Below are 57671 nucleotides of genomic sequence, written 5' to 3' on the forward strand. Positions count from 1 at the left end.
CAGCTCGTTGACGCCCGGAGGCAGATCGTCGTCGTCCTCACGGGAGAACACACGGATGCCGATCACCTTGCCCGACTCACCGTGGGGCACCTTCAGGGAGGTGTCACGCACCTCGCGGGCCTTCTCACCGAAGATCGCACGCAACAACCGCTCCTCGGGAGTCAGCTCGGTCTCACCCTTCGGAGTGACCTTGCCGACCAGGATGTCACCGTCACGCACCTCGGCACCGATGCGGACGATGCCACGCTCGTCCAGATCGGCCAAGACCTCGTCGGAGACGTTCGGGATGTCGCGCGTGATCTCCTCGGCGCCCAGCTTGGTGTCACGAGCATCGATCTCGTGCTCCTCGATGTGGATCGAGGTCAGCACGTCCTCTTCCACGAGACGCTGCGACAGGATGATCGCGTCCTCGTAGTTGTGACCCTCCCACGGCATGATCGCCACCAGCAGGTTCTTACCCAACGCCATCTCACCGTTCTCGGTGCACGGGCCGTCGGCCAGAACCTGGCCGTGCTCAACCCGCTGGCCCTCGTCCACGATCGGACGCTGGTTGGCGCAGGTGCCCTGGTTGGAGCGGGCGAACTTCCGCATCCGGTAGCTCTTACGAGTGCCGTCGTCGTGCATGACGGTGATGTAGTCGGCCGAAACCTCTTCCACCACACCCGGCTTCTCGTTGACGACCACGTCGCCGGCGTCCACCGCGGCACGCAGCTCCATACCGGTGCCGACCAGCGGCGACTCGGAACGGATCAGCGGCACGGCCTGACGCTGCATGTTCGCACCCATCAGGGCGCGGTTGGCGTCGTCGTGCTCGAGGAACGGAATCATCGCGGTCGCGACCGACACCATCTGGCGCGGAGAGACATCCATGTAGTCGACCTCGGCCGGGGAGACGAATTCCATCTCCTCGTTACCGCGGCGAGCGAGGACGCGCTCATCGAGGAAGTTGCCATCGGCGTCGACGGGCGAGTTCGCCTGGGCCCGGACGTGCCGGTCCTCCTCGTCGGCGGTCAGGTACTTGACCTCGTCGGTAACCCGGCCGTTCTCCACCTTGCGGTAGGGGGTCTCGATGAAGCCGAACGGGTTGACCCGCGCGTAGACCGACAGCGAACCGATCAGGCCGATGTTCGGGCCTTCCGGGGTCTCGATCGGGCACATGCGGCCGTAGTGCGAGGGGTGCACGTCGCGCACTTCCAGGCCGGCGCGCTCGCGGGAAAGACCACCCGGGCCCAACGCCGAAAGACGACGCTTGTGGGTCAGACCCGAGAGCGGGTTGTTCTGGTCCATGAACTGCGACAGCTGCGAGGTGCCGAAGAACTCCCGGATCGCCGCCGTGATCGGGCGGATGTTGATCAGGGTCTGCGGGGTGATGGCCTCGACGTCCTGGGTGGTCATGCGCTCACGCACGACGCGCTCCATGCGCGAGAGGCCGACGCGCAGCTGGTTCTGGATCAGCTCGCCGACGGTGCGCAGACGACGGTTGCCGAAGTGGTCGATGTCGTCGACCTCGACGGGAACCTCGACGCCGCCGGGCACGGTCATCAGCTTGTCGCCCTGGTGCAGGCGCACCAGGTACTCGATGGTGGCGACGATGTCCTCGCGGGTCAGCGTCGAACCGACCACCGGCTCGCCGGTGTTGACGCCCAGCTTCTTGTTGACCTTGTAGCGGCCGACGCGGGCCAGGTCGTAGCGCTTCTCCTTGAAGAACAGGTTCTCCAGCAGGGTCTGCGCGGACTCCTTGGTCGGCGGCTCGCCCGGACGCAGCTTGCGGTAGATGTCGAGCAGCGCCTCGTCCTGGCCGGCGGTGTTGTCCTTCTCCAGGGTCGACAGCATGATCTCGGAGAAACCGAAACGCTCGGTGATCTCCTCGGTGGTCATGCCCAGCGCCTTCAGCAGCACGGTGACCGGCTGACGACGCTTGCGGTCGATACGCACACCGACGGTGTCGCGCTTGTCGACATCGAATTCCAGCCACGCACCGCGCGACGGGATGACACGGACGCTGTGCAGCGTCTTCTCGGTGCCCTTGTCGATGGACTCGTCGAAGTACACACCCGGCGAACGCACCAACTGCGACACGACCACGCGCTCGGTGCCGTTGATGATGAACGTGCCCTTGTCGGTCATCATCGGGAAATCACCCATGAAGACCGTCTGAGACTTGATCTCACCGGTGTTGTTGTTGATGAACTCCGCGGTGACGAACAACGGCGCCGCGTAGGTCATGTCCTTGTCCTTGCACTCATCGATCGAGGCCTTGACCTCTTCGAAGCGCGGATCGGAGAAGGACAGGGACATCGAACCGGAGAAGTCCTCGATCGGCGAGAGCTCCTCGAGCACCTCCTCCAGCCCACCGACCGGGCTGGCGTCGCCCCGGGCGATGGCCCGCTCACGCCAATCGGGGGCACCGACCAGCCACGCGAACGATTCGGTTTGTAGATCGAGAAGGTCCGGAACCTCCAAGGGCTCACGAATCTTCGCGAAAGACACCCGCTTCGGGGCTCCGGGAATACCGGCCTTGGTCTGGGTGGAGACTGCCAAGATGCGTCCTTCCAGCACCTCACGCGCGTCGCCCGGTGCCTGTACGTACAAGACACCAAGCGACCGTCGCTTGTCTGCTACGAGTTCTGCTGGTTACAACCCGGACAAAACCCGAACAGCAAACAACGGAAGTAACACCTCAACGGTGGAACTTTCGTGATGCGATCAAGGAATGGACAGGAGGCAGCCAGCGCAAAGTCCAAACCTACACCCACGAAGAAGGGGTGTCAAAGTACCATCCGAACCGAGTTCCGGATGTTCGGCGCGCCGGACCCGCTTCCGCTGGCTGCGTTCGAGTCTCCGGCGGCGCCTCGACCTGGGTACTCGACCCTGTCACAGCTGCCGCTGTTGTGAATAGCGTGACGGTTCGGACGTAAGTCGTCAAGTGGCGAGACCACCTCGATAACTGCGAGATCCCCTGTGGCGCTGGCGAATCACACCGTCACGCGGGCGAATATCCGCCGCTGAGCTGGGAAGATTCCGCAGGTGACGGGCTCGAACATACTTCCGAATCCGTCTGGGCCACTCAACGGTCGGCGATCTCGCTCGCCAGCCAGTGACCGTCCACCTTCTGCATGTGCAACACGATCGGACCCGAGGCGCTCTCCTGCGGAGCGCCGTTCTTGGTCGCGCTCACGGTCAGATTCACCAGCAGTTCCGCCCGATCATCAGTGAGCAAAGTCACACCGATCGGATCGGGAGTGGCTTGCGCGGTCGACTGCGCCTGCTGGATCGCGGAGATCGTCGTATCGGCGAATTTGTCGAAATCGCCGCGCATCTTGCCGGTGACGACCTTGTGCACGGCGTCCTTGTAGCCGCCGACGGTCTTCACGTCGTAGGAATAGACCGTTTTGAGCGCGTTGTCGGCAGCTGCGGTCACTTCCTGGGTGGCCTTGGTGTCGACGAAGGCCTTGTTGCCGTCGTCCACCCCCGGCTTGAAGGCCGCGACCACGGCGAACGCCGTCAGCAGCAGGCTCGCCACGATCAGTCCCGCGGCCAGACCCCAGGTGGCCAATGCGGGACGCGGCAACCGACCGGGGCGGGGCAACTTCCGGGGCCGGCGCGACGCCACCGGCGGGGCCGGGCGGGTGCCCGCGGCACCCGCGCGCACGGTCTTGGTGCGTGATTTGGCTTTGGCGGACTTACCAGCGGGCTTGGCGGACTTCCCGGATGCGGCGCGATCGGCCGCGCCGCGACGCCGGATCGTGCGATCGGCGGCGTCGGACGAGCGATCGCCGGGCGTGAGCCGGGGGGAAACCTTGTTGATCGGCGGACGGGATGCCATCGGTGTACCTCTCCTACGATCCCGGCTGGGGGGCGGGCGCCTCGGACGGATTCGCGGGCGCCGGCGCCGGCGCGGCGTTTCCGTTCGCGGGCGGCTGTGCCGCCCCGGCGGGACCGGGGGTGTCCAGCGACACCAGCTGGCCGAGCGAATTGGCCTGCTCGGCCTTCCAGGTGTCGCCGTCCTTCTTCATATCCAGCGTCCAGGTGGCCCGGAAGGACTGCACCGGAACGTTGGGCGCGGTCTGCGTGAGTTTCAGCACCACGATCGCCGAGGCCTTGTCGCGCTCACTGTCCAGCGAGCTCAGCGCCGCGCCCAGCACCTTGCTGTCGATCTTGGTCTTCGACTTCTCGGCGGCATCCTTGATGCGGTCGTGGTTCTCGTTGAGCTGGGTCAGCATGTCGCCGGTCATCGAGGAGCGCATGGTGGTGATCGACCCCTCGACATCGCTGGGATTCATCGAGGTGAGGTTGATCGCCGCCTGCCGGGCCGCATCCAGCGCGGTATCGCGCGCATCGGCGCGCGGACCGTCGGTGAACCACATCGCGCGCACCCAGCCGGCGCCGAACCAGGCCGCCAGCACCAGGGCCGCCACCAGCCACACCGCCGCGACCGAGGTCACGACCGTGCGTAGCGTCGAGGAGCCGGGCCGGGCGGCGGCCGGCGACGGATCAGCTACCGCCTTTTCGGCATCGTCCGGCGGCTCCACCGCAGGTTGCGAGGAGGGGTTGGGCAGATCAGAACTCACAGCGACACCCTAGCGTCGTCGGTTTTCCGGACTTGCCTCCGTGCCCGCCTCACCGCTTCGGAGTCACTCCGATGAGAGTGGCCAGCTGGATGGCGACGGGGCTCAGGTTGAGCTTGTCCGGATCGGTCTTGGGCTTGGAATCCCACGGCTGCGGGACATTCGGATCGGCGTACTGCGCACGCGCGCCGCCGCGGACGTCGGTAGGACTTCCGAACGGCACCGTGCATTTCGCGTCCGTGTTGAACGGGAAATCGTCACGGGTGTCGTCGAAATTGGGGTTCTGCGCCTTCATCTGGTCGAGAATGCGCTGAGTTCCCTCGTACCCGACGGTACAGGCCGGTGGGTTGTTGGTTTCCAGCACCAGGCCGAAGTGGGTCGTACCGTCGCCGGGCGCGGTCGCCGAACCACCGACCGACAGCAGCGGCAGCATCTGCAGCAGCGGCTTCAGCGTGTAGGTCTGCGGCGACACCGCCTGCAGCAGCAGCCGCAGATTCGACAGATCCGTGGTCAGCGGCTGCGCGCTCTGATCGAGCAGCTTGCCGATCTGGTCGCCGGCGTCGGCGCCCGTGCCGATCAACCGCCGGATATCGGGATCGTTGGCCCGCAGCTGCACCGCGAGCCGATCCAGGCCGTCGCTGAAGGTCCGGATTGCCGGAGACTGATCGGCTTGGGTGCCGAGTACGGTCTGAGCGTCCCGGATCAGCTGCACGGTCTGCGGCAGCGCCCCGATTCCCGTCTGGGAGAACTTGTTCAGCGAATCGACGAGGATGCGCAGGTTGTCGCCCTGCCCGTCGAAGGCCTTACCGAGTTCGGTGACGGTCGTGCTCAACGCCGTCAGATCCGTCGTGCTCGAGAAGTGGTTGACGCTGGCGAGCAGATCCTCGACCGGAATCGGGGTCTCGGCACCGTCGATGACCGAGCCGTCGCGCAGGTAGGGCCCCTTCGCCGTATCCGGCACCAGATCCATGTACTGCTCACCGATCGCCGAGCGGTTGGCGATCACGGCCTTGGCGCCGGCCGGGACCTTCGGCTTCCCGGAATCCAGCTCCAGATAGATCATCACACCGTCGGGGGTGACATCGAGCGAGTCCACCCGCCCGACCGGCACACCGCGATAGGTCACCTCGGCGCCCTTGGACAGGTTGGCGGTGGTCTTCGCCTTCACCTTCACCTGATACTGGCCGAAGCCGAGCATGTGGTCGAGGTGGATGTACTTCGCGCCGACGAACACCACGCCGAGCACGGCGATCACCGCGAAGGCGACCAGCTGGTAGCGCACCAATCTACTCATCGCGGCTTCACTCCCAACTGATCCAGAATCGACCCGATCGGGTCACCCGGCTTGGCCGGGGCCGGCGCCACCACGGTCGGCGGCAGCGGCACCAGCGATACCGTCGGCCAGCCCGGCCGCGGGCCGTTGCCGTTGTAATACGGATTGGTCGGATCCACCGGCACCGGCGGCCCGTACTTCGGCGGGATGTACACCGGATCCGGTTTGCCCACACCGAGATTCGACATCAGGACGCCGATCTGCGTGTCCACCGACAGCCAGGTGTTCACCGAACCACCGAAGGTCGATTTGATCGCCTCGTCCGGGAACGGGTAAGTCGGAATGAGGGGGAAGGCGGTCACCAGATCCGGCGCCGAACGGCCCAGCTCCTGCAGCGTCGGCCGCAGCGACTGCAGATCGCGGATCAGGTTGTCCTTGGACCGGTCCAGCACGTCGACGCCCGCCTGACCGACCCGGTCGAGCTGCTTCAGCAAGCCGATCAGCTGCGGCCGCTGCTCGTCGAGAATCTTGATACCGGCCGGCAGCTCGTCGAGGATCTTGCCGATCTGATCGGACTGCTGCCCCACCCGGCTGGACAACGTGCCCAGGCTGTCGAGCGCGTGCTGGATATCGGCAACCTGCTGGTTGAGGCCGTCGATGAGGGTGTCGGCCTGATCCAGCAGCGACCGCACCCGGTTCTCCCGGCCGGCCAGCGCCTTGTTCAGTTCCACCACGATGGGCTGCAGCTGCGCCACGCCACCGCCGTTGAGCAGCAGCGACAGCGCACCGAGAACCTGTTCGATCTCGACCGCGTGCCGGGTCCGGTCGACGGGGATGACCGCGCCGTCCTTCAACCGATCGGGCGAGGCCTCGTCCTTCGGCGCGGACAGCTCGACGAATTTCTCACCGAGCAGATTGGACTGCCGCACCTCGGCGTGCGCGTTGGCGGGCAGCTTCACCGACGAGTTGACCACCGTGTGCACGCTGGCGGTCCAGCCGTCCGGGGCGACGTCGATGGACTCCACACGCCCCACCGGCACACCCTCGACCTTGACCGCCGACTGCGGCACCAGATCCAGCACGTCGTCGAAGCGCACGTCGATATGCATCGGGTGGTCACCCACATCGGCGCCGCCGGGCAGCGGCACGCTGTAGATACCGTCCGAGGAGCACGAACCCACCAGCACCGCGGTCACGCCGACCACCGCGACGGCACCCAGTCCGCGGGCCGTCCTGCGGAATGCGAAGGGCGTCATCGCTGGCCACCTTCCTGCTGCGACGGCGGCTGCCGGTCCGACGGGGTCCCCGGAACGCTGCCGGGAGCCGGGGTCTTCTGGATGTTCTCACCGCTGAGGATGCCGAACGGCAACACCAGCGACGGCGTCTGCACACCGTCCTTGATCTGATCGGTGATCACCTTGCACTGATCCAGAATCGGGCGCATCTGCCGGCTGATCGCATCGAATTTCGGGTCGCCCGGCCGCAATTGGCCGAGGTCGAGCATCTTGCAGACGGCGCCGAACGGGTTCTGCAGATCGGTGAAGTTGGCGCGCATGTCGAGCGTGCCGGATTCACCGTTGTGAATGTTGATCAGGTTGCTCAGCGCCAGCGGCAGCACCGGCAGCGCGTTCGCCACATCCTGGCGCTGGTCGGCCAGCGTCTGGGTCAGCTTGGTCAGCGCGTCGGCGTTGTCGGCCACCAGATCCCGGTTGTTGTCGATGAACCGGGCGACATCGCCGAGCGCGATCGACAGCAGATTCAGTGCCTGCCCGAGGTTTTCCCGCTCACCGGAGAGGAATCCGGCCAGATCCGCCAGCTGCGTGTTGAATTCGCGCACCTGCTGGTCGTTGACCGCCAGGGTGTGCACGAAGACCTGCAGATTCTTGATCGTGTCGAAGATGTCACCACGGGCATCGGACAGATACCGGGCGGCGTGCGAGAGCTGGGTCAGGCTGTTGGCCAGCGCGTCGCCGTTTCCGGTCAGATTCGCCGCACCGGTGCGGACCAGCTCGTTCACCGCGCCGTCCTTGTTGGCGCCGTTGGGCCCCAACGCATCCGACAGTTCCTGGATGCTCTTGTACAGCCGGTCGACCTCGACCGGGGTCGCCGTGCGGTCGCGCGGGATGGTGGCGTTGCGCGGCATCTTCGGCCCGCCCTTGTAGACGGGCGTGAGCTGGATGTAGCGGTCCGACACCACCGACGGCGTGATCTGAGCGGCCTTGGCGTCGGCCGGAATGTCGTATTTCCGGTCGACGTGCATGGTGACCTTCACCTGATCGCCCTGCGGCGTCACCGAATCGACCTTGCCCACCGGGACACCGAGGATGCGCACCTCGGAGCCCTCGTAGATGCCGATCGACTTGTCGAAGTAGGCGGTGATCTTGGTGGTGTTGTAGCTGCTGAACACCCACCACAGCACACCGGCGAGGACCACCACGGCGACCGTGCCGAGGGCGAGAGCGATCTTGGTGCCGCGGCCGGATTCCCGGATCGCGGTCAGCGGATCCCGGCGCGATCCCTTACCGAGAGCAGCCTGCATCAGTTGCCTCCCAGAGTGCGGATCGGCGGGCGGTTACCCGGAATCTCCGGCAGGGCCGGCGGGATCAGGTTGACGATCACCGCGTCGAACCAGCGCCCGTTACCCAGCACGTTGGCGTACAGGCCGTAGAACGGCGCCGCCAGCTTCAGCGTCTTGGAGATGTTCTGCTGATTGTCGTTGAGCATGTCGATGGACTTCTTCAGATTGGTCAGCGCCGGACCGATCTGCTGCTCGTTGTCGTGCACCAGCGCACTCAATTCGGCGGCAACGGTTTTCGCTCCGTTGAGCAGCTGCGAGATGGCCTGCTGGCGGACGTTCAACTCGGCCAGCAGCTGACCGCCGTTGGCCAGCAACCGCTCGAACTGCTCGTTGCGATCGGCGAGCACCTTGGTGGTCTTGTTGGTCGCGTTGAACAGGTGCTTGAGCTCTTCGTCGCGCTTGGCCAGCGTCTCCGACAACCGGGCCACGCCGTCGATCGAGCCGCGGATCTCCGGCGGGGTGCCGGAGAACGCATCCGAGAGCACCCGGAAGCTGGTGGCCAGCTGCGCGGTGTCGGTCTTCTCGATACTCGACGCGGCGTCGCTGAAGGCTTCGACCACATCGTACGGAGAAACCGTGCGCGACAACGGGATTCGCTTGTCCGGATCGGCCGGGTGGGAACCCTTGGGATCCAGCGCCAGATACTTCTGCCCGAGCAGGGTCTTGATCTGGATGGACGCGGTGGTGGCATCGCCGATCCACGCGTCCTTGGTCCGGAAGTCGACCAGCACGCGGTCGCCGTCCAGGCGCACATCGGACACATCGCCGACCTTCACGCCCGCGATGCGAACCTCGTTACCCTTTTTCAGGCCCGCCGCCTCGGAGAATTCCGCGGTGTAGCTGGTGCTCGCGCCGATGATCGGCAGCTTGTCCAAGAAGAACGCCGACAGCGCGACCAGCAGCACCATGAACAGGCCGAGCCCGCCCATGAACGCCGGGCTGCGCCTGCCGAAGAGAACCCGGTCTTCCATCAGCGGCCACCCTTCCCGTGACAGCGCGGCGCCGGGTTGGTGTAGACCGGCTGATTCACTGTCGGCATCTGGGCCGGCAGGTTCAATTGCGGCGCATCCTGCACCCCGGGGCCGGCAACGATATCGATACCGCAGAGATAGAACTGGAACCACGAGCCGTAGCTGGCCGCCCGACCCAGTTTCTCCATCTTGATCGGCAGATTCTCCAGTGCCTGGTTCACCTCGCCGGAGCGATCGTTCAGCGTCCCGGTCAACTGGTTCAGACCGGCGATCGAACCCTGCAGGGTCGGCCGGGTGGGAACCAGCAGATCGGCGGTCGCCGAGGCGAGATTGCCCAGCGACTGCACCGCCGAGCCGATCGTGCCGCGTTCGGCATTGAGCCCGCTGACCAACGCCTCGGTATTGACGATCAGATCGTTGAGCTGTCCGTCGCGGGCGTTGACCGCGTCCAGCACCTGGTTGAGGTTCTTGACGATCTCGCCGATCACGGCGTCCTTGTCGGCGATCTTGTTCGTCAGGCTCGCGGTGTTGCGCACCAGATCGGTGATCGTGCCCGATTCACCCTGGAAGACCTGGATGATCTCGTAGGACAGCTTGTTCACGTCCTCGGCCGACAGCGTCTGGAACAGCGGCCGGAAACCGTTGAACAGGGTGGTGAGATTCAGCGCGGGCTTGGTCCGCTCCAGCGGAATCGTGGCGCCCTCGGTGATCTTGCGGCCCTGCTGTCCGGCGCCCTGCTCCAACGCGATGTACCGCTGTCCCACGAGGTTGCGGTAGCGGATGGTCGCGGTGGTGGAGGCGGGCAGCCAATCCCGGTCGGTGAGCTGGAAATGCACCTCGGCCAGGCTGCGGTCGACGACCGACACCTTGGTCACCTTGCCGACCCGCACACCGGCGATGCGCACCTCGTCGCCCTTGTTCAGCGACGTCACATCACTGAACCGCGCCTTGAACTCGGTGCCGCCGCCGGAATAGTTGGCGATGGTGAGCGCCAGGAACGCGGTCGCGAGCACTGTCACGAGCACGAAGATGCCCAGTTTGGTCAGGGGTCCGCCCAGACCACGCAACTTTGCCTTCATCGCACACTCACCTCACTTCCACGCATCGCGGGGGCGCCGATCCGGCTCACCCAGCCGGGCACCTGATCGGGCGAAACCCCGTTCGCCGCACCGTAGATCGCACCCAGGGTGTGCTGCTCGGCGGGCGAACCCATACTCGTCGCGCTCTGCGCGCCGTAGACCGAGAACTGTGCCGGGGGCAGCTGACCGATGTTCTGGTCGCCCGGATTGCGGGTCGGCGGCTGGTAAGAGCCGTCGTTGGCCGATCCGGTCGGGTACTGACCGGGGTCCACGCCCAGCGGATATTCGGGGAAACATGCCGGCGGCCGGTTCGTGTCCAGCCAGCGCGGCTCGTCCTGATTCGGCAGATAACGACCACGCGGGTTGGTGATCTCGATCGTCACGCGCGAGCCCGGGGTATCGGTGCCCTTGCCGAAGATGTTGTCGATGCGCGGCTTCAGCTGCGCGAAGTTCTTCATCGTGCAGGCGTATTCCGGCGAGTACGTCGCCAGCAGTTCCAGCGCGCCGCGCGAATCGGCCGCGATGTCGATGATGTTGTCGTGGTTGGCCGTCAGGAAGTCGGCGGTCTTCGACGACGTCGGGGTCAGGACCGAGTACAGCGTGTCCAACTGCGAACGCTTCTGCACGATGGTGGCATTCAGCGTGCGCAGATTGTCGAAGGCATCCACCAGCTGCGGCAACGCGTCCGAATAGGTGTCGGCGACCGTCGCGAAGGTGTGGATGTCGTCCTGCAGCTGCGGCATCACGCCGTTGATATCGCGGAAGATGTCGTCCAGCCGATCGATGGTGTGGCCCAGTTCCTCACCCTGACCGCCCAGCGCCTGCGAGAGCGCGCCCAGCGTCGAGGCCAGATACTGCGGCGGAATCGCCTGCAGCAGCGGCATGATCGAATCCAGCAGCTGGCTCACCTCGACCGCGTTGCCGCTGGCGTCCTGATACAGCGTCATCCCCGCCTGCAGATGCTTCGGGCTGGGCTGCTCGGGCCAGACCAGGTCGACATAGCGCTCACCGAACAGGGTCTTCGGCAGCAGCCGGGCCGTCACATTGGACGGGATCTTCGAGGCCTTGTCCGGATCGATCGCCAGGTGCAGCGTCACCTTGCCGTTCGCGGATTCACTGGACCGCACCTCGCCGACATTGACCCCGCGGACTTTCACATCCGCGTTGCGGGTCAATGCGTTTCCGACGGTATCGGTGATCAGATCCACCTTGACGACCTTGACCCACACCTTGTTGTAGGACGCGATCGTCGTACCGAGAAACAGCGCCATCACCACGAAGAACACGATGCCCAGCGTGCGGATGCGGAGTTTCTCGGTAGAGCGCCAGAATTGCACACTGCGCGCGCTCATGCTCCCACCTTTCGGGACCGTTGTGCGTGGTTACGCACGCTGCCGCCTCCGAACCCGTCGGTCGCGCCGCGGCCCTGTCCGCTCATCCCGCGACCCGCACTGTTGTCGTCGTACCCCAGATCGCCAGGCTGAGGAAGAAGTCGAGGATGTTCACCAGCACGATCGACGCACGCACCGCGCGGCCCACGGCCACGCCCACGCCGGCCGGGCCGCCGGTGGCGTTGAAGCCGTAATAGCAATGGATCAGGATGATCACGAAGGCGAACACCAGCACCTTCACGAACGAATACAGCACGTCCTCGGGTGGCAGGAACAGACCGAAATAGTGGTCGTACGATCCCGTGGATTGCCCGTTGAACCACACGCTGATCTGCCTGGACGCTATGAACGTGCCGAGCAGGCCGACGATGTAGAGCGGAATGACCGCGACGAATCCGGCGATCACGCGTGTGGTCACCAGGAACGGAACGCCTGGTACCGCCATCACCTCGAGCGCGTCGATTTCCTCGGAAATTCGCATCGCACCCAATTGCGCGGTGAAACCACAGCCGACCGTCGCCGACAACGCCAATGCCGCCACCAGCGGCGCCAATTCGCGAGTATTGATGTAGCCGGTCAGGAAGCCGGTGAGCACCGAACTGCCCAGGGCGTCGAGCGCTTTGAAGCCCTGCAGGCCGACGACCACACCGACCGAGGCCGACATCATCACCACGACGCCGATGGTGCCGCCGATGACCGCGAGTGCACCCGAACCGAAGGTCACCTCGGCCAGCAGCCGCATGACCTCCTTGCGGTAATGCACGACCGTGCGCGGAATCCACGCGATCGCCTTGGAATAGAACGACATCTGATCGCCCGCGCGATCGATGACGTTCACCGGCGACTTGAGCGCAGCGCCTACTCGGCGCATCCGCCTCGAAAAGATCGGAGAACGCTGGGAAACAACCATCGTCACGAACCCTTGGCCGGGACAACCTGCAGGTACACCAACGTCAAAAGCAGATTGACGAAGAAGAGCACCAGGAAGGTGATCACCACGGATTGATTCACCGCGTCACCAACACCTTTCGGTCCCCCCTTGGGATTCAAACCTTTGTATGCGGCGATCACGCCCGCGAGCAGTCCGAAGATGAGTGCCTTGAATTCACCGATCCAGAGGTCCGGGAGCTGCGCCAGCGCGGAGAACGACGCCAGGTAGGCGCCGGGAGTTCCGCCCTGCAGCAACACATTGAAGAAATATCCACCGCAGATGCCGACCACCGAGACCAGGCCGTTGAGCAACAGCGCCACCAGCATCATGCCGAGGACGCGCGGCACGACGAGGCGCTGCACCGGATCGATGCCGAGCACCTCCATCGCGTCGATCTCTTCGCGGATGGTGCGGGAGCCGAGGTCGGCAGCAACGGCCGAACCCGCGGCACCGGCGATGATCAGCGCGGTGACGACGGGCGCGGCCTGCTGCACAGTTGCCAGCACACTGGTTGCGCCGGTGAACGATTCAGCACCGAGCTGCTTGATAAGTGAACCGGTCTGCAATGCCACAACGGCGCCGAACGGGATTGCCACCAGTGCGGCGGGCAGGATCGAGACACTCGCGATGAACCACGACTGCTCAATAAACTCACGCCATTGGAAAGGCCGGCGCAGGGTGTTGCGTGCCACGGAAATGAGCAGCGCAAAAATATTGCCGGCCTGCGCAAATCCCGACTCGACCGGAGTGCGCAGCCGTGCCAGGGGTTGATTCACGGTTGCGTATGTTACCCGTTGGTTGTGTCGTGACGCACGGTGGTGTCGTACGTGCCGCCCTGATATTGCGGACCGTTACCCGTATACGCCGGAAGGACTTGTGTATCGCCGTTCTCTTCCATCGACTCACGGATCGCCACCTGCGCGGAATGCGGCAGGGTGTGCATGATCTCGAGGACGCGGCGGCGGCGGCGTTCCACGGCCTGGCGCACAGGCATTCCGGGGGTGGCCTTCATCTGCGGGATGATGCCCTCGATTTCCTCGGTGCCGTTGTCGTAGTGGCCGGCGTCGGCGAGCGCCTGCTCGCGCGCCATCTGGGCCTCGTCCTTCTCCTCCGACATACCGATCGGACCGACCATGCGGCCGTTGAGGAACTGCTTCACCACCGGCTCCTCCGACGTCAGCAGCACCTCGCGGGGACCGAACATGACGAGCTGGCGGCGGAAGAGCATGCCGATGTTGTCGGGCACGCTACGAGCCAGGTTGATGTTGTGGGTAACGATCAGAATCGTCGCGTCGATCTGCGCGTTGATGTCGATCAGCAGCTGCGACAGATAGGTCGTACGCACCGGGTCCAGACCGGAGTCCGGCTCGTCGACGAGGATGATCTGCGGGTCCAGCACCAGCGCACGGGCCAGGCCGGCACGCTTGCGCATACCACCGGAGATCTCACCGGGCAGTTTGCCTTCGGCGCCGAGCAGACCGGTCAGCTCGAGCTTCTCCATCACGATCTGCTTGATCTCGGATTCGCTCTTCTTGGTGTGCTCGCGCAGCGGGAAGGCCACGTTGTCGAACAGGTTCATCGAACCGAACAGCGCGCCGTCCTGGAACAGAACGCCGAACAACTTGCGGATCTCGTAGAGCTCCTTGTTGGAGCAGGTGGTGATGTCGGTGCCGTCGATGTAGATCGAGCCGCGCTCGGGGCGCAGCAGACCGATCAGCGACTTCAGGAACACCGACTTACCGGTACCGGAGGGGCCGAGCAGAGCGCTGACTTCCCCCGTGGGCAGAGTCAGAGTGACATCCTGCCAAATCCGCTGGGACCCGAAAGATTTCGTAACACCTTCGGTCCTGACTTCGACGCCCACGCCGACCTCCATATTTCTTCTGACGAGCGCCCATGGCCGCGTCACCGTATTTCAGCGCGGTGTGACGCGTCACACTGGGGTGCGGCCACTGTATCGCATGCCGCTGGTGCAGGACACCCTACCTGACTGGTCGGTAGAAATGTCGACGGTAATGAGCTGGTCGCGGCGGTCCACAACATTCACCACGAAAATGCGAAAAGAGCGGCCCCGCAACGGGACCGCTCTTTTCCGGACTCGATTACCGCAATTACTTGACGGAAACCTTCGCGCCGGCCTCTTCCAGCTTGGCCTTGGCGGCGTCGGCGGCGTCCTTGGCGACCTTCTCCAGGATCGGCTTCGGGGCACCCTCGACCAGGTCCTTGGCTTCCTTCAGGCCCAGGCCGGAGACGATCTCGCGCACGACCTTGATGACCTGGATCTTCTTGTCGCCGGCACCCTCGAGGATGACGTCGAACTCGTCCTGCTCCTCGGCGGCCTCGGCGCCACCGGCGGCAGCGCCACCGGCGACAGCGGCAACCGCGACCGGAGCGGCGGCGGTGACCTCGAACTTCTCCTCGAACTTCTTGACGAAGTCCGAGAGCTCCAGCAGGGTCATGTTGCCGATGGTCTCGAGCAGCTCGTCCACGTTGGCCATGGTGTTTCCTTTCGGTAGTTCATCCCCGCGTCGGCGGGGAGATAAGAGTTGGTTTGTCGACTTATTCGTGTCGGCTTATTCGGCGTCGGCGGCGGGAGCCGCCTCGGCACCGCCCGCGGCGCGCTGCTTGTCCTCGAGCGCGGCGAACAGGCGAGCCACCTGGCCGGCCGGCGCGGCGAACAGGCCGGCCGCCTTGGTCAGGTTGCCCTTCATGGCGCCGGCCAGCTTGGCCAGCAGCACCTCGCGCGACTCCAGGTCGGCGATGCGCTCGACCTCGGAGACCGACAGCGGGGCGCCGTCCATGTAGCCACCCTTGATGACCAGCGCCTTGTTGTCCTTGGCGAAGGTCTTCAGGGCCTTGGCGGCGTCGACCGGCTCACCGGTGATGAAGGTGATCGCGGTCGGACCGACGAACAAGTCATCCAGGCCTTCGACGCCCGCCTCGGCGGCCGCACGCTTGACCAGGGTGTTCTTGGCGACGGAGTAGGTGGCATTGCTGCCCAGCGCACGACGCAGCTGGGTGAGGCTGCCGACCGACAGACCACGGTATTCCGTGACCACGGTGGCCGTAGCGCTCTTGAACTGCTCGGTGATCTCCGCGACCGCGGTGACCTTCTCTGGTTTCGCCATACTTCGCCTCCTCTCTGGATGGTCGGTTCTGCGATGAACTACCGACTCACGGAGGCTGGGCCCGGGGAGGCTACGTCGACCCGGCGACAAAGCAAACGCCCCGGACGCAGAGTGGTCCCGGGGCGCACAGGAAACTCGACATGAACACACGGGCTCATATGTCGTCCCTCACCTCGGCTCTCCCTGCGTGGGCCGCCGGCAATATCGCCGGACCTTCGACTGCCTGACGGCAGCAACCAACGGTCTTCGGTAGAACGATTGGGGGTGATCGCCGAACTGGTCAGCGACCGCAGTACAGAATAGCGGATGAGCAGCTGAAACCCAAAATCGGCCGTCTCTGCAGGCCTCTGCTCCGCCGCGATTCCCGAAATACCGAAGGGCCGGCGGGGAAATCCCTACCGGCCCTTCGGATTCGAAAGCTACCTACGCTTACGCGTCCTCTTCGGTGAGGTTGCGGGTGCGGTTCGGGTCCACCGGGATGCCCGGTCCGGTGTTCGTCGAAATCGTCACCTTCTTGACGTAGCGCCCCTTGGCGGTCGACGGCTTCACACGCAGGATCTCCTCCAGCGCGGCGCCGTAGTTCTCGACCAGCTTCTTCTCGTCGAAGGAGGCCTTGCCGATCACGAAGTGCAGGTTGGCCTGCTTGTCGACGCGGAAGTTGATCTTGCCGCCCTTGATGTCGTTGACGGCCTTGGTCACATCGGTGGTGACCGTGCCCGTCTTCGGGTTCGGCATCAGGCCGCGGGGGCCCAGCACACGCGCGATGCGGCCGACCTTGGCCATCTGGTCCGGGGTGGCGATCGCGGCGTCGAAGTCCAGCCAGCCGCCCTGGATGCGCTCGATCAGATCCTCGGCGCCCACGGCGTCGGCACCGGCGGCCTCGGCCTCGGCGGCCTTCTCGCCGGCCGCGAACACGATGACGCGCGCGGTCTTACCGGTACCGTGCGGCAGGTTGACGGTGCCGCGGACCATCTGGTCGGCCTTGCGGGGGTCGACGCCCAGACGGACGGCGACCTCGACGGTCGCGTCGGTCTTCGTGGTCGCGGTCTCCTTCGCCAGCCGGGTGGCCGACAGCGGAGTGTAGAGCTGGGAGCGGTCGACCTTGGCGGCCGCCTCGAGATAAGCCTTGCTTCGTTTTGCCATGATTCTCTGTCCTGTTCGTAAGTCAGAAGTGGTTGTCGGGACTGGCCGTCCCTCCCACGCACATCCCGCCGGTCACCGGCGGAGACGGGGACCGTCAGTCGGCGACGGTGATACCCATCGAGCGAGCGGTACCCGCGATGATCTTGGCCGCCTGATCGATGTCGTTGGCGTTCAGATCTTCCTGCTTGGTCTTGGCGATCTCACGGACCTGGTCCATGGTGACCGTGGCGACCTTGTTGCGGTGCGGCTCGGCGGAGCCCTTCTGCACACCGGCGGCCTTCAGCAGCAGCTTGGCGGCGGGCGGAGTCTTCAGCTTGAAGTCGAACGAGCGGTCTTCGTAGACCGTGATCTCGACCGGGATGACGTTGCCGCGCTGCGACTCGGTCGCGGCGTTGTACGCCTTGCAGAACTCCATGATGTTGACGCCGTGCTGACCCAGCGCGGGACCCACCGGCGGGGCCGGGTTGGCCGCACCGGCCTGGATCTGGAGCTTGATGAGCCCGGCGACCTTCTTCTTCTTGGGGGGCATCTTTCTTTCCTTGGTTTAGGTTCCTTACGGACTTCCGTAAGCCTGTCCCGGGGGCGGAACCCCGGAAGTCTTAGATCTTCGCGACCTGCGTGAAGGCGAGTTCGACCGGGGTCTCGCGACCGAAGATCGACACCAGCACCTTCAGCTTCTGCTGTTCGGCGTTGACCTCGGAGATGCTGGCCGGCAGCGTCGCGAACGGGCCGTCCATGACGGTGACCGACTCGCCGACCTCGAAGTCGACCTCGATGGCCGGCTTGGACGCGGCCTCGGTGACGGTCTCCGACGTGGACGCGGCGGCACCTGCCGCGGCGGCGGCCGGCTTCTTCTGCTGCTGCTCGGCTGGGACCAGGAACTTGACCACGTCGTTGATCGTCAGCGGCGACGGACGGGAGGTGGCGCCGACGAATCCGGTGACGCCGGGGGTGTTGCGGACCGCGCCCCACGATTCGTCGTTGAGATCCATCCGGACCAGGATGTAACCGGGCAGCACCTTGCGCTGCACGTTCTTGCGCTGGCCGTTCTTGATCTCGGTGACCTGCTCGGTCGGCACCTCGACCTGGAAGATGTAGTCCTCGAGGCCCAGGTTCTGCACGCGGGTCTCGAGGTTGGTCTTCACCTTGTTCTCGTAACCGGCGTAGGAGTGGATGACGTACCAGTCACCGGGGGCGCGACGCAGCGCGGCCTTCATCTCGGCGACGGGGTCGGCAGGCTCTTCCGGTGCCGCGGGCTCCGCGGATGCGCCGGTCTCGGTCTCGTCGGTATCGGTGTCGCCCTCGACTTCGCCGGAGGACGCCTCGGTACCGTCCGAGACGGTCGCCTCGTCGACGGCCGTCTCCGCCGCCTCGTCGTCGACCGGGAACTCGTCGGTTGTGCCGTTCTCCGGGGTGCTCACTGGGCACTCGCTTCCTGTGTCGTCACGTACATCCACTACGCCGGAGGTGAATCCGGCGGATGGTTTCCGTCCTCGCGTGGCGGACGGCTAGCAGCGCCCATGGGTCGCTCCGCAGGCTCCGCTCCTGACGCACCCGGTCAGCTAGCCGAACAGCCAGTTGACACCCTTGATGAACGCCAGGTCCAACCCGCTGATGTACGCGACCATGAAGATCACGAACACCAGGACAACGCTTGTATAGGTGACCATCTGCTTGCGGTTGGGCCAGATCACCTTGCGCAGTTCCGCGATGACTTCCCGCAGGAACTTCACCAGACGCTTGAAGGGATTGCCCCTACCGCGTTCGGCGGTCTTCTTCTTCCCCGCCGACTTGGACGCCTTACGCGATGCCGAATCCGAGCTGTCACCACGGTCGATCGTGGCGACGGAGCCGGTGTCCGAGGAGGATCCGGCGCGAGCCCGGCGAGTCGACCGCTTACCACTCGGCCGGCTGACCGCAGCGGTGTCTTCGTCATCGGCGGCATGCGCGCCGTGGCGAATGTCCCGCTCGTCGCTCACGTGAACCCTCTCTCGTCGCTGGCATCCAGTGCAGGGGCGACAGGACTTGAACCTGCAACCTGCGGTTTTGGAGACCGCTGCTCTGCCAATTGAGCTACGCCCCTTCGGCTGGAATCGCAATGTCATCCAGCACGGTGCTTATTCAGTTGTGCCAACCCGGGGCCACACAACACGCGCGCCGCTCCGCCGGTGTGCCGGCCCCGGCGGTCACCCGCCCGGAACCAGCCCCTCAGAGCAGCGCGCAGTGGCTGGCGACCCCAGAAATCCGAGTGTACGTTACCGCCCCGGCGGATAGCCAATCGGGCCGTCCGCCACCGCGAAGCGGCTTACCGGCCCGCCGACCATCATGCCAGCTGCACCGTCGCGGTCGCACGTCCGAAGATCTTCCGGCCACCGGATCTGGCGACGATCGCGATCACGGCGGTGCGGTTCTCCGGATCCACCGACTTCACCTTGCCGGTGTATTCGACCTCGGCCGGATGATCGCTGGGCACGTAGACGGGGCTGGTGAACCGCACGTTGTATTCCTTCACCGCGCCCGGATCACCGAGCCAGGAGGTGACGAATCCGCCGCCCAGGCCCATGGTCAGCATGCCGTGCGCGACCACGTTGTCCAGGCCGGCGAGTGCCACGACCTCGTCGCTCCAGTGGATCGGGTTCGCGTCACCGGAGACGCCGGCGTAGTTCACCAGATCGCCGCGGGTGAGCCGGACGACGCGAGTCGGCAGCTCGTCGCCGACGGCCACGCTGTCGAACGAGCGCGTGTGGCTGCTGACGGTGACCTCGGGAACGGTGGTCACCGGCACCGGGGGCGCGGTGATGGGCGGCTCGGCGGTGGGACGGTCGGGGGCCTCACCCATGCCGTGCATGAGGATGTTGCGGACCGCGTCGGCGATATTGGGATCGACGTCACCGCCGCTGCGGCCGACCAGGGTGGTGTAGGTGGTGAGCACCAGCTCGTCGTTCTGCGCCGTGACGATGTTCTTGGTGACGATGATGTCGCCGCCGAAGGCCTGCCGGAACGAGTGCAGGTAGACGTCGCAGGTGAGCTGGTCGCCGACCCGGATCGGGCGGTGGAATTCCAGGATCTGGTCGGTCTGCATGATCTGGCTCAGGTCGTAACCCGTGACGACCTGCTCGAACAGCTTGCGCTGAGCCAGGATGCCGACCAGGGAGATGAATGTCACCGGTGCGAGCAGGCCGTCGTGGCCGTAGTCGCGGGCGACGCTCTCGTCCCAGTGCGCGGGGTGGTAGTCCTGCACCGCGCGTGCGTACTCGCGCACCTTCTCGCGCCCGACCTCGTAGTAGTCGTCGACGCGGTAGTGGTGCCCGACCATGGCGGCGGCGTGGGCCGAGGGGTCGAACGATTCACTGTCGGCGGTCTGCGCGTCCACGGCATCGGTTCCGGTGTTGATTGTCACGGAAAGTAGGTCCCTATCTGACTCCGCTACCGGGAGTCTGCGGAGCGTGAAACTACCGCATGTACAGCAAATGCCGGAGCGGGTCGGGAAACCTGCTCCGGCATGGAGTGCTGCATGGGTCGGCGCGGTCCACGAATATCCGGGAAGGTCATCGACAGACCTCCCTGAATCCGGGCGCCGACTTCGCGCGCGGCAGCGTGCACGCGATGAGATCTAGCGAGATTCGCGGTGCGCCCGGTGGGTGCCGCAGTTCGGGCAGAACTTCTTCAGCTCCAGACGATCCGGGTCGTTGCGCCGGTTCTTCTTGGTGATGTAGTTGCGATGCTTGCACTGCTCGCAGGCCAAGGTGATCTTTGGCCGGACATCGGTGGACTTCGCGGCCACGATTATGCCTTCTTTCCGGTCAACCTAGAGGGTCAATCAGTATGGGTAGCGATGGCCGGACTCGAACCGGCGACACAACGATTATGAGTCGTTTGCTCTACCGCCTGAGCTACACCGCCATATGCGCGGCAATGCGGGCGGAACCAGGTTCGGCTCTGTGTGGAGTGCCGAGTCGGTCACCACCGGCAATCCGGCGAGCCCCCTAACGGAATCGAACCGTTGACCTTTTCCTTACCATGGAAACGCTCTGCCGACTGAGCTAAGGGGGCATGGCTACATTCGCTCCGAACTCGAATCCTCGAACCCGGGGCGCTGAAGCCTTGAACGAGGTTACACACTCCCCGGCAAAGTTACCAAACCAGCTGGTAAGAGCCGCATTTTCTGCACCGGCTCCGCCGCCGCGAACGAACGATCCCCCGAGGTTGCCCGAACGGTGCTAGAACCGAGAACGGCCGCTCGGGAACGCAACCGACGCGAGAAACGCCACCGGCTGGAAGGGGGGTCCGGGGGGCGAAGCCCTCCCGGCGTGGGGGTGTGGGGGCCGGGCCCCCACAAATCACCCTCGAAAATGACGAGGGCTCCTCCCGAGTAGGAGGAGCCCTGAGAGGGTGGCGGATGAAGGATTCGAACCTCCGAAGCTTGCGCGGCTGATTTACAGTCAGCTCCCTTTGGCCACTCGGGCAATCCGCCTTTCGCACTGTTGCCAGCGCGCAGAGCAGAATACAACGACCAGGGCGCCCGGATGCAAACCGGCTGGCCAGCGGGGGTGCCGTGACCGCTGCGCGGCGGCCGGGGTAGAAAGTTCCCTACCGGAGTTCCGGGTGAAATGTGAGCCGTCAGACAGGAGCGCAGCGTGGCCGATTCGTCATTCGATGTCGTCAGCAAGGTCGACCGGCAGGAGGTCGACAACGCCCTCAACCAGGCGGCCAAGGAGCTCAGCACCCGCTACGACTTCCGCGGCACGGGTGCGAGCATCGAGTGGTCGGGTGAAGAGAAGATCGTGCTGTCGGCCGAATCCGAGGAACGGGTGAAGGCGGCGCTGGAGGTGTTCAAGGAGAAGCTGATCCGCCGCGACATCTCGCTGAAGGCCTTCGACGCGGGCGAGCCGGCCACCTCCGGCAAGACCTACAAGATCACCGGAACCCTGGTCCAGGGCATCTCCCCGGAGAACGCGAAGAAGATCGCCAAGAAGATCCGCGACGAGGGCCCCAAGGGTGTGAAGGCGCAGATCCAGGGCGACGAACTGCGGGTCAGCGGTAAGAAGCGCGACGATCTGCAGGCCGTCATCGCCCTGCTCAAGGGTGCGGATCTGGACGTGGCCCTGCAGTTCGTCAACTACCGCTAGTACCTGCGGGGCCCGCCCGCCATGTGCTCGAGGCGCTGGATGCGTTCGCCCATGGGCGGGTGGGTTGAGAACCAGCGCGCCATCTTGTCGCCCGCCCGGAAGGGGTTGGCGATCATCAGGTGTGACTGCGCGGTCAGCTGCGGCTCGGGCGGCAGCGGCGCGGCCTGGGTGCCGCGTTCGAGTTTGCGCAGCGCCGAGGCCAGGGCCAGCGGGTCGCCGGTGAGTTCGGCGCCGTCCTGATCGGCCTGGTATTCGCGGGAGCGGGAGACGGCGAGTTTGATCAGGGTGGCGGCGATCGGGCCCAGCAGTGAGACCAACAACACGCCGAGGATGTTCGGGCCTTCACCGTCGCGGCTGCCGCCGCCGAACATGCTCGCGAAGAAGGCCAGGTTGGCGAGGCCGGAGATGACCGCGGCGAGGGCGCCGGCCACCGAGGAGATCAGGATGTCGCGGTTGTAGACATGCGACAGTTCGTGGCCGAGGACCGCGCGCAGTTCCCGTTCGTCGAGGATCTGCAGGATGCCGCTGGTACAGCACACCGCCGCATGGCGCGGGTTGCGACCGGTGGCGAACGCGTTGGGCGCGTTCGTCGGGCTGATGTACAGCCGCGGCATGGGCTGGCGCGCGGTGGTGGCCAGCTCGCGCACGATCTTGTACATCACGGGCGCTTCGAGTTCGGATACCGGCTGCGCGTGCATGGCCCGCAGGGCCAGCTTGTCGCTGCTGAAATAGGCGTAGGCGTTCATGCCCACGGCCAGCAGGATGGCGATGATCAGAATCGTGGGGTTGCGGAACATCGCACCTGCGAACACGATCAGTGCCGACAGGCCCACCATCAGCCCGAAGGTCTTCAAACCGTTCGCGTAACCATGCATGTCGGATCAACGATCGGCGGCGAACTCGGGTTCCGCCCGCGGTCCGGCTCTCCGCGCTGCGATATCGATCACACCAGCGCGAACCGGCTGTCCGGGCACCCCGTCGGCCGCCGCGACGGAAGGCTCAGCCGACCCGCTCGATGGTGTATCGGACCAGGCGTTCCAGCGCGTCGTTGGCCGGGCCCTGCGGCAGGGCCGAGAGTTCGGCGTGCGCGATATCGGCGTAGCCCTGCAGCTTCTGCTTGGCCAGCACCATGCCTCGCGAGCGCGAGAGCAGTTCCAGCGCCTCGGCGACCTCGTCGTCGGATTCCAGCGGCCGGGCCAGCAGCGTGCGCAGCCGGTCGCCCTCGGCGCCCTCGTCGCGCAGCGCGTACAGCACCGGCAGGGTGTGCACACCCTCGCGCAGGTCGGTGCCTGGCGTCTTACCGGACTGCTCGGATACCGAGGAGATGTCGATGATGTCGTCGGAGATCTGGAAAGCGGTGCCGACGGCGTCGCCCAGGCGTGCCAGCCGCTCGACGTCGTCGAGGCTCCCGCCGGAGAAGGTGCCGCCGAAGCGCCCCGACGCGGCGATCAGCGAGCCGGTCTTCTCCCACACCACCCGCAGATAGTGTTCGACCGGATCCTGAGATTTCTTGGCGCCCAAGGTTTCCCGCATCTGACCGGTGACCAGTTCGGCGAAGGTCTCGGCGATGATGCGCACCGCGTCCGGGCCGAGGGTGGACACCAGCCGCGAGGCGTGTGCGAAGAGGTAGTCGCCGGAGAGGATGGCGATGCTGTTGCCCCATCGGGAGTTCACACTGGGGGCGCCGCGGCGCATGGACGCCTCGTCCATCACGTCGTCGTGGTAGAGCGTGGCCAGATGCACCAGTTCCACCACCGTGCCGGCGGTGATCAGATCGGGGTCGGTCGGGCGCGGGCCGAGCTGGCCGGTGAGGATGGTGAACAGCGGCCGGAACCGCTTACCGCCGGCGCGCGCCAGGTGCAGCGCGGCTTCCAGCAGGAAGTCCTCCCCATCGGAGAGCTCGCTGACCAGCAGCTTCTCCACCTCGTCGAGCCCGTTGCGCACGGTCGCCGCGAGCTCGGGATCGCCGAGATCGACCCCGGCAACCACGGTGCTTTCATCGCTCACAGCCGATGCACTCATGTCTTCTCCCAATGCCGCGTCCGTCCCCACACCGAAGAACCTAGCGTGTTGCCCTCCCCGCTCCCATGAACACCGTCACTCTGCCTGTGGCCTCCGCTTCGCTCCGGCGGGTTTTCGGCCCCTTGGGCCTCGATTTTTCCCTCCTCCGCTCAGTCGCTGCGCTCCCTCGCTCCGTCGGTCCGAAATCGAGGCGGGCCGAAAACTGGATTGGAGCACCGTCCCGGAAGTGCATACCCAGAAGTCGGCAGCGGCTACCTGGTTCGACGGAATCTCTTCAGCGCTCACCCGGGTAGTGGTCTCCCGGCCCCTACCGATCGGCTCGGCCCAAAAGCCGCCCGAGCGAACCGGGAGCTGCACCTCTGCCACTATTGGGCTATGGGTTCAGCTCACGGCGGTTCGACAGCACCGGAACGGGAGGGCGGCACCGTCCTGCCCGAGCACGTCGAGGTGCTGGTGGTGGGTGCGGGACCGGCCGGTTCGGCGGCGGCGGCGTGGGCGGCGCGGGCGGGGCGCGAGGTATTGCTCACCGATTCCGCGGTCTTCCCCCGGGACAAGACCTGCGGCGACGGATTGACGCCGCGCGCCACCGCGGAACTGGAGGCGCTCGGGCTCGGCGATTGGCTGCGCGCGCATACCGTCAACCGGGGCCTGCGGATGGCCGGATTCGGCCGGGAGGCACTGCTGCCCTGGCCGGGCGGGTCCTTTCCCACCTACGGAAGTGCCGTTCCCCGAACCGAACTCGACGACAAACTGCGCGAGACCGCGGTCAAATGGGGTGCGCGCATGGTCGACGGAGTGCGGGTGGTCGATGTGGCGCGCACGGACGATCGGGTCACCGGTGTCACCGTGCAGACCGAATCGGGCGCGCGGAAAATCCGCTGCGACATCCTCATCGTCGCCGACGGGGTGCGCTCGCCGGTCGGGAAGTTGCTGGGCCGCGTCTGGCATCGCCGCTTCGCCTACGGCGTGGCCGCACGCGCCTACATCCGCTCCGCCCGCAGCGACGACGAATGGATCACGTCGCATCTGGAATTGCGTGATGCCGAAGGCGGTCTGGTGCCCGGCTACGGCTGGGTGTTCCCGCTCGGCAACGGCGAGGTCAACATCGGCGTCGGCTCACTGGCCACCGAACGCCGGCCTTCGCATATCGCGCTGAAACCGCTTCTGCAGCATTATGTTTCGCTGCGCCGGCCGGAGTGGCAGTTCGAGGGCGAGGCGCGGGCCGTCGCCTCGGCGCTGCTGCCGATGGGCGGGGCGGTGTCCAATATCGCGGGCCGCAACTGGGTGCTGGTGGGCGATGCCGCCGGATGTGTGAATCCGCTCAACGGCGAGGGCATCGACTACGGGCTCGAGGGCGGGCATCTGCTGTCCGGACTGCTCGGCGAACCGGATCTGACCACGGTGTGGCCGGATCTGCTGCGGGCCCGCTACGGGCGCACCTTCTCGGTGGCCCGCCGGATCGCGGCGCTGGCCACCCACCCGCGGATGGTGCCGACCGGCGGACCGCCGGTGATGCGCTCGGCGCTGCTGCAGCGCACGGCCGTGCGGGTGATGGGCAATCTCGTCGACGAGGAGGATGCCGACCTCACTGCCAGGGCCTGGCGGGCGGCGGGCCGGGCATCGCTGCGTTTCGACGATCCGGCGCCGTTCAGCTAGCGATACGCGGCGCCGACGGGCGGGCAGGAGGCAGCGTGGACAGTCGCAGCGAGAACGACCGCGGCGGGGCGCGTCCGCGTCGCGATCGAACGCCGTCGGTGCCGGAGGACCTGCTGCCGCATCTGCGCCGGGCGCGGGATCTGGTGGATCGCGAATACGCCCGTCCCCTCGACGTGGACGAGCTGGCCGCGACCGCGGGGGTGTCGAAATATCATTTCCTGCGCTGTTTCGCCGCCACCTACGGCCGCACCCCCGCGCTGTATCTGGCCGAGCGGCGCATCGAACGCGCGCAGGACCTGTTGCGCGCCACCAACATCACCGTGACCGAGGCGTGCATGCTGGTCGGGTACACCAGCCTGGGCTCGTTCAGCCGCAAATTCACCGAACTGGTGGGGATGACGCCGTCGGCCTATCAGGCGAAATTCGCGGCGGACGGAGTCCCGCGCATTCCGGGGTGTTATGTGTTCATGCACGGGCTCTCCGATCGGAAACCGCCGGAGCCCGCGCCCGATCCCGGTGGCGCAATTTCGGAGAAGCCGGCGGGCGCCGCGGGCTCATAGCCTGAGCTCATGACGACCATCACCAACGTATCGCTGGTCACCGTGTATGTGACCGATCAGTCCGCGGCCAAGCAGTGGTACATCGACAAGCTGGGCTTCGTGGAAACCGCCGATATCTCCATGGGCGACAACGGTTTCCGCTGGGTCACCGTGGCCCAACCGGATCACCCCGAACTCGAGGTGACGCTGATGGTGCCGGGGCCGCCGCTCGACGAGACGATGGCCGAGGCGATCCGCCGCTCACTCGGCAACGGCACCATGGGCGCGCTGGGACTGCGCACCGAGGACTGCCAGAAGGCCTACGAGGAGCTCACCGCCAAGGGCGTCGACTTCGTGCAGCCGCCCGCCGAGCGCCCGTACGGCGTGGAAGCGGTGATGCGCGACAACTCCGGAAATTGGCTCGTCCTGGTCGAACAGCGTGAATTCGACGGCGGCGCTTTCGGTCCGGGGGCGCAGTAGCCGATCGTGCGGCGGGTGCGAGCGGCCGCGCTGCTCGCACCCACTTTCCGCGATGTGCCGGATCTATGTCCCGGATTTGGCGGCGAAGTATTGCTCGACGAATTTGCGCTCGCTGTTCACCACCCGGTGCTGCAACTGTTCGGCCAGTGGCTCGATGGCCCCGCCGACCAGCGGCACCTTCACCTTCACGCTGCCGCTGACCTCCAGTTCGGAGCCGGTGCCCGCGGCCCGCAGCAGGTATTTGCCGGTCATCTCGGAGGAGATGCCCGAGGAGGTCGCCGAGAAGGTGCCCGCGGCGGAATTGCCCTCCAGCGGACCCCAGTCGTCGGTGCGTTCGAGCACCAGCTCGGCCTTGAGCACCTTGCGGACGATGGCTGGAACCTTATCCTGGCGGGCCGTCTCGGTCATGCGCAGATGGATGGTGCCGGGCCCGTTCGGATGCGCCAGTTCGATGGTCGCGGTCTGTGCGCCCTCGAAGCGGGCCTGCCAGAATTCGTCGCTGGTGAGCGCCCGGTGCAATTCCTCGACCGGGACGGTGTATGACACGGTGAAGCGGAAGTTTCGGGACATGAGCGCACACGCTATCGGAAGCATGCAATAGCCTGTTGCGGTGTCGGAAACCACCGAGTCTGCTGCGCGCGAGCACCGAGCCGTTGCCGGTTCGCCTCGGCTGCGCCGGACCCGGATCACCCTCGTGGTGATCGCCACCGCGGTGAGCGTGCTGGCCGTACTGCTGGTGCTGGCGGCCTGGCGCGACGACATGTTGATCAGCTCCGACAAGGGCGTGACCAGCGCGGAAGTATTGTCGGCGGGCCGGCTGCGCTCCGCGGTCACCTACGTGACGCCGGACGGTGTCACACACAATCCGAAGGTGGGGGTGCTGTATCCCACCAAACTCACCGCCGGTGAGCGGATCAATGTCGAATACAGCCGCAGCGATCCGGAATTGGTCCGGGTCGCCGGGCGCGACGCCCGGGTCGCGGTCATTCCGGCGCTGTCGGTGATCGTGGTGGTGTGGGTGGTGGCGCTGCCGGTGCTGCTGGTGGTGCGCCGCTTCGAGCGCCGTTCGGTGCGCACCTCCGGCTAGCTGTTCGCCCGAACTTCGCACATCCGTCACATGGGTGTGGTGTCCTGGCGTGCCGCGCATTGCACACTGCAGGTGTGCGTGTAGCGATCGTCTCCGAATCGTTTCTGCCGAATATGAACGGTGTCGTGAACTCCGTGCTGCAGGTCCTGGCCCACCTGGACCGCAACGGACACGATGCGCTCGTCATCGCCCCGGACACTCCCCGCGGCCAGGCCGCGGCACCTCGCTCGTACGGCCGCTTTCCGGTGATCCGGGTGCCGGCGGTCATGGTGCCCCGGGTCAGTTCACTCCCGGTGGGCCTGCCGCAACCGCTGCTGACCTCGGCGATCGAGGACTTCGATGCCGATGTGGTGCATCTGGCCTCGCCGTTTCTGCTCGGTGCGGGCGGTGCGGCGGCCGCCTTGCGCCTGGATCTGCCGGCCGTGGCCGTGTATCAGACCGATGTCGCCGGATTCGCGGCCAGCTACGGATTGGGCGCGGCACACCGGGCGGCGTGGGCGTGGACGCGGCGCATCCACAATCGCGCGGCGCGCACCCTGGCGCCCTCGACAGCGGCGATGGACGACCTCGAGCGGCACGGCATCGCCCGCGTGCAACGCTGGGCCCGTGGCGTGGATGCCGTGCGGTTCACACCCGGCGCACGCGACGCCGACGTGCACGCGCGGTGGGCGGACGGCGACCGCCTGGTGGTCGGATTCGTCGGCCGGTTGGCGCCGGAGAAACATGTCGAACGTCTCGCCGCGCTGGCGAACGATCCCGATATCCGGCTGGTCGTGGTCGGCGACGGACCGGAGCGGGCGCATCTGCAACGCCTGCTGCCGACGGCCGTCTTCACCGGCGAACTCGGCGGCGCCGAACTCGCCCAGGCCTATGCGAGCCTGGACCTGATGGTTCACCCGGGCGAGCACGAGACCTTCTGCCAGGGCGTGCAGGAGGCGCTGGCCTGCGGCACTCCTGTGATCGGACCCGATGCCGGCGGTCCGCGCGATCTGATCGCCCACTGCCGCAACGGATATCTGCTTCCCGTCGACCGCTTCGCGGAACTGCTGCCGAGTGCGGTTGCGGCGCTTCGTGATCCGGCGTTGCGAGCCCGATTCGCCGGCGCGGCACGCAAATCGGTGCTGCACCGCACTTGGCCCGCGATCTGCACCGAGTTGATGGGGCACTATCACGAGGTGATCGGCGGGCAGGAAGCTCTGCACCGCAGCGCGTGAAGCGCCGTATCGCAGGCGATCCCGAGACGACCCGGCGCGCCCGACGGTTCAGGCTGCCTTCCGGAGCAGACGGTCGATGACCCCTCGCGCCATGGCCACGCTGTCGTCGTCGCCGAGGCGCAACGCGACGTTGACGGCATTCAGGACGGCCGCGACCTCGAAGCCGGCCGCCTCGGGATCCACGTCGGCGATCTCGCCGGCGTCGACCGCGCGCCGGAACTGCGCTGCCAGAATGGCGACCCAGTCGCGCTGCTGTTCGCGCAATGCGTCGCGGACCGGCCCCGGCCGGCTGTCGAAGATAGGCAGATTCGCGCCCAAGAAGCATCCGCCGGGAAATACCGGGCGCTCGACATAGTCGATCCATCGGTCGACGAGGGCGCGAAGCCGCGCGATGCCCGCCGGGGCGTCCCGCGCCGGGCGGACGACGGTCTCCACGAACACCTCCCGCGCCGCGTCGACGGTCGCGAGTTGCAGCTTCTCCTTGGTTCGGAACAGGGTCTGGATGCCGGCCTTGCTGACCTCGAGATCCTCGGCCAACCGGCCGAAACTCAGCCCGTCGAGTCCGTCCACCGAGGCGATCTCGATCGCACGGCGGGTCACCGCGCGGCGCGAGCGCGCACCGCGGCGTAGCCGCTGATCGGCACTTTCCGCTGTCTCGCGCTCCTCGGATACGACCATACGGTCGATCGTATGTCACCGATCGCCGCGAATCGACCTATTGCATTAAACATACGGTCGACCGTATTCTTTCGACCACATCGGCGCTCGACGGCACCGCCGATGGTGACGAGAAGGGATGCCTGATGGATGGCGTAACAGCCGAACAGTCCGTGACCGCGGACGAATCCACGCCGGTCCGGGACCGTTCGACGGCGATCGTGTGGATCCTGTGTTCGGCCGCGTTCGTGGCGATGCTCGACGTCTTCGTGGTGAACGTGGCCTTCACGAAGATCGGCGAGTCCTACCGGGGATCGTCACTGGCCGATGTGAGCTGGGTGCTCAACGGCTATGCGATCGTCTACGCGGCCCAGTTGATTCCGGCGGGCCGATTCTCCGATCGTTTCGGCCGCAAGGCCGGATTCCTTTCCGGCCTCGGTCTTTTCACCGCGGCGAGCGTGGCCTGTGCCGCGGCTCCGACGCTGTGGGCGCTGGTGGCGTTCCGGCTGCTGCAGGCGGTGGGCGCCGCGGCCCTGACACCGGCCGGTCTGGGGTTGCTGCTCACGGTGCTGCCGCCGGCGCGGGTGCCGGGCGCGGTGAAGATCTGGGCCACGACGAGTTCGTTCGCCGCGGCCTGCGGCCCGGTGGTCGGCGGAGCGCTGGTCGAGATCTCCTGGCGCTGGGTCTTTCTGATCAATCTGCCGGTGGGTGTGGTGACCGGGCTCGCGGCCGTATGGCTGGTGCCGAATCTCGCGCAGCGCACCTCCGCCCGCGTGCCCGATCTGCTCGGGGTGGTGGCGTTGATCGTGGCGATCGGGGCGCTGTCGCTGGCGCTGGTCGAAAGCGATGCGTGGACCGGTGGCGCGACGTGGACGGCATCGGCCGTGGCGGTGCTCGGCGCGGTCCTGTTCGTGCTGCGGATGCGCCGGCATCCGGATCCGGTGGTGCCGCCGGACCTGTTCCGGGTGCCGACGTTCGCCTGGGCCAACGCCACCGTGCTGGCCTTCTGCACGGCATTCGGGGCGTGGTTCCTGAGCATCACGCTGTGGCTCGAGAACGCGGCCCGTTTCGGCACGATCGAAACCGGGCTCGCCATCGTCCCCGGCCCGATCATGGTGCCGATCTTCGCCGCCGTAAGCCAGCGACTGATCCGGCGGATACCGGCGGGAGTCGTTGTGGCCCTGGGCAATGCGCTGTTCGCGGCCGGCGTCCTGCTGGTGCTGTTCACAGCCGCCACTCCGGTGCAGTACGCGACCGCGGTTCTGCCGGGGTGGGTGATCTCCGGCATCGGAATCGGTCTCGCCCTGCCCACGATGATCGCCTCCGCCGCCGTCGATCTGCCGCCGGAACGGTCGGCCACCGGCAGCGCCGTGGTGAACACCGCCCGCCAACTCGGCTACGTCCTGGGCGTCGCGGTGCTGATCGCGCTGCTCGGATCGCTCGACACCACCGACCGGATGGTGACCGCTTTCCGGCACGGCTGGCTGTTCATCGCGGTCGTAGCCGTCGTCGACGTGGCAACGGCATTCGGGATCACGCCTCGTGCCCGTCGCTCGAAATGAAGCAGGTCATCATGTCGAATCCCCCGATCACCTCCGCGGCCACGGCCGAGGAATCCGATCCGCTCTGCCTCTCCGAGACCACCGCGGCCGCATTGCTGTTCGATGTGCCGTGGCGACGATTCGCCGTGGCCGGCGACAGTCTGTCGGCCGGCGTCGGCGATCCCACGCCGGGCTACTCGAACGCGGGCTGGCCCGAGCGACTCGTGAAAGTACTGCGGCGCGTACGCCCGGACCTGCGCTATCTCTGTACCGCGAAGGTCGGGGCCACCACGGCGCAGACCTCGGCCCGCCAACTCGACCGCATCGGGGACTTCCGTCCGGACCTGCTGCATCTGCCCTGCGGTCCGAACGACATCACGCGGCGCGATCCCGACTTCGACGAGATCGACACAGCGATGCGGCGAATGTACGACGTCGCGGCGGGCACCGGCGCCCTGCTGACGACGTTCACTCTCGCAAGCGCCTATGTCGTACCGGCGTTTCCGGACTGGCCAGAGCGAATTCGCACCATGAACGACCTCACCCGCCGAATCGCCGCCGACTACGGGGCGGTCGTCGTCGACATGTGGGATCACCCGGTCAACGATCGCGACAACCTGCTCAGCGCGGATCGCATCCACTTCTCGACCTCCGGTCAGGCGGTGCTGGCGACCGAGATGGTCAAGCATCTGACCTACGCACTGTCGAGCCGGAGGATCGAATAGCGCAGGCGCCCAATCCTCCCCGTGATCGCGCACCGGCCCGCGTCCCTGCCCCGGGCGGCGGACGCTAGGGTCACTTCCGTGGCGAAGACAGAGTCGTTTCGGGCCTCGTTGGACAAGCAACCGCATGAGGTCGCGTCCATGTTCGACGGGGTCGCGAAGCGGTACGACCTGACCAATACGGTGCTCACCGGCGGGCAGGACCGCTATTGGCGCTGGGCCACCCGCCGGGCGCTGGCCCTGCGGCCCGGGGAACGGGTGCTGGACCTGGCGGCCGGAACCGGCGTCTCCACCGCCGAATTCGCGAAGTCGGGCGCTTGGTGCCTGGCCGTGGACTTCTCCAAGGGCATGTTGGAGGCGGGGCGGTTCCGCCGGGTGCCGATGGTGAACGGCGACGCCACCGCCCTGCCGTTCGCCGACGACTCCTTCGATGCGGTCGCCATCTCCTACGGCCTGCGCAACGTCTCCGAACCGGACGCCGCCCTGCGCGAGATGCTGCGCGTCACCAAACCGGGCGGACGCCTGGTCGTGGCGGAGTTCTCCACCCCGGTCTTCGGGCCGTTCCGCACGATCTACATGGAATACCTGATGAAGGTGCTGCCGAAGGTCGCCGAGGCCGTCAGCAGCAATCCGGACGCCTACGTCTACCTGGCCGAATCGATCCGGGCGTGGCCCAATCAGCGGCAGTTGGCGATGCGGATCGCCGATGCCGGCTGGTCGTCGGTGCAGTGGCGCAATCTGACCGGCGGCATCGTCGCACTGCATCGCGGTTACAAATTGGGGTGAAGTAGCTCACCGCACGCCGTGGTCTCGCCCGCGGAAACGGCGCCCGACCGGGCGTGAACCGGAAATCTCACCGTGCAGATGCCGAAGTGGTGAGGATTTTCGTCATCTGCCGATAACGTTCGGTAAATCCGTCGCAACGGCGGCTCGCCATCATCGGGGATGTGTCGAGCGCCGAGAACTCCACGAGCACCGTCCGGACCGCGTGCTCCTACTGCGGCGTGGGCTGCGGCATCACGGTGCAGACCGAGCGGAACGCCGCCGGCGCACCCGTCATCGCGAAGGTGAGCGGCGACAAACTGCATCCGGTCAACTCTGGGCGGCTGTGCACCAAAGGCGCCACCCACCTCGAATTGATGCGTGCGCCCGGGCGGATGACGACCGCCCTGCACCGGCCCCAGCGCGGACGGGAACCGGTCGAACTGGCCGTCGAGGAGGCCGTGCGGCAGGCGGCACAGCGGTTGCGCGCGATCGTCGACGAATACGGTCCCGATGCCGTCGCGCTCTACGTCTCCGGGCAGATGTCGCTGGAAGCGCAGTATCTGGCGAACAAACTCGCAAAGGGCTACCTGCGCACGATCAATATCGAATCCAATTCACGGCTGTGCATGGCCGGCGCGGGCACCGGATACAAACAATCGCTGGGCGCCGACGGCCCGCCGGGTTCCTACGACGACCTCGACCGTGCCGATCTGTTCTTCGTGATCGGCTCGAATATGGCCGACTGTCATCCGATTCTGTTCCTGCGCATGGCCGATCGGCTCAAGGCCGGGGCCAAACTGATCGTGGTGGATCCGCGGCGGACCGACACCGCCGCCCGGGCCGATCTCTTCCTGCAGATCAGACCCGGCACCGATCTGGCGCTGCTGAACGGATTGCTGCACCTGCTGGTCGGCAACGGCGATATCGACACCGAATTCATCGCCGCGCACACCGAGGGCTGGGAGGCGATGCCGCAGTTTCTCGCCGACTATCCACCGGACCGCGTCGCCGAGATCACCGGACTGGCCGAGGACGATATTCGCACCGCCGCCGCGTGGATCGGCGCGGCCGATGACTGGATGACGCTGTGGACGATGGGACTCAATCAGTCCACCCACGGCACGTGGAATACCAATGCCGTCTGCAATCTGCATCTGGCCACCGGCGCCATCTGCCGGCCCGGCAGCGGTCCGTTCTCGCTGACCGGGCAGCCGAATGCCATGGGCGGGCGGGAAATGGGCTACATGGGTCCGGGTTTGCCCGGCCAGCGCAGTACCCTTGTGGAGGCCGACCGCCGCTTCGTCGAAACCGCATGGCACCTGCCGCCCGGCACGATTCGCGCCGAATCCGGACGCGGCACGATCGAGATGTTCCGGGAACTGGCCGAGGGAACCATCAAGGCGTGCTGGATCATCTGCAGTAATCCGGTGGCCTCGGTGGCGAATCGCAAAACCGTCATCGCCGGTCTGGAGGCGGCGGAATTGGTGATCATCCAGGACGCCTATCTCGACACCGCGACCAATGCCTATGCCGATCTGCTGCTGCCGGCGGCGCTGTGGGCCGAATCCGACGGCGTGATGGTCAATTCCGAACGCACGGCCACCCTCCTGCAGCATTCGGTGGATCCGCTCTGCGAGGCACTGCCGGATTGGGAATGGATCGCTCGGATCGCGACGGCGATGGGCTTCGACGGATTCGACTACCGCTCCAGCGCCGAGATCTTCGACGAAATCCGTGGCTTCGCGAATCCGGCGACCGGATACGACCTGAGCGGAATGAGTTACGCCGCACTGCGCGAGGGGCCGATGCAGTGGCCCTGTGCCGATTCCGCGCAGCGCCGCAATCCGATTCGCTATCGCACCGGCGATGCGGGTGTGCCGGCCTTTCCCACCGCGAGCGGCCGCGCCGTGTTCTGGCCGCGGCCGCATATGGCGGCCGCCGAAATGCCCGACGACGACTATCCCTTCGTCCTGAACACCGGTCGCGTCCAGCATCAATGGCACACGATGACCAAAACCGGCCGGGTCGCGAAGTTGAACAAATTGAATCCGGCGCCGTTTCTCGAAGTGCATCCCGACGATGCGCGCGCGCTGGATGTGCGTCCCGGCGACCAGATCGACATCGCTTCTCGCCGTGGCCGAGCCGTGCTGCCGGTACGGATCACCGATCGGGTGCGACCGGGTTCGTGTTTCGCACCGTTCCACTGGAACGACGAGCAGGGCGAATATCTGACGATCAATGCCGTGACCAACGATGCCGTGGATCCGGATTCGCTACAGCCGGAATTCAAGGTGTGCGCGGTGACGCTGCGACGCGTCGGCCCCGCACGGGAGACCCGCGACGGCATCGACGAGGACAACCGGGGCGGCGCCGAACCGGACCACGGTGTCGACGCCGCGGGCGGCAGCCCGATCACATCCGGCGGCGCGCCGGCATCGCATCCACTCGCCGCCATGCTGGGACTCGATTCCGCGCCCGCGCCCATGCTCAGCGAGGCGGAGCGGATCTATCTGGGCGGGTATCTGGCCGCGCTGCAATCGCTCCCGGTTCAGGGGCAGCCCGTCCTCCCGGAATCGGCGCCGCTGTCCGACCGCAGCCGCTGGTGGATCGACGGGCTGCTGGCGGGGATGTACTCGCGGGCGGCGGGCTCCCCGCCCGGCGCCACAGTGGCAGCGTCCTCACCCGCGGCGCCGGCCGGTCCACAGCAACGGCCGGTGACCGTGCTGTGGGCTTCCCAGACCGGTACCGCCGAAGAATTGGCCGCGACGGTGGCGGCGGCGCTCGCCGAACACGGGCACGCGCCCCGGCTGGTCGAGATGAACGCGTGCGATCTGCCCGAGCTGACCGGTGACGTACTGCTCGTCACCAGCACCTTCGGCGACGGCGGCCCACCGGACAATGCCGCCGACTTCTGGGACCGGCTGCAGGACAGTGGGATTCGGTTCAACGATCTGCGGTACGGCATCTTCGCCCTCGGCGACTCCTCCTACGACGATTTCTGCGGTTACGGCCGCAAGGTGGATCGGCTGCTGTCCGAACGGGGCGGTGTCCGCTTGCTGGATCGCGTCGACAGCGAACCGGATCACGATGATCTGTCGAACGAGTGGACCGCCGCGGTCCTCGCCGCGCTGGGTGACGGTCGTGGGAATGCGCCCACCCGCGACCATGGTGCGGGTGCGCCCAGCGGTAGCGGTGCGGCCGAGACGTCCGGCGGCTCCGGGGGTGTGGTGCCGTCCACCGGCGGCGGTCGTGCCGGCGCGCCCGCGGGGCTCGGTGTGCGCGTGCTCGACCGCGTCGAGGCCCGCTCCCCCGCGCCCACCCGCGCCCCCCGCTCGATCCCCGCGCCGTTCACCCGCAACGCTCCGGTCCTGGCCCCGCTGGTCCGCAACGAACTGCTGTCGCGGCCCGGATCCGGTAAGGAGGTGCGGCAGTTCGGTTTCGACCTGAGCGGTCTGGACGCCGGCTATGAGGTCGGCGACAGCCTCGGCATATGGCCCTCGAACGGGGTTGCCGCCGTCCGGAATTGGCTGGCGGCGACCGGGCTCGACGGCGCCCGGCCGGTGGAGATCGACGGCCGCGACGTGCCGCTGGAATCGGCACTGCGCACGCATTTCGACATCACCAAGATCAGTGGCGATCTGCTGTCCTTCATCGCCGCCCGCAATCCCGGTCAGCAGTTGGCGAAACTGCTGCGCCGCGACAACCGCAACGAACTGGACCGCTATCTGTGGGATCGCCATGCCGTCGACGTCCTGCGCGACTTTCCCGTGCGGGCCGATCTGGTGGAGTGGCTCTCGGTGCTGAAAAAGCTGCAACCGCGGCAATATTCGATTTCGTCGAGCCCGCTGGTGAGTCCGCGCGAGGTGCAGCTCACCGTCGGCGTGGTGCGCTACGGCGCGGCCGAGGACCCGCGCGGCGGAGTCTGCTCCACCTTCCTCGCCGACCGGGACGAAACCGGTGGCGTACCCGTATTCCTGCAGCGCGCACCGCATTTCCGGCCGCCGTTGGATCCGAACGCGCCGATGATCATGGTGGGCCCGGGCACCGGCATCGCGCCGTTCCGCGGCTTCCTGCACGAACGCCGCGCGCTGGGATGCCGCGGGCGCAACTGGTTGTTCTTCGGCGATCAGCACGCCCAGGACCACTTCTACTACCGCACCGAACTCGAGGACATGTTCCGCTCGGGCTTCCTCACCCGGCTCGACCTCGCCTTCTCGCGGGACCAGCGCGAACGGATCTACGTGCAGCACCGCATGATCGAGCACGGCGCGGAGCTGTGGGCGTGGTTGCGCGACGGCGCCCACCTGTACGTCTGCGGCGACGCCGCGCGCATGGCCCGCGACGTCGACGACGCCCTGCTGAAGATCGCCCGCATCCACGGCAACCTCGACGAGGATGCGGCGCTGGCCTTCAAGAAGCAGCTGACCGCGGAGAAGCGGTACGTGCGCGACGTGTACTGAGGCACCGGCTCACAGTTCGTCATAGAGCCGTGCGAGATGAGTGATCGAGCATGCTCACAGCGGCCGATACTTCCCGTTGCTGGGAATTCGGCTGCGAGTTGTGCAATGCCCGCATTGGCAGAATAGGTAACCGAAACGTGTGGTGACGAGGTGTCTGCGGAACTGTCGGCCGGGCCGCCACCGCGCAGGTGAGCGTTCGGCAGCGGATGAGCGAGGACAGATGGTTGAAATCCACCCCAACGTGCGAATCGCGCTCGAGCTGAACCGAGAGCTGGGGAACCGCATCGCCGAAATGGGTGAGCGGGCGGACCGGATCGTGGCCCGCCGTCCTTCCCCGAGCGGACTGGTCATTCCCGAGGTGGATGCCCGCGGTCGATTGACCGACCTGTACCTGGCACCCGGAACCTGCGATCGGTTCGACAGTGGGCAACTGAGTGCCGAGATCATGGCCGCCATTGTCGAAAGCACCGAAGACGCACGACGGCAGCACGACAACGCGATGAATGATCCCGCCAATCTGCCGCGTCCCCTGGAAGAGATCGTTCGGGAATGGCAGGCCGGTACTACGCCGGACCAACCGCTTCCCGATTTCGGGAAGCGGGAGGGATAAGTCCGGGATCCGGGGGAGGGACTGGCTGAGCATGTCCGACTACCTCTACATCGAGCCTGACCAACTGCGTGAGATGGCTAGACAACACGAGCAGTGGGCCGAGTCGCTCCATAAGTGGGGTGAAATCCCGGAGGGGTGGCTCAAACGCTTCCAGTCGGAGTACGGCACCATCGCCGACCCGGTCCGGCACGAACTGAACACCTACTACCAGAATCGGCACGAGAAGGCCGAATTCCTGGTCCGTAAGCATCTGCGGACCCGAGATGAACTGCTCGCCACGGCGGCGGCGCTCGAAGAGGCTGAGCACCAGGGTGGAGGCGATATCAATCGCGTCGGTGGTGGTGGTGCGCCCGCCGGAACGGAGCCTGCCCAGCCCGGACCGACAGGTCCGACGGGGCCGGGACGGGACGTGCCAGGTCGACCTGGCATACCCCCGGAGTCCGAGAGTCCGGTACGCCCCGGACGGCCTCCGGCCACTGTCTCCGACATTCCGGCAAGGGACACAAACGAACGTTCCGGCCCTGTCGACCCGGTACCCGCCGCCGCAGCGGCACAGACCTCTGGTGCGGTTCCCCCGGCAGCAATGAGTGGGGCACCCGCTGGAGCTGTGATGCCGGGCGTGAGTCTTCCTGTCGGTGATGTGGTTCCTCCGACCGGCGAAGTCGACCTGCGCGGCTCCCGGGTGGATGCGCCCGGCACGGTGGCTTGGGACTCCACGCCCACTGATTCCCAGGGCCCGCTCGGCACGGTGCCCGGCATATCGTCCGGGCCACCGGTAGGAGCGACAGGTGCCGTCGGCGGAATGGACGCAATCCAGCGCGGGACTTCGCCCACGCTTCCTAACGGGCTCGCCGCAGCGATCTCCGACGCCAAACGCCGACAGACTCTGCCGGCGGCAGGTGAGCCGGCAGTCGAGGACCTGGTGCTCGCCCGGACATTGCTCGCGGGTGTGCTTGCCGCGGTCGCTGGATCCGCGCCGGGGCTGGAATGGGCCGTCGCGCTTTCGCGAAACCCGCGCAGACCCGGTCGCCTGGTCATTGCTTTGACATCCAACGAGGGACGTGGCTGGCTACCTGCTGGCTTGTTCCTGCCCCCGGAGGTCATAATCCCGTGGCGCCACGACTCCATCCTCGGTACTGACGAGCAAAAGATCATCGGAGCCTTGGAAGGCAGCGCCGATCCATCCCGGATACTCTTCGAGTTCGGTTCGCTGGTTTCCCGTCACGCCGATATCCGATTCACCGCGTTGGCATCCTCCACAGCCGTCTCCGACGACATCCGCACGGCTCTCGGACGCGATGTCGGCGTTGCGGACCTGGTCACGTCCGAGGAGTCGGCTGTCGACCTCACCACGGCGGACGGAGTGCTGGTCGACCGACTCACATTGGCCGGCTCCGCTGAATCTCTCCAACTGGCGACCACGGTGCCCGAATGGGAAATTCGTGAGAGGTGCCTCGAGCTGGCGCGCGCAGCCGACCTGCGGCTCAGCGCGACAAGGCCGGTTGCGGATCGGGAAACCCTCGACCGACGCGCCTGGCGAGCGCAAATCTTGGATGCGCTCAGTACGGGTCGTCCTGTCCCGCCGATGTGGTGGGATCGGTTACGCGCTGTCGATGGACAGGAGACAGCCCTGCCGTGGCGGCGAACCGACCCGTCCGGCATTCCGATCGGCAGCTTTGTGGATCTACCTCCGACAGAACCATCGCGCACTGCGTTCTTCGAGCGCCGAGCAGACGAATTGCTGCTGTTGATCGCGTCGGGCCTGCCCGATCGGCAGAGACTGCGCGATGTGCTGTACAGCTACGGCCAGATAGCAGAGCACCCAGCGCTGGCTACGCCGACAGCGACCTCCATGGCACAGATCGGTGCAGCTGCCGCAATAGCGGAGTTCGGGATCAGTGGGCCTGAAGGATCGAATTCCCGGAATGCGAATTTCGCTGGGCTCGACGAAGTCTTCGCTCCCGGTATCGATTTTTCGAGCGCCCCGGCCGGGTCCGAGGGGTCTAACGAGCAGAGGAGGGCCTGATGGGCGATACGGACAACCTCACAGTTGATCAGGTGGAGAAGGTCAACAAGCTGGTCAAAGATATCAACGACCGGCACGACCGCACCTGGGCCAACGACTACTTCAGCTCCGAGGACGCCAAGAAATCTCTGGAAGATCTGAAGGGCTTGAATTCGGCCGAATTCAAGTACGCTTTCAATCAACTAAGTTCCGACACCAGAGAGGATATGGCCCGCAGTGATACTGGAGTAGACTGGGATTACCGCAAGGACAAAGACAAGGAAATCGCCGATATAGCCGATTCCCTGATGTCCGGAAAGCCGGACAAGGCCTTGCAGGACAAGCAGACTCGCGAAGACAAGCAAAAGGAAGACACCGATCCGAAGTTCTACGACCCGACGAAAGACAATGGCGACAAACCACCATCGAAATGGGGGGATGAAAAGGGGCACGAACCCATATCCCTACCTCGTCCCGATGGTTGCAGCAGGTCATTGGATCTACTTATCAAAGATGCCGAGTTCTCGATGCGGTGGGGATTCGACACCTTGGGAGTCGGGGATATCGAGGACAAGCTCGACTTCTCGAAAGTTTTCGACAGCACGCAGGTGACTACGTCGGACGGATGGGCGAAATCTGTCGACGACTACGAGGGTCTGAAGAGTTTACTGGACAAGCGTCAGACCGAATACGAAAAGGCGCATGCAGATGTCCAGGACAAAACGATGAACACCAAGATCGAGAATCTGAAGACATACAAGGCGCTACAAGACGTATACAATACTTTGAAGGAAAAGTTATCCTTCAATTACGAGGACGCCACTCATAAAAGAAAAGCTGTTGACGGCAAGATCTACTGGCATGGCGACGATGTAACCAAAGACAATGGCACGGTTGCATATGAAAAGGGTAAAGATGGTCTGTACCATCTCACTCCCAGCGCGGAGGATCGCTACCGTGTCGCCCTGACCACGGCGAAAGAGGACTGGTCGAAAAACTACGATGCTGCGATAAAAGAGATCGAGAAAAACGCCCTCAACATCCGCATGCATTCCGACCCACCGCCCAAGGACGGCGATGACGGCAACGGCGGTAAGCCGAAGCCGACTCCCACGCCAACACCCACCCCCACTCCGACGCCGACTCCTACACCGACGCCGACTCCCACAGCGGCCGATGCCACTCCCACCCCGCAAGACTTCAAGGACCTGTTCCCACAGGATATCGGGGCCGCAGGGGATCCGACTGCGGGAAACGATTCGACGTCGACCGACCCCACGCAAACCGACCTCACCGGTGGCGACCCGCAATCGACCGCCTCCACTGGAAAGACCGACGTCGCATCGGCTATTCAGCAGGCTATGGCCGATATCACCAATGGCGACGCATCCAGTGGCGCCACCCCGGCAGCACAGTCGAATCCGTTCACTCAGGCGTCGAATCCGATGACGAATCCGATGACCAACCCCATGACCAATCCGATGCTGAACCCCATGATGAACCCGATGATGAATCAGGCATCGGCGGATCAGAGCAACCCCTTCACGCAGATGGGCGGTCGGTCCGCTTCGGGCGACAGCGGTGCCGCGCGACAGGCGTCACCCGCGGCGGCGAGCTCCAACCCCATGCTCAATATCCCTGGCACGACCCAGCAGACGGCTGGTCCGGGTCATGTGTCTCCAATTTCCGCGACACAGGCCGCCGGCCCCGTGCCGACGCACTCGAATGTCGATATGAAGCTGCCGGACGGTAGCAACCAGGTGGTCCCGTCGACGGTCGCGGATGTCGTGAACAAAGAGCTGAACAACCCGAACGGCAGCAATGCCGATGCCGCTTACGGGACATTGCGCGGTCAAGAGACGCAAATCGATCCCTCTGCGGCGCACACCGGAGACATCGTGCGCTGGAACGGCGGCAGCGCGGTTATCGTCCGGGAAGGCCCGGACAATGCGTACATGATCGTCGACGGTCAGTTGAGGCCGCTGAACGTCAAGGACCCGAATCAGGACTACACGTTCTTCCATCCCGACGGCGCCGGATCGAACGACGGGCAACAGGCGCAAGGGAATTCGAGTGCGCAGGCCGTGGCTTTCTCGGCACCCGCAGCGCCGCCGAGTGGCGCCATGTCGACTACCGAAACGTGACCGAGGCGACTGCTGCGGCCGCCGGGAATTATCTCGTCGACGTGGCTGAGCGCCTGAACCTCGGATGTGACCCGGCGACCATCCGCGCCGTCTTCGCGCGGGCGTGCGGAGGACGGCTGGCGACGCGGATGCCGGACGGCCGTCGGGCAAGCGGGCTGACTATCGCCGGAACCCCGTTCGAAGTGAGCGTGGCGGGTGGTCGGGGGCGGTACTCGCCCGCGATTCGATACCTCACGGAAGCCGGGACGGACGAGGCGGTGTTCACCTCCCGGATCGACGTCCAACTGGCCGCGATCCGAGATCTTGTGGACTGGCTACCGAACGGCGGGCGGAAAGCCGCGGACGTGCTGTGCTCCTTCGTGACGACGTTGTACCCGGATCCAGCGCACGTCTCGCGGCGGCAACGTTCCGCCACCTGGACGGGTATCGTCCACCATTCCGCGGCGCCCAGTCAGCTCAATCGGCTCAAGGTGTACGGCACGCCCCCGATGGTGCCCAAGACGTTGGAAAGGCTCTACAGCGTGTTGCCGGGCTTCCGCGAACTGGTGTCGGTCCCCGCGAACGACAAGCATTTCCGTTACGGCATCGCTGCGATCGAATTTGATGAGGGCGGAGGTATCAGCCACAAGTTCTACCTGTCGTCCCGCTCCCGAGACACCGCCGTGCCGATGAAGCTGGTCCGGTACTTCGGCGAGCCGGCCTGGGAGGTGTTGTCCGAACTGGTCAGGTGCGGCGTCGATCCGGCCGGTCTGCACAACCATGACTTTTTCGTCTGCTGTTCGCGGGACAGCAGTGGAACCGAGTCGTTCACTCTTTCCGTCACTGCGCGGCGAGATGACGATCTGGCCCCGCTCGTGTCTGAATTGGCGTCCCGGCACCACGGCAGCACTTGTGCCGTCGATGCGCTTTCCCACGTCGCGAAATCGCAGGGAGCGAATTGGCGTTACACGGCTTTCGGTCTCGGCTTTTCGGCCGCTGGCGGCATCGATAAGCTCAATGTGTACGGGACCCCGACCTGGGATGCCGACAATCCCGGCCGGTGAAGAGGCTTTCGGCGAATGCCGATCTGTTACCTTCGCTCCGCGCTTCGTGCATTGGCGACTGCGTCATGACGCTCCGCAGCCACCCGAGCAAGCGGAACGTGAGCGTTGACGTGGTGCAGCCGGTGAGACGAACGCAAGTGGCCCAACCGATCCACATCGTCCCCGTAGAGCCGCTCCGCCGTCGCCGCCTCGAGCTCGGTGACGCCGTAAAGGTAAGGCCGCCCGCCTGATTCGCAACAATGCTGGAAGCACTCCCGCAGCGCCGAACGCGTCGCGTCGATGGCGGCAGGCGTCCGTTCCACCGATGTGTACAGGCCCACGCCGATCGATACGGGCGCGGCGCCGACGGGACCGAACGCGAACGCGGGCGCATCGTTCGGACGCCGGATGATCAGGACGTACACCATCGTCAGCGGGTCGTCGAGCAGCGATCGGTGGCCGATGCCCTCGACGGCCGCGAGCATCGAACTGAACTGGCCGGCAGGCACGACATAGTCGGCCCACAGTCGGACCCGGTCGGCCGGCGGCGTTTCGGCGCTCACCGGATGGCCGGCAAAGGTGAGATCCGATGTGATCTCACAGTTGCCGGCGGCGCAATCGGTGCGCTCGCCATGCCATCCCACCGTGGCGGAAATCCTGCCTCGCCGCATCGCTGCCCAGTAGACGTCGACGTCATCGCGCTGCGCGACTCGCTCGGCGTGATCAGCAAGTTCCGCCAGGGAGGCGTGCTCGACGCGATGCAGGTGGGTACGACTGCGATACCCGACCGTGCGCAGGACCACCCGCTCGATCAATCCCACGGTGCCCAGTCCGCCGAGGGCGAACCGGAACAGCTCCGGATTATCGGTTCGCGAGCACCAGCGACTGATGCCCATCCCATCGATCAGCTGAATCCGCTCGACATGATCGATCTGCATGCCGTGACGCACCGAGTCGGCCCCGACCCCGCCCACCGACAGCGTGCCGCCCACCGACATGTGTAAGTAGTTGGGCAGGACCGGGATCGCCCTCCCCCGGCCATTGAGGTGCCGCTCCAGCCCGTACCAGCTCATTCCGGCCGGGACCTCGAACAATCCGTCCCCGAGATCGCGAAGTTGCCGCGCTGCGGTGTCGGGCTCGTAGGTGACCAGGAGTTCGGCCTCGGAGACGGTTTGCCCGTCGCACGAGTGTCCTGAACCTCGCAGCGTCAGTGGGCGCCCCGAGCCGAGCAGGGCAGCGGGAAACGCGGCGGGCATTCGATGAACCGCGCGGGGCGCGGCGTGCCGCAAGCCGCCGAAGTCGGTGGTGAAATCGCCGATGGGAACCTCGCTGTGTGCGTCGCGCTGATCGTTGCATTGCGCCGGAATTCAGTATGGGCGTTCCCACCGGCGGGAAGAATTCCGCCGATCGTCGAGGACCTACACCGCCGGCGGGTTGAGGCGGGCGAAATCCGGGAGTCGGTAGTACGGGTAGTACGGGTACGGCGGGGTGACGGCACTGACCTTGTCCAGACGGGCCAGTTGCTCGGGGTCGAGCTGCCAGCCGACCGCGCCGAGGTTCTGACGCAGCTGTTCCTCGTTGCGGGCGCCGACGATGACCGTCGCGACGGTCGGGCGGGAGAGCAGCCAGTTCAGGGCGATCTGCGGGACGGATTTCCCGGTTTCGGCGGCGAGTTCGTCGAGGACGTCCACGACGTCGTAGAGCAGTTCGTCGTTCACCGGCGGTCCGGCCTCGGCGGTGCGGTGCAGCCGGCTGCCCGCCGGAAGTGGTTGTCCGCGCCGGATTTTGCCGGTCAGCCGGCCCCAGCCCAGCGGGCTCCACACCATCGCGCCGACGCCTTGATCACGGCCGAGCGGCATCAGCTCCCACTCGTAGTCGCGGCCGACGAGCGAGTAGTAGACCTGATGGGCGACGTATCGCGGATGGCCGCCCCGGTCGGCCGCCGCCAGCGATTTCATGAGCTGCCAGCCCGCGAAATTCGAGGCGCCCAGGTAGCGGATCTTCCCGGCGCGCACCAGATCAGCGAGGGTGTCGTGCACCTCCTCGACCGGCGTCGCGGCGTCGAAGGCGTGCAGCTGGAACAGATCGATGTAGTCGGTGCCGAGCCGGCGCAGCGCGGTATCGACGGCCGTGATGAGCCGGGAACGTCCCGATCCCGCCTCGGCGGCTCCGGGCCCGGTGGGCAGGCCCGCCTTGGTGGACAGCAGAACTCGATCCCGGCGGCCGCGAATCGCCTGGCCCAGAATCTCTTCCGAGGCGCCGTCGGAGTACACGTCCGCGGTGTCGAACATCGTGACGCCGGCCTCCAGCGCCACATCGACCATCCGGCGCGCCTGCTGGGCGTCGGTATCGCCCCACGCGCCGAACAGTTCACCGCGGCCACCGAAGGTGCCCGCCCCGAAGCTGAGAGCCGGAACGAGCAGACCCGAGGCACCCAGTCGACGATAGTCCATGATCAACCCCTAACGGAACTGAAGTTTCATTAACACCGGAGACGATACACTCGATCGGACGCTAATGAAACTGGAGGACCGTTATGAGCTCGGACACCGCCGCACCCGGCTCGGTGCGCCCGGGGGGTCGCACGGCCCGCGTCCGTGAGTCCGTCCTGCGCGCGGCCGGGGATCTGCTGGCCGAACGCGGCTTCGCCGAACTCGATCTCGCCGAGGTGGCGGCCCGCGCGGAGGTCGGCAAGACCACCGTCTACCGTCGCTGGCGCACCCCGGCCGGGCTGGTGGCGGACCTGCTCACCGACATGGCGGAAACCTCACTGCCGCATGCCGACACCGGATCGCTGCGCGGCGACCTCACCGCCAATGCGCGCCTCGTCGCGCGCACCCTGACCGATCCACGTCAGGGGCCACTGTTCAAAGCACTTGTGGCCGCGGCCATCTGCGATCCCGAAACCACCGCAGCCCTGCACCGGTTCTACGACGTGCGGATCACCGAATGGGAGCCGTGCGTCGCGGCCGCGATCGAACGGGGCGAACTCTCCCCCGGAACCGATACGCGCGCAGTGGTTTCCGCCGTCTCCGCCCCGCTGTACTACCGCTTCCTGATCTCCGGCGACCCGATCGACGACGCGGTGGCGGTGACCGCCGCCGACGCCGCGGCGGCAGCGGCCACCGCAGGCCTGTTCACCCGGTGAGCTCAGGCCTGCCGGTACGGGTCGCGGCCGGTCAGGCCGAGCAGGCGCTCCCAGTCCGACGCGTCGGCCGGGACCTCGATCACCGGGCCGAACAGACCCGGAACGCCGTCGCGCGGCGTATCGCGAAACTGCTCGAGCAGCACCGCCACATCCTTGTCGGCGGGCTCGAAGCGGCGGCCAGTGGCGCGGGCCAGATCCCAGCTGTGCATCACGACCTCGTTCAGGGCGAATCCGGCCATCGCGGGCGCGGGGGCGGTGACGCCGCCGACCTCGGTATCGCCCTCCCAGGCGGCCGGGTCGCGCCACGCCTCGGCGAGGGCTTTCAACTGCGTGGTGATCAGCTCGCCCCAACCGCCGGGCAGATCGGCATCCGGCGCCTGCTCCGGCGGCGCGGAACGACCGATGCCCTCCTTGGTGGCGCCCTGCCGGAACGCCTCGCTGAAGCCGATGGTGTGGAACAGCAGATCTCGCACGGTGACGCCCGGGCTCGGGGTCGCCGCGGGCAGATCCTCCGCGCCGATGCCGCTGACGATCTCGACCATCGCATCGGTGGCGCTCTCCAGATCGAAGTGGGGTGTCGCCATGTGATCCTCCTCCGAATACGGCCTGTACCGGCACAGGCACCCACAGAAGGGACGGGGCGAGCCGCCGGAATTCATCGGTGACAGCGCGCGAGCGGGTTGCCAGCCGGAGCGGGTGAGGGCATCCTCGACAGTGCCGGATCGCCGTATCCGACATGTCGGACCCCCAGCGGAAGGGAGCAACCGATGACCGATCCCACCATCGACACCACCTCCGTGGACATGGTTCCGGAGGCCGATCAGCTGGAGCAGAGCCTCGAGGTCGCTCCGGAGGAATCCGAAGTCGATCTGCCCGTGGCCACGGCCGACCGCGAAGCCGCCGAGGCCGACCTCATCGAGCAGTCGATTCCCGTGCCGCTCGACGACGAATACGACGAGCCCGAGGCCGAATACTGACCTATTCGATGCCGGCGCGCACCGCGGCATGCAACTCGCGCAGGCTGGATCGCTCGGTCGCGACCTCCAGCACGCGAATGCCGTGGGCGTGCCCGGTCAGTTCCACCGCCAGCTCGGCCGGATCGACCTGCCGATGCGGAATCCGGTAGGCGGCGCACAGCGCTGCCAGATCCATCCCGTGCGGAGTGCCGAAAATGCGCTCGAAGACGCCGGCGTACTGCGGATCACCCTGTTCGAGCAGTTCGAAGATGCCGCCGCCGTCGTCGTTGGCGACCACGATGGTGAGATCCGCCGGACGCGGCTCCCCCGGGCCGATCAGCAGGCCGGAGGCATCGTGCAGGAAGGTCAGGTCGCCGATCAGCGCGAAGGTCCGGCCGGGATGACTCAACGCCGCGCCGACCGCGCTGGACACCGTGCCGTCGATACCGGCCACACCGCGGTTGGACAGCACCTTCACCCCGGGATGGGGATGCGACACCAGCGCCGCGTCCCGCACCGGATTCGAGGCGCCGAGCAGTAGCTGGTCCCCCTCGCGCAGGGCGTCCATCACCACGGCGGCCACATGCAGGCCGGTCGGCTTGGGATGGCGGGCCAGTTCGGTCCGGATCGCGCGGCAGGCCATCGCGTCGAGTTCGCGGCACTGCTCGAGCCATTCCGGACGCGGCGCCCCGGAGGTGACCGCGCGGGTGCCGGTGCCGACGACATTGCCGGAGACATCGGGCCAGCGCGGGCCGGTGGTCAGGGCGAAGACGGTGACATCCGGATCGGCCAGCACCTTCGACACCTGCCGATGCAGCGTGGGCCGGCCGGTGATGATCGCCTGCCGCGGCTTCAGCAACGGCAGGGCCAGCGGATGCAGGGCCGGGCCGGGCATCGCGGCGGTGGGCTCGGCGACCGTGGGCAGTTGCGCCAGCTCGGCGCGATAGCCCGCGCCGTGACCGGAGATGACGACGGTATCGGGCGTCAGATCGATCTCCAGCGGGACGTCCAGGGTCGCGTACCGGGTCTCGGTCCACGGCGCGTCGCCGATGCGTCCAGCCGGAATCGGCTCGCCCGCAACGGCATCGGGGACCAGCGGTTCCCGCAGCGGGATGTCGAAGTGCACGGGCCCGGCGTTGCCGGACCGGGTGCCGCGCGCGGCGGCCAGGACGCGGCAGACCGCGGCCCGCCACACGCTGTTCTGGCTGCGGTAATCCGGTTCCTCCTCGGCCAGGCCCAGGCTGATCGCGGCACGCACCTGACTACCGAACAGGCCGAACTGCTCGACGGTCTGATTGGCGCCGCTGCCCAGCATCTCGTAGGGACGGTTGGCGCTGAGCACGATCAGCGGCTGCCGGGCGTAGTTCGCCTCCAGCACCGCGGGCCCGAGGTTGGCCACCGCGGTTCCCGAGGTCATCACCACCGGCACGGGTGCCCCGGTGGACACCGCCATGCCGACCGCGAGGAATCCGGCGGTCCGCTCGTCGATGCGCATATGCAGTCGCAGCCGCCCCGCCGCATCGGCCGCCTGCAGCGCGAAGGCCAGCGGCGCGTTGCGCGAGCCCGGGCACAGTACGACATCGCGCACACCCCCGCGCACCAGCTCGTCCACCACGACCTGGGCCTGTGCTGTCGATGGATTCACACTCTCAGACTGTCAGACCTTCCGGCTGGAGGGGACGTCGACCCGCTCACACTCCGTTCATCGAGTTAGGTTTCGCTAACCCGATCTCCATGGCCGAGCGGTTCGGGAAGTCGGCGCCGGGCTGATCGAGCCGGCCGCGGCCCCCCGCCGTCCGGCATCCGGGGATCACACTCCATCCGGATGCCGAACGACGGGGTCGCAGAACCGCAACTCAGCCGGCGTGCCGCTGGACCAGGTCGCCGACGCGCGGGAGCGCCTCGACCACATGCTTTTTCGCCGACGAACGCAGCGACGAGTACGCCTTCTTCAGCGCCGGACGCGACGAGGCCTCGGCACGAGCGTCGGTCACCGCGAGCAGCGACTCGGCAACCTCGTCGGAGTTGGCGACCAGCAGATCGGCAAACGAGCCGCTACCCGCCGCCTGGTACTGAGCCCAGTACGGTTCCAGTCGCTCGACGAACTTGGGTGCGAACGACTCCAGCGCGTCCGAGACGATGGTCGGGCTGACCTTCTTCACCGCGGCGTAGCCGCCCTTCACGGCCAGGCCCGATGCACCCCCCTTATCCGACACCTCCGCATCCAGAACCTCCTGGGCGTCGGCCAGGAAGGCCGGGCGTTTGGCGTCATCGAGCAGGGATTCAGACAGTGCTGCAACCACTTTCAGGTTCCTCCGGATAGTTTTTCGATGAGCGAGCGCGGGTAACTATACGCATCGGACGCACCGGACACACCGTCCTCTCGCCGACTACGGCTGCCAGGGCAGCAACTGCACCATGAGCCCTTCACAATCGGCGAGCAACGTTTCGGATTCGTCGCGCAGTCGCGCGGAGACGAAAGTCTTGCGCCCCTCCACCCGATCGACGGTCCCCTCGACCGTCAGGGGCGTCTCCAACGGGGTCACCTTGCGGTAGTTGACGTGCAGAAATGCGGTGCGGCTGATCGGCCGGCCCGCATAGTGCACGAGCGAGCCGAACAGATCGTCGAACAGCAGCGGCAGCACGCCGCCGTGCACGGCGTTGTTGCCGCCGAGGTGATATCGGCGGAATTCGCCGCGCATCCGGACACCGGTGGGACCGGCCTCGGTCATCACCCACGGCGGCAGCAGGAGGCTGCCGCGCCCCGGCAGCGCCGGCACGCGTCCCGACGGGCCCTGCAATTCCGGTGCGCGATAGGGCTCGAGCAGTTCGGCCAGCGCGTTGGCCTGAGCGAGGGCCTGCCCGAATACCTCGTCGGGACAGTCGACCGAGACGGTGAGGTCCTGGAGGGTGCGCATCGCCTCCAGGAACGGCGCGTAGTTCGCGCCGAGTTCGGCCTCCTCCACCTTGGGAAATCCGCCGTGCTTCTCGTACCGATCGGCGTCGACCGCACTGGTGTCGATCGCCGGTTCCGCGCGCTCACTCATACCTGCACGGTAACGCCAGTTCTTACACCGTCCAACCCAACCCGTCGGTAGCTCTCCGGTTACAGGACGAATCGGACGAACATCACATTGCCGACGGCCCGCCCCGGCGGGGGCGAACAGTCGGTGACGGGTGGGGTGCATGATGGCTCGGGTGACGTTCAATCCGAAACTCTGGGAGCCCGTCGCGGGTTTCGAGGACCTGACCGACATCACCTACCACCGGCACATCGAACAGGGCACCGTGCGCGTGGCCTTCGATCGTCCGGAGGTGCGCAATGCCTTCCGGCCGCACACCGTCGACGAGCTGTACCGCGCGCTCGACCACGCGCGGACGACGCCGGATGTCGGTGCGGTCCTGCTCACCGGGAACGGGCCCAGTCCCAAGGACGGCGGATGGGCGTTCTGCTCCGGCGGCGATCAGCGCATCCGCGGGCGCAGCGGATACCAGTACGCCGAGGGTGAGACCGCCGACACCGTCGACAAGGCCCGCGCCGGACGCCTGCACATCCTCGAGGTGCAGCGGCTGATCCGGTTCATGCCGAAGGTGGTCATCGCGCTGGTCAACGGCTGGGCGGCCGGTGGCGGGCACAGCCTGCACGTGGTCTGCGACCTGACCCTGGCCAGCCGGGAGCACGCCCGGTTCAAGCAGACCGACGCCGATGTGGGCAGCTTCGACGGCGGCTACGGCAGTGCCTACCTGGCGAAGATGGTCGGGCAGAAATTCGCCCGGGAGATCTTCTTCCTGGGCCGCCCCTACACCGCCGAGCAGATGCATCACATGGGTGCGGTGAACGCGGTCGTCGACCACGACCGGCTCGAGGACGAGGCGCTGGAGTGGACCGCCGACATCCTCGCGAAATCGCCGCAGGCGCAGCGCATGCTCAAGTACGCGTTCAACCTGACCGACGACGGCCTGGTGGGCCAGCAGCTGTTCGCCGGTGAGGCGACGCGCCTGGCCTACATGACCGACGAGGCGATCGAGGGCCGCGACGCGTTCCTGGAAAAGCGCGAGCCGGACTGGAGTCCCTACCCGTACTACTTCTGAGCGGCCTCCCGCCGACTCCGTGGCCGTCATTCGGTCACGGAGTCCGGCCGGATCGCGGCGGACCTCGCGAAGCCGCCTCTCGGCCCGAGGCGGTCCCTCTAGGCTCGATTCGTGGACATCCTCAGCAGTCGAATCATCCTGCGGCCGAGCGATTACGAACGCACGCTGGCGTTCTACCGAGACGGGCTGGAATTGGCGATCGCGCGGGAGTATCCGGGCGGCACGGTGTTCTTCGCCGGGCAGTCGCTGATCGAGGTGGCCGCGCACGGACGCGACGAGACGGCCCCCGCCGGCTTCGCGGGCGCGGTGTGGTTGCAGGTGCGCGACGCGAGCATCGCGGCCACGGAACTGGCGACCCGCGGCATCCCCATCGACCGGCCGCCGGTGCGCGAACCCTGGGGCCTGATCGAGATGTGGCTGCGCGACCCGGACGGTGTTCCGATCGTTCTGGTCGAGGTGCCCGCCGACCATCCGATGCGCCGCGACACCCGCAGGCCACCGGAATGACCCCGCCTTACCATCCCGGCCGGTCGGACATGTCGGGAACCTGGCCATCGCGTTAACGGATCGATAACGCACACTGGAGGCGTGACCGCCGAACTGTTCGTTCTGCTCATCGTCGTCGTCACGGCTCTCGTTTTCGACTTCACCAACGGCTTCCACGACACCGCCAACGCCATGGCGACCTCGATCGCCACCGGCGCCCTGCGCCCGCGCGCCGCGGTGCTGCTGTCGGGCGGGCTGAATCTGATCGGCGCCTTCCTCAGTGTCGAGGTGGCCGCCACCGTCGCCGAGGGCATCGTGCGACTGGACGAGGTGGGCGGCGCGGACCTGCTCGCCATCGTCTTCGCCGGGCTCGTCGGCGGAATCCTGTGGAATCTGCTCACCTGGCTCTTCGGCCTGCCCTCCAGCTCCTCACACGCCCTGTTCGGCGGTTTGATCGGCGCCACCATCGCCGCGCTCGGCTGGAGCGGGGTGATCTGGTCGGCCGGGCAGAAGGGCGTGCTCACCAAGATCATCGTGCCCGCGGTGCTGGCGCCCGTGGTCGCGGCACTGGTCGCCTCGATCGGCACCTGGCTGGTGTACCGGATCACCCGCAGCAGTGATCAGCGGATCGTGAACCGCAGTTTCCGATGGGGCCAGATCGGCTCGGCCTCGTTGGTGTCGCTGGCTCACGGCACCAACGACGCGCAGAAGACCATGGGCATCATCTTCCTGGCGCTGATCGCGTACGGGTCGGCGCAACCCAGCGACCCGCTGCCGCTGTGGGTGATCGTGGCCTGTGCGGTGGCCATCGCCGCCGGCACCTCGCTGGGCGGCTGGCGCATCATCCGAACCCTCGGCAAGGGTCTGGTCGACATCACCCCGCCGCAGGGCCTGGCGGCCGAATCCACCAGTGCCGCGATCATTCTCACCTCGGCGCATTTCGGGTTGCCGCTGTCGACCACGCAGACGGTGACGGGCGCCATCCTGGGTACCGGCATGGGCCGCCCGGGCGCCGAGGTGCGCTGGTCGGTGCTCGGGCGCATGGTGGTGGCCTGGGTGTTCACCCTGCCGCTGGCCGGGCTGGCGGGTGCGATCTGCTGGGCGCTGGCGCATCTGATCGGCGGACTGCCCGGCGTGCTGGTCGTCTTCGCTCTGCTGATCGCGACGGCCGGCCTGATCTACCTGCGCTCGCGCCGGACCCCGGTGCACGCCGCGAACGTGAACGAGCAGTGGACGAGCCTGCCGGGGGCCGACGGCACCGGACCGGCCGTCGAATCCCGGTCCGCCGCTCCCGAGCAGACCGTGGGTACCCCCGATTCGGGGCCCGCCGATTCGGGGCCCACCGGTTCGGGCGCCGCGGACTCCGGTGACACGACCTCCCCCTCCGGCGACTCACGCGCCGCCCATCGCGCCGCAAGGAACTTCTGATGCAGACCCTGATCGACGATCTGACCGAGCTGTGGCGAGTGACCGCCGCCGCCTTGATCTTCGGGGCCGGATTGCCGGCGATCTTCGCGCTCGGGGTGCGGCTGCATTCGATCGCGGGAGATGCGCCACAACCGGATTCCACCCGCCGGCGCGCGGCTGCGGCCTGCGCGGGGTTGTGTTATTCGGTGGTATTGCTGACCGTCATCGCCGGAGTGTTGTTCGTTGCCAGAGGTTTTCTGGCCGCCCGACTCGGCATCCATCTGTTCGGTCAGGGCTGAGCTGCCGCGAGGCGCCGCCCCGATCGTCGAAAGGACATACGTGACCACCGAATCCGCATCGCCACAGCAACCCGAATCGAACGAGGCCGCGCCGTCGGTTCTGCAGAAGGTGCTGGGCTGGCTGCGCGCCGGATATCCGCAGGGTGTGCCCCAATCCGACTATGTCGCGCTGCTGGCCGTCCTGCATCGCCGGCTCACCGACTACGAGGTGCATCTGGTGGTCGAGGAGCTGGTGCGCGAACGCGCCGGCGACGACGAGATCGCCCAGGAGGAGATCGAGGCGGCGATCGCCCGAGTTGCCAAGGAGCTGCCGGGCGAGGACGATATCGCTCGAGTGGCATCGCACCTGGCAGCGGGTGGTTGGCCGCTGGCGACACCGACGTCGGACTGACCTTCTCCCCTTATTCAGCGAAGGAAGTGCGGACCCGTTCACGGGTCATCGACCTCGACATGACACGATCGCGAACGTGAGCACCACCCTGCGGACCCTCCCCATGCCCACCGGAGCCGCGGTGGGTGACATCTTGCCGCATCTGCGGGAAGCCTTGGAGGGCAACGGTCCGGCGTGGCTGCCGATCCCCACCGGCGATCGCCGGGAATCCCATCGACTCTCCAGCGCACTGCGCCCGGGTGAGGAGATCGACGACGACGTCGCCCTCGTGGTCACCACCTCCGGCACCACCGGCGTCCCCAAGGGCGCGATGCTCACTTCGGCCGCCCTGCGCGCCAGCGGCGATGCCACCCACGAGCGGCTCGGCGGTCCGGGCCAGTGGCTGCTGGCGCTGCCCACCCATCACATCGCCGGAGTGCAGGTGCTGTTGCGCAGCATCCAGGCGGGCACCGAACCGGTGGTGCTGGACGTCTCGGGTGGTTTCCTACCCGGCGGGCTGGCGACGGCGGTGTCCGGTATGACCGCGCCCCGGCGCTACACCTCACTGGTGCCGACCCAGCTCATCAAGGCACTCGACGATCCGGTCGGCGCACAGGCGCTCGCGGCGCTGGACGCGGTACTGGTCGGCGGCGCCGCGACACCGCAGCCGGTACTCGACCGGGCCCGCGCGGCCGGCATCAACGTGGTCCGCACCTACGGCATGAGCGAGACCTGCGGTGGCTGCGTCTACGAGGGCGTGCCGCTGGCGGGTGCGAAGGTGCGCATCGAGGACGGACGGGTACTGCTCGGCGGGACCATGCTGGCCAAGGGCTATCGCGGCATCCCCGACCACCCGGCGTTCGCCGAACCCGGTTGGTTCCGCACCGAGGACGCCGGCACCTTCGACAACGGCGTGCTGACCATCACCGGGCGCCTGGACGAGGCCATCATGACCGGTGGCCTGCTGGTGATCCCGCAGGTCGTCGAGGCCGTGCTCGCCACCCACCCGGCGATCAACGAGGCCGTGGTGCTGGGTCTGCCCGATCCGCGGCTGGGTCAACGGGTGGCGGTGGCGGTGGTGCCCAATCCGGGCACGACCCCCACGCTGGACGAATTGCGCGCACATGTGGTTGCTGAGCTCGACCCGATCGCCGCCCCGCGGGAGCTGGCGATCCTCGACGAGATCCCGATGCGCGGCCCCGGCAAGCCGAATCGCGTGAAGCTGCGCGAACACCTGCTGGAGCAGGCGACCCACTGACCGTGCCGCGGTGACACCGATCACCGCGTCGCAGCTCTGATCAACGCTTCCACCTGCGATGATGCCGCCACTTGCGTGGGCGGTGCGATATGCAAGCGGCCCGCGATCGCCCTTGCGCGACCGTGCAACAGCGGTGCAAGACGGGTGCAAGTCGGCCCCCGCACAGTTGTGGCATGACTTCTTACGCACCTGCTGATGCACTCGCCATCGAGGCGGACGGGCTGGTCAAGGTCTTCGGGGAGCAGCGGGCCGTCGACGGCGTGAGCCTGGCGGTGCCGCAGGGCGCCGTCTACGGCGTGCTCGGCCCGAACGGGGCCGGCAAGACCACCACCATCCGCATGCTCGCCACCCTGCTGCGCCCCGACGGCGGCCGGGCCCGGATCTTCGGCCACGACGTCGTGGCCGAACCCACCGCGGTCCGTTCGCTGATCGGGGTCACCGGCCAGTACGCCTCGGTCGACGAAAAGCTCAGCGCCACCGAGAACCTGATCATCTTCTCCCGGCTGCTCGGGCTGAGCCGGTCGCAGGCCAAGCGCCGCGCGGCCGAACTGCTCGAGGAATTCGGGCTCACCGAGGCGGCGACCAAGGCACTCGAGAACTTCTCCGGCGGTATGCGCCGGCGCCTGGATCTGGCCGCCAGCCTGATCGCGACGCCGCCGCTGCTGTTCCTCGACGAGCCGACCACCGGCCTGGATCCGCGCACCCGGGCGCAGATGTGGGAGACCATCCGCCGGCTCGTGCGCGAGGGCGCCACGGTGCTGCTCACCACGCAGTATCTGGACGAGGCCGACCAGCTCGCCGACCGCATCGCAGTGATCGACCACGGCAGGGTGATCGCCGACGGCACCTCCGACGAACTCAAGGGTTCGGTCGGGCAGTCCGCGCTGCAGATCACCGTCGCCGACCGCGACGCCATCGAACGCGCCCGCACCCTGATCGGCGAATTCCTCTCCCGCGCCGACGGCAAGCTGGTCGAGGCGAGCATCTCGCCCGAGGCCGGTCGCGTCACCGCCCCGCTCAGCGATCCGAGCGTGACCGCGGATCTGTTGATCCGGTTGCGCGACAACGATATCCGCGTCGACGAGATCACCGTCAGCAAGCCCAGCCTGGACGAGGTGTTCTTCGCCCTCACCGGCCACGCCGCCGAATCCGACGACGCCGATACCGATGCCGAGGGCACCGCGGCATGAGACCGGCCCCCGCCACGTTCCCCACTCCCCCGAAGGACATATCGTGACCACCACACTTCCCGCCCCCGCAACCGGCCGGCACGCCGCGCGCGCCGCGATTCCCGTTGCCAGCAACCGCATTTCACTGCGCCAGACCGTCGAGAACTCGCTCACCATGGCGTATCGCGGCATCCTCAAGATCAAGCACAATCCGGAACAGCTGTTCGACGTCACCGTGCAGCCGATCCTGTTCACCGCCCTGTTCGCCTACATCTTCGGCGGCGCCATCGGCGGCAGCGTGCAGGCCTACCTACCGGTGCTGATTCCGGGCATCCTGGTCCAGACGGTCGTGCTCACCTCGGTCGTCACCGGCACCCAGCTGCGTGAGGATATGGACAAGGGCGTCTTCGACCGCTTCAAATCCCTTCCCATCGCCCGCGTTTCGGCACTGGCGGGCGCGCTGATCGCCGATATGGTGCGCTACGGCATCGCCACCGTCCTCACCATCGTGGTCGGCCTGATCCTGGGCTACCGGCCCGAGGGTGGCGTCGTCGGCGTGGTCGTCGCCGGTCTGGTCGTGGTGTTCTGCTCGTTTGCGGTCAGCTGGATCTGGGCGCTGGTCGGTGTCACCGGTAAGAGCGCCGCCTCGGTCCAGGGCATCTCGATGATGATCATGTTCCCGCTGACCTTCATGTCCGGAGCGTTCGCTCTGGTCAGCACCATGCCCGGCTGGATGCAGGGCATCAACAAGGCCAATCCCGTGTACTACATGGTGAATTCGTGCCGCGAGCTGATGAACGGCAACGTCTACAGCAGCAACCTGGCGTGGTGCCTGATCGGCTCGGCGGTCGTGATCGCGATCTTCGCCCCGCTGGCCATCCGGGCCTACATGCGCCGGGCGTGATCGAATCCACCGCCACACTGTCCGCCGGTCGCGAAGGTGACCGGCGGACAGTGCTGTGGGTAGCCGTCGCCACCTCCCGCGGAGATCGCGCGACCGCCGCCTCAGGCGCCGAACAGAGTTTCCAGTTCCGGCAGCATCGCGAGGATGCGCTGTGCGGCCGAACGGCGGTTGAGACTCGAGACCACATCCTGTCCGGCATCGATCATCTCCGTACCGACGGTGGCCCGCGCCAGATCCAGATGCCGATTCCAGCGCATCGACGAATAGTCCTGGCGGCCGACAACTTTCATCGCCAGCGCCAACAGCGTCGCGCCGGTTTCCGGATCGGTTCCGGTCCGGACCAGATAGGAACCGAGCGCACCGGCGGCGCCGCCGATCTGCGGAAGGTCGATGAACTGGGTGAGCCGTTCCCGCGCCACCCTGGCCACCTGACCGGGCAACTCCGGCACCTCGTGCACGGCGTCGTG

At 66.6% G+C, this 57671-nt stretch carries 55 protein-coding genes and 4 tRNA genes (1 of these 59 running past the window's edge); 24 read left to right on the plus strand and 35 right to left on the minus strand.

All coding sequences use genetic code 11. The features are described from left to right. The 24 genes from rpoB to ACPCUW_RS26540 form a co-directional block, all read right to left on the minus strand. Positions 1-2559, minus strand: a 2559-nt coding sequence (gene rpoB / locus ACPCUW_RS26425; protein WP_423427951.1) for a DNA-directed RNA polymerase subunit beta, incomplete at its 3' end; no start/stop codon positions are given. Between the two features lie 508 nt (positions 2560-3067). Further along, complete coding sequence (locus tag ACPCUW_RS26430; RefSeq protein WP_423427829.1) at positions 3068-3826, minus strand: hypothetical protein; 759 nt, start codon at positions 3824-3826, stop codon at positions 3068-3070. A 13-nt stretch (positions 3827-3839) separates the two neighbouring features. Next, the gene (locus tag ACPCUW_RS26435) at positions 3840-4571 is read right to left on the minus strand and encodes a hypothetical protein (protein WP_084494071.1); all 732 of its coding nucleotides are present in this window, start codon (positions 4569-4571) and stop codon (positions 3840-3842) included. Between the two features lie 49 nt (positions 4572-4620). Beyond that, positions 4621-5862, minus strand: a complete 1242-nt coding sequence (locus ACPCUW_RS26440; RefSeq protein WP_063015376.1) for an MCE family protein — start codon at positions 5860-5862, stop codon at positions 4621-4623. Continuing rightward, entirely contained in the window at positions 5859-7097 is a 1239-nt protein-coding gene (locus ACPCUW_RS26445; RefSeq protein WP_082857112.1) for an MCE family protein, read from the minus strand. The genes ACPCUW_RS26440 and ACPCUW_RS26445 overlap by 4 nt, the downstream gene beginning before the upstream one ends. Next, on the minus strand, positions 7094-8380 hold the full coding sequence (locus ACPCUW_RS26450) for an MCE family protein (RefSeq protein WP_081879585.1): 1287 nt from the start codon (positions 8378-8380) through the stop codon (positions 7094-7096). Before ACPCUW_RS26450 ends, ACPCUW_RS26445 begins: the two co-directional genes overlap by 4 nt. After that, positions 8380-9390: an MCE family protein gene (locus tag ACPCUW_RS26455; protein WP_063015377.1), complete on the minus strand. Its 1011-nt coding sequence runs from the start codon at positions 9388-9390 to the stop codon at positions 8380-8382. Before ACPCUW_RS26455 ends, ACPCUW_RS26450 begins: the two co-directional genes overlap by 1 nt. Then, positions 9390-10469, minus strand: a complete 1080-nt coding sequence (locus tag ACPCUW_RS26460) for an MCE family protein (protein WP_174554990.1) — start codon at positions 10467-10469, stop codon at positions 9390-9392. The genes ACPCUW_RS26455 and ACPCUW_RS26460 overlap by 1 nt, the downstream gene beginning before the upstream one ends. After that, positions 10466-11821 (minus strand): MCE family protein, encoded by a 1356-nt coding sequence (locus ACPCUW_RS26465; protein WP_030516283.1) that lies wholly within the window; start codon positions 11819-11821, stop codon positions 10466-10468. The genes ACPCUW_RS26460 and ACPCUW_RS26465 overlap by 4 nt, the downstream gene beginning before the upstream one ends. Before the next feature lie 82 nt (positions 11822-11903). After that, positions 11904-12731, minus strand: a complete 828-nt coding sequence (locus tag ACPCUW_RS26470) for an MlaE family ABC transporter permease (RefSeq protein ID WP_086006975.1) — start codon at positions 12729-12731, stop codon at positions 11904-11906. A gap of 41 nt (positions 12732-12772) precedes the next feature. Continuing rightward, on the minus strand, positions 12773-13567 hold the full coding sequence (locus tag ACPCUW_RS26475) for an MlaE family ABC transporter permease (protein WP_051025193.1): 795 nt from the start codon (positions 13565-13567) through the stop codon (positions 12773-12775). 11 nt (positions 13568-13578) lie between these two features. Next, the gene (locus ACPCUW_RS26480) at positions 13579-14667 is read right to left on the minus strand and encodes an ABC transporter ATP-binding protein (RefSeq protein ID WP_063015378.1); all 1089 of its coding nucleotides are present in this window, start codon (positions 14665-14667) and stop codon (positions 13579-13581) included. Positions 14668-14902: 235 nt separating this feature from the next. Then, the gene (gene rplL, locus ACPCUW_RS26485; RefSeq protein ID WP_063002280.1) at positions 14903-15289 is read right to left on the minus strand and encodes a 50S ribosomal protein L7/L12; all 387 of its coding nucleotides are present in this window, start codon (positions 15287-15289) and stop codon (positions 14903-14905) included. A gap of 75 nt (positions 15290-15364) precedes the next feature. Next, the gene (rplJ, locus tag ACPCUW_RS26490; RefSeq protein ID WP_030516278.1) at positions 15365-15919 is read right to left on the minus strand and encodes a 50S ribosomal protein L10; all 555 of its coding nucleotides are present in this window, start codon (positions 15917-15919) and stop codon (positions 15365-15367) included. Between the two features lie 429 nt (positions 15920-16348). Continuing rightward, positions 16349-17062, minus strand: a complete 714-nt coding sequence (gene rplA, locus ACPCUW_RS26495; protein WP_030516277.1) for a 50S ribosomal protein L1 — start codon at positions 17060-17062, stop codon at positions 16349-16351. A 94-nt stretch (positions 17063-17156) separates the two neighbouring features. Continuing rightward, on the minus strand, positions 17157-17591 hold the full coding sequence (gene rplK / locus ACPCUW_RS26500; RefSeq protein ID WP_030516276.1) for a 50S ribosomal protein L11: 435 nt from the start codon (positions 17589-17591) through the stop codon (positions 17157-17159). A 70-nt stretch (positions 17592-17661) separates the two neighbouring features. Further along, positions 17662-18483, minus strand: a complete 822-nt coding sequence (nusG, locus tag ACPCUW_RS26505; protein WP_064902346.1) for a transcription termination/antitermination protein NusG — start codon at positions 18481-18483, stop codon at positions 17662-17664. A 141-nt stretch (positions 18484-18624) separates the two neighbouring features. Beyond that, the gene (gene secE, locus ACPCUW_RS26510) at positions 18625-19041 is read right to left on the minus strand and encodes a preprotein translocase subunit SecE (RefSeq protein ID WP_030516274.1); all 417 of its coding nucleotides are present in this window, start codon (positions 19039-19041) and stop codon (positions 18625-18627) included. Between the two features lie 31 nt (positions 19042-19072). Beyond that, positions 19073-19145 (minus strand) — tRNA-Trp (locus tag ACPCUW_RS26515). Positions 19146-19385: 240 nt separating this feature from the next. After that, positions 19386-20456 carry a fused (3R)-hydroxyacyl-ACP dehydratase subunits HadA/HadB gene (locus tag ACPCUW_RS26520; protein WP_423427953.1) on the minus strand — a complete coding sequence of 357 codons (1071 nt, stop codon included), beginning with the start codon at positions 20454-20456 and terminating at the stop codon, positions 19386-19388. 219 nt (positions 20457-20675) lie between these two features. Then, positions 20676-20846 carry a 50S ribosomal protein L33 gene (gene rpmG, locus ACPCUW_RS26525; protein WP_011211653.1) on the minus strand — a complete coding sequence of 57 codons (171 nt, stop codon included), beginning with the start codon at positions 20844-20846 and terminating at the stop codon, positions 20676-20678. 46 nt (positions 20847-20892) lie between these two features. Continuing rightward, positions 20893-20965 (minus strand) — tRNA-Met (locus ACPCUW_RS26530). A 77-nt stretch (positions 20966-21042) separates the two neighbouring features. After that, positions 21043-21115 (minus strand) — tRNA-Thr (locus tag ACPCUW_RS26535). Positions 21116-21455: 340 nt separating this feature from the next. Next, positions 21456-21536 (minus strand) — tRNA-Tyr (locus ACPCUW_RS26540). A gap of 163 nt (positions 21537-21699) precedes the next feature. Between ACPCUW_RS26540 and ACPCUW_RS26545 the strand changes: the two genes are divergently transcribed. Beyond that, positions 21700-22191: a YajQ family cyclic di-GMP-binding protein gene (locus ACPCUW_RS26545; protein WP_423427837.1), complete on the plus strand. Its 492-nt coding sequence runs from the start codon at positions 21700-21702 to the stop codon at positions 22189-22191. On the opposite strand, the gene htpX is transcribed toward ACPCUW_RS26545, so the two are convergent. Next, entirely contained in the window at positions 22188-23066 is an 879-nt protein-coding gene (gene htpX, locus ACPCUW_RS26550; RefSeq protein ID WP_104392807.1) for a zinc metalloprotease HtpX, read from the minus strand. The genes ACPCUW_RS26545 and htpX overlap by 4 nt on opposite strands. A 124-nt stretch (positions 23067-23190) precedes the next feature. Beyond that, on the minus strand, positions 23191-24213 hold the full coding sequence (locus ACPCUW_RS26555) for a polyprenyl synthetase family protein (protein WP_423427840.1): 1023 nt from the start codon (positions 24211-24213) through the stop codon (positions 23191-23193). Positions 24214-24588: 375 nt separating this feature from the next. Between ACPCUW_RS26555 and ACPCUW_RS26560 the strand changes: the two genes are divergently transcribed. The 3 genes from ACPCUW_RS26560 to ACPCUW_RS26570 all read left to right on the plus strand — a co-directional run bounded on the left by ACPCUW_RS26560 (position 24589) and on the right by ACPCUW_RS26570 (position 26888). Beyond that, the gene (locus ACPCUW_RS26560) at positions 24589-25869 is read left to right on the plus strand and encodes a geranylgeranyl reductase family protein (protein ID WP_423427842.1); all 1281 of its coding nucleotides are present in this window, start codon (positions 24589-24591) and stop codon (positions 25867-25869) included. A 98-nt stretch (positions 25870-25967) separates the two neighbouring features. Beyond that, positions 25968-26429, plus strand: coding sequence for a helix-turn-helix transcriptional regulator (locus ACPCUW_RS26565; RefSeq protein ID WP_030516268.1), 462 nt, complete (start codon positions 25968-25970; stop codon positions 26427-26429). 9 nt (positions 26430-26438) lie between these two features. Beyond that, complete coding sequence (locus tag ACPCUW_RS26570; protein WP_063026806.1) at positions 26439-26888, plus strand: VOC family protein; 450 nt, start codon at positions 26439-26441, stop codon at positions 26886-26888. Between the two features lie 63 nt (positions 26889-26951). Here ACPCUW_RS26570 and ACPCUW_RS26575 read toward each other — a convergent pair whose 3' ends face one another. After that, the gene (locus ACPCUW_RS26575; protein ID WP_063015383.1) at positions 26952-27458 is read right to left on the minus strand and encodes a DUF2505 domain-containing protein; all 507 of its coding nucleotides are present in this window, start codon (positions 27456-27458) and stop codon (positions 26952-26954) included. Positions 27459-27498: 40 nt separating this feature from the next. On the opposite strand from ACPCUW_RS26575, the gene ACPCUW_RS26580 reads away from it, so the two are divergent. Both ACPCUW_RS26580 and ACPCUW_RS26585 read left to right on the plus strand, forming a co-directional pair. Further along, positions 27499-27975, plus strand: a complete 477-nt coding sequence (locus tag ACPCUW_RS26580; RefSeq protein WP_064907264.1) for a DUF3592 domain-containing protein — start codon at positions 27499-27501, stop codon at positions 27973-27975. A gap of 74 nt (positions 27976-28049) precedes the next feature. Next, on the plus strand, positions 28050-29189 hold the full coding sequence (locus tag ACPCUW_RS26585; protein WP_423427845.1) for a glycosyltransferase family 4 protein: 1140 nt from the start codon (positions 28050-28052) through the stop codon (positions 29187-29189). Between the two features lie 48 nt (positions 29190-29237). On the opposite strand, the gene ACPCUW_RS26590 is transcribed toward ACPCUW_RS26585, so the two are convergent. Continuing rightward, entirely contained in the window at positions 29238-29867 is a 630-nt protein-coding gene (locus ACPCUW_RS26590) for a TetR/AcrR family transcriptional regulator (protein ID WP_423427847.1), read from the minus strand. A gap of 125 nt (positions 29868-29992) precedes the next feature. Here ACPCUW_RS26590 and ACPCUW_RS26595 point away from each other — a divergent pair, with 125 nt between their 5' ends. The 8 genes from ACPCUW_RS26595 (at position 29993) to ACPCUW_RS26630 (ending at position 43136) form a co-directional block, all read left to right on the plus strand. Further along, entirely contained in the window at positions 29993-31408 is a 1416-nt protein-coding gene (locus ACPCUW_RS26595) for an MFS transporter (RefSeq protein WP_423427849.1), read from the plus strand. Between the two features lie 11 nt (positions 31409-31419). Beyond that, positions 31420-32112, plus strand: a complete 693-nt coding sequence (locus ACPCUW_RS26600; RefSeq protein ID WP_423427851.1) for an SGNH/GDSL hydrolase family protein — start codon at positions 31420-31422, stop codon at positions 32110-32112. Positions 32113-32190: 78 nt separating this feature from the next. Next, positions 32191-32895, plus strand: coding sequence for a demethylmenaquinone methyltransferase (locus tag ACPCUW_RS26605; protein WP_063015423.1), 705 nt, complete (start codon positions 32191-32193; stop codon positions 32893-32895). A gap of 161 nt (positions 32896-33056) precedes the next feature. Then, positions 33057-37334, plus strand: a complete 4278-nt coding sequence (locus ACPCUW_RS26610) for a molybdopterin-dependent oxidoreductase (RefSeq protein ID WP_423427854.1) — start codon at positions 33057-33059, stop codon at positions 37332-37334. 220 nt (positions 37335-37554) lie between these two features. Further along, the gene (locus ACPCUW_RS26615) at positions 37555-37944 is read left to right on the plus strand and encodes a hypothetical protein (protein WP_423427856.1); all 390 of its coding nucleotides are present in this window, start codon (positions 37555-37557) and stop codon (positions 37942-37944) included. A gap of 31 nt (positions 37945-37975) precedes the next feature. Further along, positions 37976-39970, plus strand: coding sequence for a type VII secretion target (locus ACPCUW_RS26620; protein WP_423427858.1), 1995 nt, complete (start codon positions 37976-37978; stop codon positions 39968-39970). Further along, the gene (locus ACPCUW_RS26625; RefSeq protein WP_423427860.1) at positions 39970-42093 is read left to right on the plus strand and encodes a hypothetical protein; all 2124 of its coding nucleotides are present in this window, start codon (positions 39970-39972) and stop codon (positions 42091-42093) included. The genes ACPCUW_RS26620 and ACPCUW_RS26625 overlap by 1 nt, the downstream gene beginning before the upstream one ends. Beyond that, positions 42090-43136 carry a hypothetical protein gene (locus tag ACPCUW_RS26630; RefSeq protein ID WP_423427862.1) on the plus strand — a complete coding sequence of 349 codons (1047 nt, stop codon included), beginning with the start codon at positions 42090-42092 and terminating at the stop codon, positions 43134-43136. Before ACPCUW_RS26625 ends, ACPCUW_RS26630 begins: the two co-directional genes overlap by 4 nt. Before the next feature lie 26 nt (positions 43137-43162). Here ACPCUW_RS26630 and ACPCUW_RS26635 read toward each other — a convergent pair whose 3' ends face one another. Further along, complete coding sequence (locus ACPCUW_RS26635) at positions 43163-44371, minus strand: FAD-binding protein (protein WP_423427864.1); 1209 nt, start codon at positions 44369-44371, stop codon at positions 43163-43165. 162 nt (positions 44372-44533) lie between these two features. Beyond that, positions 44534-45568: an aldo/keto reductase gene (locus tag ACPCUW_RS26640; protein ID WP_423427866.1), complete on the minus strand. Its 1035-nt coding sequence runs from the start codon at positions 45566-45568 to the stop codon at positions 44534-44536. 83 nt (positions 45569-45651) lie between these two features. Here ACPCUW_RS26640 and ACPCUW_RS26645 point away from each other — a divergent pair, with 83 nt between their 5' ends. Beyond that, positions 45652-46263 (plus strand): TetR/AcrR family transcriptional regulator, encoded by a 612-nt coding sequence (locus ACPCUW_RS26645; RefSeq protein ID WP_423427868.1) that lies wholly within the window; start codon positions 45652-45654, stop codon positions 46261-46263. 2 nt (positions 46264-46265) lie between these two features. Here the strand turns inward: ACPCUW_RS26645 and ACPCUW_RS26650 are convergent, their stop codons facing one another. Next, on the minus strand, positions 46266-46847 hold the full coding sequence (locus tag ACPCUW_RS26650) for a TIGR03086 family metal-binding protein (RefSeq protein ID WP_423427870.1): 582 nt from the start codon (positions 46845-46847) through the stop codon (positions 46266-46268). A 183-nt stretch (positions 46848-47030) separates the two neighbouring features. Between ACPCUW_RS26650 and ACPCUW_RS26655 the strand changes: the two genes are divergently transcribed. Then, positions 47031-47240 (plus strand): hypothetical protein, encoded by a 210-nt coding sequence (locus tag ACPCUW_RS26655; protein ID WP_063015395.1) that lies wholly within the window; start codon positions 47031-47033, stop codon positions 47238-47240. Between the two features lies 1 nt (position 47241). Here ACPCUW_RS26655 and menD read toward each other — a convergent pair whose 3' ends face one another. From menD to ACPCUW_RS26670, 3 genes are all read right to left on the minus strand, one after another. Next, positions 47242-48864: a 2-succinyl-5-enolpyruvyl-6-hydroxy-3-cyclohexene-1-carboxylic-acid synthase gene (gene menD / locus ACPCUW_RS26660; RefSeq protein ID WP_423427872.1), complete on the minus strand. Its 1623-nt coding sequence runs from the start codon at positions 48862-48864 to the stop codon at positions 47242-47244. Positions 48865-49075: 211 nt separating this feature from the next. Beyond that, positions 49076-49522 (minus strand): DUF6918 family protein, encoded by a 447-nt coding sequence (locus ACPCUW_RS26665; protein WP_030516248.1) that lies wholly within the window; start codon positions 49520-49522, stop codon positions 49076-49078. Positions 49523-49609: 87 nt separating this feature from the next. After that, the gene (locus ACPCUW_RS26670; protein ID WP_030516247.1) at positions 49610-50266 is read right to left on the minus strand and encodes a PaaI family thioesterase; all 657 of its coding nucleotides are present in this window, start codon (positions 50264-50266) and stop codon (positions 49610-49612) included. 142 nt (positions 50267-50408) lie between these two features. On the opposite strand from ACPCUW_RS26670, the gene ACPCUW_RS26675 reads away from it, so the two are divergent. The 8 genes from ACPCUW_RS26675 to ACPCUW_RS26710 all read left to right on the plus strand — a co-directional run bounded on the left by ACPCUW_RS26675 (position 50409) and on the right by ACPCUW_RS26710 (position 57204). Further along, positions 50409-51311, plus strand: coding sequence for a 1,4-dihydroxy-2-naphthoyl-CoA synthase (locus ACPCUW_RS26675; protein ID WP_174553946.1), 903 nt, complete (start codon positions 50409-50411; stop codon positions 51309-51311). Between the two features lie 111 nt (positions 51312-51422). After that, the gene (locus ACPCUW_RS26680) at positions 51423-51818 is read left to right on the plus strand and encodes a VOC family protein (protein WP_063015398.1); all 396 of its coding nucleotides are present in this window, start codon (positions 51423-51425) and stop codon (positions 51816-51818) included. A gap of 81 nt (positions 51819-51899) precedes the next feature. Further along, complete coding sequence (locus ACPCUW_RS26685) at positions 51900-53225, plus strand: inorganic phosphate transporter (RefSeq protein ID WP_082940526.1); 1326 nt, start codon at positions 51900-51902, stop codon at positions 53223-53225. Next, positions 53225-53503, plus strand: coding sequence for a hypothetical protein (locus ACPCUW_RS26690; RefSeq protein WP_063015400.1), 279 nt, complete (start codon positions 53225-53227; stop codon positions 53501-53503). Before ACPCUW_RS26685 ends, ACPCUW_RS26690 begins: the two co-directional genes overlap by 1 nt. Positions 53504-53543: 40 nt before the next feature. Beyond that, a complete protein-coding gene (locus tag ACPCUW_RS26695; protein ID WP_082857116.1) occupies positions 53544-53894 on the plus strand; it encodes a DUF3349 domain-containing protein in 351 nt (116 codons plus the stop codon). A 103-nt stretch (positions 53895-53997) separates the two neighbouring features. After that, a complete protein-coding gene (gene menE, locus ACPCUW_RS26700; protein ID WP_064907273.1) occupies positions 53998-55131 on the plus strand; it encodes an o-succinylbenzoate--CoA ligase in 1134 nt (377 codons plus the stop codon). Positions 55132-55304: 173 nt separating this feature from the next. Beyond that, positions 55305-56321 carry an ATP-binding cassette domain-containing protein gene (locus ACPCUW_RS26705; protein WP_423427876.1) on the plus strand — a complete coding sequence of 339 codons (1017 nt, stop codon included), beginning with the start codon at positions 55305-55307 and terminating at the stop codon, positions 56319-56321. A 43-nt stretch (positions 56322-56364) separates the two neighbouring features. Then, a complete protein-coding gene (locus ACPCUW_RS26710; protein ID WP_063015402.1) occupies positions 56365-57204 on the plus strand; it encodes an ABC transporter permease in 840 nt (279 codons plus the stop codon). Between the two features lie 101 nt (positions 57205-57305). Here ACPCUW_RS26710 and ACPCUW_RS26715 read toward each other — a convergent pair whose 3' ends face one another. Then, positions 57306-57671, minus strand: partial view of an AfsR/SARP family transcriptional regulator gene (locus ACPCUW_RS26715; RefSeq protein WP_423427879.1) — the 3' portion only. 2985 nt of this gene lie beyond the right edge of the window; the window shows 366 of its 3351 coding nt (coding positions 2986-3351); its start codon lies beyond the right edge, outside the window; it ends in the stop codon at positions 57306-57308.

It is taken from the genome of Nocardia sp. AB354 (assembly GCF_049538315.1).
Taxonomy (GTDB): Bacteria; Actinomycetota; Actinomycetes; order Mycobacteriales; family Mycobacteriaceae; genus Nocardia; species Nocardia nova.

What these genes read in the sequence shown, in the direction of transcription:
- ACPCUW_RS26430 (WP_423427829.1), bottom strand. Translation starts at nt 3,826, where the DNA reads ATGGCATCCCGTCCGCCGATCAACAAGGTTTCCCCCCGGCTCACGCCC.
- ACPCUW_RS26440 (WP_063015376.1), bottom strand. Translation starts at nt 5,862, where the DNA reads ATGAGTAGATTGGTGCGCTACCAGCTGGTCGCCTTCGCGGTGATCGCC.
- ACPCUW_RS26445 (WP_082857112.1), bottom strand. Translation starts at nt 7,097, where the DNA reads ATGACGCCCTTCGCATTCCGCAGGACGGCCCGCGGACTGGGTGCCGTC.
- ACPCUW_RS26450 (WP_081879585.1), bottom strand. Translation starts at nt 8,380, where the DNA reads ATGCAGGCTGCTCTCGGTAAGGGATCGCGCCGGGATCCGCTGACCGCG.
- ACPCUW_RS26455 (WP_063015377.1), bottom strand. Translation starts at nt 9,390, where the DNA reads ATGGAAGACCGGGTTCTCTTCGGCAGGCGCAGCCCGGCGTTCATGGGC.
- ACPCUW_RS26460 (WP_174554990.1), bottom strand. Translation starts at nt 10,469, where the DNA reads ATGAAGGCAAAGTTGCGTGGTCTGGGCGGACCCCTGACCAAACTGGGC.
- ACPCUW_RS26465 (WP_030516283.1), bottom strand. Translation starts at nt 11,821, where the DNA reads ATGAGCGCGCGCAGTGTGCAATTCTGGCGCTCTACCGAGAAACTCCGC.
- ACPCUW_RS26470 (WP_086006975.1), bottom strand. Translation starts at nt 12,731, where the DNA reads ATGCGCCGAGTAGGCGCTGCGCTCAAGTCGCCGGTGAACGTCATCGAT.
- ACPCUW_RS26480 (WP_063015378.1), bottom strand. Translation starts at nt 14,667, where the DNA reads ATGGAGGTCGGCGTGGGCGTCGAAGTCAGGACCGAAGGTGTTACGAAA.
- rplL (WP_063002280.1), bottom strand. Translation starts at nt 15,289, where the DNA reads ATGGCCAACGTGGACGAGCTGCTCGAGACCATCGGCAACATGACCCTG.
- rplJ (WP_030516278.1), bottom strand. Translation starts at nt 15,919, where the DNA reads ATGGCGAAACCAGAGAAGGTCACCGCGGTCGCGGAGATCACCGAGCAG.
- rplA (WP_030516277.1), bottom strand. Translation starts at nt 17,062, where the DNA reads ATGGCAAAACGAAGCAAGGCTTATCTCGAGGCGGCCGCCAAGGTCGAC.
- rplK (WP_030516276.1), bottom strand. Translation starts at nt 17,591, where the DNA reads ATGCCCCCCAAGAAGAAGAAGGTCGCCGGGCTCATCAAGCTCCAGATC.
- htpX (WP_104392807.1), bottom strand. Translation starts at nt 23,066, where the DNA reads ATGCATGGTTACGCGAACGGTTTGAAGACCTTCGGGCTGATGGTGGGC.
- ACPCUW_RS26555 (WP_423427840.1), bottom strand. Translation starts at nt 24,213, where the DNA reads ATGAGTGCATCGGCTGTGAGCGATGAAAGCACCGTGGTTGCCGGGGTC.
- ACPCUW_RS26560 (WP_423427842.1), top strand. Translation starts at nt 24,589, where the DNA reads ATGGGTTCAGCTCACGGCGGTTCGACAGCACCGGAACGGGAGGGCGGC.
- ACPCUW_RS26570 (WP_063026806.1), top strand. Translation starts at nt 26,439, where the DNA reads ATGACGACCATCACCAACGTATCGCTGGTCACCGTGTATGTGACCGAT.
- ACPCUW_RS26575 (WP_063015383.1), bottom strand. Translation starts at nt 27,458, where the DNA reads ATGTCCCGAAACTTCCGCTTCACCGTGTCATACACCGTCCCGGTCGAG.
- ACPCUW_RS26590 (WP_423427847.1), bottom strand. Translation starts at nt 29,867, where the DNA reads ATGGTCGTATCCGAGGAGCGCGAGACAGCGGAAAGTGCCGATCAGCGG.
- ACPCUW_RS26595 (WP_423427849.1), top strand. Translation starts at nt 29,993, where the DNA reads ATGGATGGCGTAACAGCCGAACAGTCCGTGACCGCGGACGAATCCACG.
- ACPCUW_RS26600 (WP_423427851.1), top strand. Translation starts at nt 31,420, where the DNA reads ATGTCGAATCCCCCGATCACCTCCGCGGCCACGGCCGAGGAATCCGAT.
- ACPCUW_RS26615 (WP_423427856.1), top strand. Translation starts at nt 37,555, where the DNA reads ATGGTTGAAATCCACCCCAACGTGCGAATCGCGCTCGAGCTGAACCGA.
- ACPCUW_RS26620 (WP_423427858.1), top strand. Translation starts at nt 37,976, where the DNA reads ATGTCCGACTACCTCTACATCGAGCCTGACCAACTGCGTGAGATGGCT.
- ACPCUW_RS26625 (WP_423427860.1), top strand. Translation starts at nt 39,970, where the DNA reads ATGGGCGATACGGACAACCTCACAGTTGATCAGGTGGAGAAGGTCAAC.
- ACPCUW_RS26635 (WP_423427864.1), bottom strand. Translation starts at nt 44,371, where the DNA reads ATGCCCGCCGCGTTTCCCGCTGCCCTGCTCGGCTCGGGGCGCCCACTG.
- ACPCUW_RS26640 (WP_423427866.1), bottom strand. Translation starts at nt 45,568, where the DNA reads ATGGACTATCGTCGACTGGGTGCCTCGGGTCTGCTCGTTCCGGCTCTC.
- ACPCUW_RS26645 (WP_423427868.1), top strand. Translation starts at nt 45,652, where the DNA reads ATGAGCTCGGACACCGCCGCACCCGGCTCGGTGCGCCCGGGGGGTCGC.
- ACPCUW_RS26650 (WP_423427870.1), bottom strand. Translation starts at nt 46,847, where the DNA reads ATGGCGACACCCCACTTCGATCTGGAGAGCGCCACCGATGCGATGGTC.
- ACPCUW_RS26655 (WP_063015395.1), top strand. Translation starts at nt 47,031, where the DNA reads ATGACCGATCCCACCATCGACACCACCTCCGTGGACATGGTTCCGGAG.
- ACPCUW_RS26670 (WP_030516247.1), bottom strand. Translation starts at nt 50,266, where the DNA reads ATGAGTGAGCGCGCGGAACCGGCGATCGACACCAGTGCGGTCGACGCC.
- ACPCUW_RS26675 (WP_174553946.1), top strand. Translation starts at nt 50,409, where the DNA reads ATGGCTCGGGTGACGTTCAATCCGAAACTCTGGGAGCCCGTCGCGGGT.
- ACPCUW_RS26690 (WP_063015400.1), top strand. Translation starts at nt 53,225, where the DNA reads ATGCAGACCCTGATCGACGATCTGACCGAGCTGTGGCGAGTGACCGCC.
- menE (WP_064907273.1), top strand. Translation starts at nt 53,998, where the DNA reads ATGCCCACCGGAGCCGCGGTGGGTGACATCTTGCCGCATCTGCGGGAA.
- ACPCUW_RS26705 (WP_423427876.1), top strand. Translation starts at nt 55,305, where the DNA reads ATGACTTCTTACGCACCTGCTGATGCACTCGCCATCGAGGCGGACGGG.